The sequence below is a fragment of the Synechococcus sp. RC10B2 genome (genome assembly GCF_047502635.1).
Window position 1 is genome coordinate 1 of sequence record NZ_JANSHO010000085.1, and the last position, 45,747, is coordinate 45,747.

General features: G+C 62.4%; 33 protein-coding genes, 2 tRNA genes, 3 rRNA genes and 2 pseudogenes. 16 read left to right on the forward strand and 24 right to left on the reverse strand.

Annotated elements, in window-relative coordinates:
- The 3 genes from NW855_RS13400 to NW855_RS13410 all read left to right on the forward strand — a co-directional run.
- The coding region (locus NW855_RS13400; RefSeq protein WP_414508902.1) for a hypothetical protein at window positions 1-425 on the forward strand (425 nt) is incomplete at its 5' end.
- A gap of 62 nt (window positions 426-487) precedes the next feature.
- Window positions 488-796 carry a 4a-hydroxytetrahydrobiopterin dehydratase gene (locus NW855_RS13405; protein ID WP_414508903.1) on the forward strand — a complete coding sequence of 103 codons (309 nt, stop codon included), beginning with the start codon at window positions 488-490 and terminating at the stop codon, window positions 794-796.
- A complete protein-coding gene (locus tag NW855_RS13410) occupies window positions 793-2,322 on the forward strand; it encodes an NAD(P)H-hydrate dehydratase (protein WP_414508904.1) in 1,530 nt (509 codons plus the stop codon). Before NW855_RS13405 ends, NW855_RS13410 begins: the two co-directional genes overlap by 4 nt.
- Window positions 2,323-2,477: 155 nt before the next feature.
- On the opposite strand, the gene NW855_RS13415 is transcribed toward NW855_RS13410, so the two are convergent.
- The gene (locus tag NW855_RS13415; RefSeq protein ID WP_414508905.1) at window positions 2,478-3,245 is read right to left on the reverse strand and encodes a tetratricopeptide repeat protein; all 768 of its coding nucleotides are present in this window, start codon (window positions 3,243-3,245) and stop codon (window positions 2,478-2,480) included.
- Window positions 3,246-3,320: 75 nt separating this feature from the next.
- Between NW855_RS13415 and NW855_RS13420 the strand changes: the two genes are divergently transcribed.
- On the forward strand, window positions 3,321-4,196 hold the full coding sequence (locus NW855_RS13420) for a DUF58 domain-containing protein (RefSeq protein ID WP_414508906.1): 876 nt from the start codon (window positions 3,321-3,323) through the stop codon (window positions 4,194-4,196).
- A 57-nt stretch (window positions 4,197-4,253) separates the two neighbouring features.
- Here the strand turns inward: NW855_RS13420 and NW855_RS13425 are convergent, their stop codons facing one another.
- The 5 genes from NW855_RS13425 to gcvT all read right to left on the reverse strand — a co-directional run bounded on the left by NW855_RS13425 (window position 4,254) and on the right by gcvT (window position 9,370).
- Window positions 4,254-4,472, reverse strand: coding sequence for a hypothetical protein (locus tag NW855_RS13425; RefSeq protein ID WP_414508907.1), 219 nt, complete (start codon window positions 4,470-4,472; stop codon window positions 4,254-4,256).
- 84 nt (window positions 4,473-4,556) lie between these two features.
- Window positions 4,557-4,895, reverse strand: coding sequence for a hypothetical protein (locus NW855_RS13430; protein ID WP_414508908.1), 339 nt, complete (start codon window positions 4,893-4,895; stop codon window positions 4,557-4,559).
- A 94-nt stretch (window positions 4,896-4,989) separates the two neighbouring features.
- Window positions 4,990-6,579: a hypothetical protein gene (locus NW855_RS13435; RefSeq protein WP_414508909.1), complete on the reverse strand. Its 1,590-nt coding sequence runs from the start codon at window positions 6,577-6,579 to the stop codon at window positions 4,990-4,992.
- Between the two features lie 110 nt (window positions 6,580-6,689).
- Window positions 6,690-7,652: a hypothetical protein gene (locus NW855_RS13440; protein ID WP_414508910.1), complete on the reverse strand. Its 963-nt coding sequence runs from the start codon at window positions 7,650-7,652 to the stop codon at window positions 6,690-6,692.
- A 641-nt stretch (window positions 7,653-8,293) separates the two neighbouring features.
- On the reverse strand, window positions 8,294-9,370 hold the full coding sequence (gcvT, locus tag NW855_RS13445) for a glycine cleavage system aminomethyltransferase GcvT (protein ID WP_414508911.1): 1,077 nt from the start codon (window positions 9,368-9,370) through the stop codon (window positions 8,294-8,296).
- Window positions 9,371-9,490: 120 nt separating this feature from the next.
- On the opposite strand from gcvT, the gene NW855_RS13450 reads away from it, so the two are divergent.
- Complete coding sequence (locus tag NW855_RS13450; protein ID WP_414508912.1) at window positions 9,491-10,045, forward strand: Uma2 family endonuclease; 555 nt, start codon at window positions 9,491-9,493, stop codon at window positions 10,043-10,045.
- 138 nt (window positions 10,046-10,183) lie between these two features.
- Here the strand turns inward: NW855_RS13450 and NW855_RS13455 are convergent, their stop codons facing one another.
- Window positions 10,184-10,924, reverse strand: coding sequence for a segregation and condensation protein A (locus NW855_RS13455; protein ID WP_414508913.1), 741 nt, complete (start codon window positions 10,922-10,924; stop codon window positions 10,184-10,186).
- 45 nt (window positions 10,925-10,969) lie between these two features.
- Here NW855_RS13455 and NW855_RS13460 point away from each other — a divergent pair, with 45 nt between their 5' ends.
- The 6 genes from NW855_RS13460 to nhaA all read left to right on the forward strand — a co-directional run bounded on the left by NW855_RS13460 (window position 10,970) and on the right by nhaA (window position 18,070).
- On the forward strand, window positions 10,970-11,470 hold the full coding sequence (locus tag NW855_RS13460) for a DUF4446 family protein (protein WP_414508914.1): 501 nt from the start codon (window positions 10,970-10,972) through the stop codon (window positions 11,468-11,470).
- Window positions 11,471-11,492: 22 nt separating this feature from the next.
- Window positions 11,493-12,137, forward strand: a complete 645-nt coding sequence (locus tag NW855_RS13465) for a sigma-70 family RNA polymerase sigma factor (protein WP_414508915.1) — start codon at window positions 11,493-11,495, stop codon at window positions 12,135-12,137.
- Window positions 12,127-13,029: a zf-HC2 domain-containing protein gene (locus tag NW855_RS13470; RefSeq protein ID WP_414508916.1), complete on the forward strand. Its 903-nt coding sequence runs from the start codon at window positions 12,127-12,129 to the stop codon at window positions 13,027-13,029. Before NW855_RS13465 ends, NW855_RS13470 begins: the two co-directional genes overlap by 11 nt.
- A gap of 66 nt (window positions 13,030-13,095) precedes the next feature.
- A complete protein-coding gene (locus NW855_RS13475; RefSeq protein WP_414508917.1) occupies window positions 13,096-14,685 on the forward strand; it encodes a neutral/alkaline non-lysosomal ceramidase N-terminal domain-containing protein in 1,590 nt (529 codons plus the stop codon).
- A gap of 1,264 nt (window positions 14,686-15,949) precedes the next feature.
- A complete protein-coding gene (locus NW855_RS13480) occupies window positions 15,950-16,711 on the forward strand; it encodes an enoyl-ACP reductase (RefSeq protein ID WP_414508918.1) in 762 nt (253 codons plus the stop codon).
- A gap of 3 nt (window positions 16,712-16,714) precedes the next feature.
- Window positions 16,715-18,070: a Na+/H+ antiporter NhaA gene (nhaA, locus tag NW855_RS13485; RefSeq protein WP_414508919.1), complete on the forward strand. Its 1,356-nt coding sequence runs from the start codon at window positions 16,715-16,717 to the stop codon at window positions 18,068-18,070.
- On the opposite strand, the gene NW855_RS13490 is transcribed toward nhaA, so the two are convergent.
- Window positions 18,024-19,316 (reverse strand): heme ABC transporter ATP-binding protein, encoded by a 1,293-nt coding sequence (locus tag NW855_RS13490; protein ID WP_414508920.1) that lies wholly within the window; start codon window positions 19,314-19,316, stop codon window positions 18,024-18,026. The two genes, nhaA and NW855_RS13490, sit on opposite strands and share 47 nt — an antisense overlap.
- A 36-nt stretch (window positions 19,317-19,352) precedes the next feature.
- Between NW855_RS13490 and NW855_RS13495 the strand changes: the two genes are divergently transcribed.
- Window positions 19,353-20,618 carry a glutamate-cysteine ligase family protein gene (locus NW855_RS13495; RefSeq protein WP_414508921.1) on the forward strand — a complete coding sequence of 422 codons (1,266 nt, stop codon included), beginning with the start codon at window positions 19,353-19,355 and terminating at the stop codon, window positions 20,616-20,618.
- On the opposite strand, the gene NW855_RS13500 is transcribed toward NW855_RS13495, so the two are convergent.
- The 8 genes from NW855_RS13500 to NW855_RS13535 form a co-directional block, all read right to left on the reverse strand.
- Complete coding sequence (locus tag NW855_RS13500; RefSeq protein ID WP_414508922.1) at window positions 20,561-21,733, reverse strand: glycosyltransferase family 4 protein; 1,173 nt, start codon at window positions 21,731-21,733, stop codon at window positions 20,561-20,563. The genes NW855_RS13495 and NW855_RS13500 overlap by 58 nt on opposite strands.
- Window positions 21,730-22,545 (reverse strand): MerR family transcriptional regulator, encoded by an 816-nt coding sequence (locus NW855_RS13505; protein WP_414508923.1) that lies wholly within the window; start codon window positions 22,543-22,545, stop codon window positions 21,730-21,732. The genes NW855_RS13500 and NW855_RS13505 overlap by 4 nt, the downstream gene beginning before the upstream one ends.
- A 73-nt stretch (window positions 22,546-22,618) precedes the next feature.
- Window positions 22,619-22,735, reverse strand: a 5S ribosomal RNA gene (gene rrf / locus NW855_RS13510).
- 93 nt (window positions 22,736-22,828) lie between these two features.
- Window positions 22,829-27,792 (reverse strand): 23S ribosomal RNA (locus tag NW855_RS13515).
- Window positions 27,793-27,916: 124 nt separating this feature from the next.
- Window positions 27,917-27,991: transfer RNA gene (locus NW855_RS13520), tRNA-Ala, on the reverse strand.
- A 2-nt stretch (window positions 27,992-27,993) separates the two neighbouring features.
- Window positions 27,994-28,070 (reverse strand) — tRNA-Ile (locus tag NW855_RS13525).
- 65 nt (window positions 28,071-28,135) lie between these two features.
- A 16S ribosomal RNA gene (locus NW855_RS13530) occupies window positions 28,136-29,662 on the reverse strand.
- Together the 16S, 23S and 5S rRNA genes with 2 tRNA genes alongside form the textbook arrangement of a ribosomal RNA operon.
- 378 nt (window positions 29,663-30,040) lie before the next feature.
- Window positions 30,041-31,288, reverse strand: coding sequence for a serpin family protein (locus tag NW855_RS13535; protein ID WP_414508924.1), 1,248 nt, complete (start codon window positions 31,286-31,288; stop codon window positions 30,041-30,043).
- A 103-nt stretch (window positions 31,289-31,391) separates the two neighbouring features.
- On the opposite strand from NW855_RS13535, the gene NW855_RS13540 reads away from it, so the two are divergent.
- Entirely contained in the window at window positions 31,392-32,246 is an 855-nt protein-coding gene (locus tag NW855_RS13540; RefSeq protein WP_414508925.1) for a prepilin-type N-terminal cleavage/methylation domain-containing protein, read from the forward strand.
- An 81-nt stretch (window positions 32,247-32,327) separates the two neighbouring features.
- Here the strand turns inward: NW855_RS13540 and NW855_RS13545 are convergent, their stop codons facing one another.
- The gene (locus NW855_RS13545) at window positions 32,328-32,456 is read right to left on the reverse strand and encodes a hypothetical protein (RefSeq protein WP_414508933.1); all 129 of its coding nucleotides are present in this window, start codon (window positions 32,454-32,456) and stop codon (window positions 32,328-32,330) included.
- 34 nt (window positions 32,457-32,490) lie between these two features.
- Here NW855_RS13545 and NW855_RS13550 point away from each other — a divergent pair, with 34 nt between their 5' ends.
- From NW855_RS13550 to NW855_RS13560, 3 genes and pseudogenes are all read left to right on the forward strand, one after another.
- Complete coding sequence (locus NW855_RS13550) at window positions 32,491-33,069, forward strand: mechanosensitive ion channel family protein (RefSeq protein ID WP_414508932.1); 579 nt, start codon at window positions 32,491-32,493, stop codon at window positions 33,067-33,069.
- Window positions 33,070-33,117: 48 nt separating this feature from the next.
- Window positions 33,118-36,237 (forward strand): annotated as a pseudogene (mutS, locus tag NW855_RS13555) (DNA mismatch repair protein MutS); the annotation flags it as partial.
- Between the two features lie 18 nt (window positions 36,238-36,255).
- Window positions 36,256-37,023 (forward strand): annotated as a pseudogene (locus tag NW855_RS13560) (MutS-related protein); the annotation flags it as partial.
- Window positions 37,024-37,116: 93 nt separating this feature from the next.
- Here the strand turns inward: NW855_RS13560 and NW855_RS13565 are convergent.
- The 7 genes from NW855_RS13565 to NW855_RS13595 all read right to left on the reverse strand — a co-directional run bounded on the left by NW855_RS13565 (window position 37,117) and on the right by NW855_RS13595 (window position 45,174).
- A complete protein-coding gene (locus tag NW855_RS13565) occupies window positions 37,117-38,805 on the reverse strand; it encodes a hypothetical protein (protein ID WP_414508926.1) in 1,689 nt (562 codons plus the stop codon).
- Between the two features lie 1,225 nt (window positions 38,806-40,030).
- Complete coding sequence (locus NW855_RS13570; protein WP_414508927.1) at window positions 40,031-41,032, reverse strand: zinc-dependent alcohol dehydrogenase family protein; 1,002 nt, start codon at window positions 41,030-41,032, stop codon at window positions 40,031-40,033.
- Entirely contained in the window at window positions 41,029-42,210 is a 1,182-nt protein-coding gene (locus NW855_RS13575) for a thiolase family protein (RefSeq protein WP_414508928.1), read from the reverse strand. The genes NW855_RS13570 and NW855_RS13575 overlap by 4 nt, the downstream gene beginning before the upstream one ends.
- Window positions 42,211-42,283: 73 nt before the next feature.
- Entirely contained in the window at window positions 42,284-42,742 is a 459-nt protein-coding gene (locus NW855_RS13580) for a type II toxin-antitoxin system VapC family toxin (RefSeq protein WP_414418958.1), read from the reverse strand.
- A complete protein-coding gene (locus NW855_RS13585; RefSeq protein WP_414508929.1) occupies window positions 42,726-42,947 on the reverse strand; it encodes a hypothetical protein in 222 nt (73 codons plus the stop codon). Before NW855_RS13585 ends, NW855_RS13580 begins: the two co-directional genes overlap by 17 nt.
- A gap of 80 nt (window positions 42,948-43,027) precedes the next feature.
- On the reverse strand, window positions 43,028-44,443 hold the full coding sequence (lpdA, locus tag NW855_RS13590) for a dihydrolipoyl dehydrogenase (RefSeq protein WP_414508930.1): 1,416 nt from the start codon (window positions 44,441-44,443) through the stop codon (window positions 43,028-43,030).
- Window positions 44,444-44,493: 50 nt separating this feature from the next.
- Window positions 44,494-45,174 (reverse strand): hypothetical protein, encoded by a 681-nt coding sequence (locus tag NW855_RS13595; protein WP_414508931.1) that lies wholly within the window; start codon window positions 45,172-45,174, stop codon window positions 44,494-44,496.
- Window positions 45,175-45,747 lie beyond the last annotated feature (573 nt).

Here is a 45,747-nt window from a genome sequence, read left to right on the forward strand (position 1 = left end):
GTGCGGTGGCGTTGGCGTTGGCGCAGGCGGGGCAGACAGAGCAGGCGCAGAAAGCACTTGCGCAGGCACTGGAAGTCGCAAGGCAAATCAGCAGCCCTGGCTCGCGGTACGATGCTCTCTGGCAAGTTGCTCGCGCATCAGCAGAAATAGGTGCTGGGGAGGTGGCGAAGCAGTTGGTCGTGTACGAACTGCCTGTGGGATGGGGGGAGAAATTGCCCGCAATTATGAGCGTCTTAGCGCAACGGGGTGACACAGCGACCTTCCTTGCCCTACTCCCCCTGTGCGGTTGGTCCCGCGTGATGGCGTTCAAGGTATGCTTATCAATCGCAACCTTGTACCCCCAGCACAACCTTGCCGTGTTGGAAGTGCTGATGAGGGAACTTGGGATTGGCGGGGACATCCGTTCCGATGACGAGAGCGCTTAGGGCGCGAGCCACAAATCGCCTGCCTGAGAACGCCGCTTTCCCCGTGTTTCTCCACAGGAGTTTTGCGTCCCCCGCCGAACCTCAATACCGCTATGGAACGCATTCCCGAAGCGGAGTTGGCAGGGTATCTGGCGCGCGTGCCGCAGTGGACGCGCGAGGGCATCGAAATCGCCCGCGCCTTCACCTTCCGCAACTTTCGCGAGGCGATGGGGTTTGTGGTGCAGGTCGCGCTGCTGGCGGAACGCGCCGACCACCACCCCGACATCGACATCCGCTACAAACAGGTGACGCTGCGCCTAAGCACCCACTCGGCAGGCGGGCTGACCGAGAAGGACTTCGCACTGGCACAGCAGATCGACCAACTCGTATGATGCGCGGCATTCCGATTGTCGACACGGAGCAGATGCGGGCGTTAGACCGCGCCGCCATCGAAGAAGACGGCATCCCGTCGCTGGTGCTGATGGAGCGCGCGGGCTACGGCGTGTTCCAGCGCATCGCCGAGTGGTTCGCGCCGATTGCGGGCAAGCGTGTGGCGGTGCTGACGGGCAAGGGCAACAACGGCGGGGACGGGATGGTCGTCGCGCGGTACTTGCACGAAGCGGGCGCGCAGGTGCATCTGTGGCTCGCGCATAGCCCCGACGAGTTTCGCGGTGACGCGGCGACGCAGTGGCGCATCCTGCAGGCGTATGGCATCCCCGCGCTGCCGCTGCCCGACGCGCCTGACCCCGCGCTGTTCCGCGACGAAGACCTGCTGGTGGACGCGCTGCTGGGCATCGGCGCACGCGGCGAACTCAGCCCGCCCCTGCGCGCAACGATCGACGCCGTGAATCGGTCGGGACGCCCCGTCGTGGCGGTGGACATCCCGTCGGGGCTGGACGCCGACACGGGCGTCGCGCTGGGCACGGCGATTTGGGCGACCTATACGGTGACGATGGCGCTGCCGAAGGCGGGCTTCTTCCAGAACGACGGGGCGCACTGCGTCGGGCGGTGGGCGATTGCGCCGATAGGCATTCCCCCGCGCCGACTGGAGACGACGCCGTGTGTAGCGCGCCTGCTGACCGAGCAGGAGACGCTCGCGCGGCTGCCCTGCCTGCCGCTGGATGCGCACAAGGGGCATCGCGGGCATGTGCTGGTGGTCGGGGGCAGCGTCGGGATGGTGGGCGCGCCTGCACTGGCGGCGATTTCGGCGTTGCGGGTGGGCGCGGGGCTGGCGACGGTCGCGACGCCCGCGCGTATCCAGCCGCAGGTGGCGGGCTTCTACCCCGAAGTGATGACGCTGCCGCTGCCCGACGACGACACGGGCGCGCTCACCCCGCAGGGCGTGCAGTGGCTCGCCGAGCGGCTTTCGCGCTTCAGTGTGCTTGCGCTCGGACCTGGCTTGGGCGGGCACGAAACCGTCGGCAAGGCGATGCTGGAGCTGCTGGAGGCGTGGCGCGCGCTGGAGCGACCACTGGTGATTGACGCGGACGGGCTGAACTGGCTGGCGCGGCTGGGCAAGGACACCCCGCTGCCGACGCACACCGTGCTGACGCCCCACCCTGGCGAGGCGGCGCGCCTGCTGCAGATTGAGACGCATCAAGTGCAGCACGACCGCTACAGCAGCGCGGAGTTGCTGCGCGAGCGGTATCGCGCGGTGTGCGTACTGAAGGGCGCATACACGGTGATTGCGGGCGTGGAGGGGCTATGGGTCGCGCCGTTCGCCGAGCCGAGCTTGGGCACGGGCGGCTCAGGCGATGTGCTGACGGGCGCGATTGCGGGGCTGCTGGCGCACGGGCTGGAGCCGCTCGCTGCCGCGCAGGTGGGCGTCTACCTGCACGGGCAGGCGGGCGCGCGCCTGGCGTGCAGCGGTCGCCCCGCCTACACCGCCGACGAACTCAGTCGCGGGTTGCGGGTGTGAGTGCCCTCGCCCGCATCGTGTACTCACCCAGCCTTTTGGAGTGCTGAAGCGCAGCTTCAGCGATTTGCGGAAGCTGACGCTTCCGCACTCCAAAGCGCAGCTTCAGCGATTTGCGGAAGCTGACGCTTCCGCACTCCAAAAGTATGCGAAAACTACTACCTCGCCTTCTCCCCCAGCAACTCCTTGCGCAGTTGCAGCGACGGCTCGTGTCCAGGCTTGAGCGCGAGCGCCTTCTCCAGCTCGACGAGCGCGTCGTCCTTGCGCCCCAGTTTCGCGTACACGGCGGCGAGGTGGTAGCGCAAATCGGGCGTGTCGGGCGCGGTCTGCACCGCTAAACGCAACTCGCGCAACGCCTCGTCGTACCGCCCCAGTTTGTAGAGAACCCAGCCGTGCGTGTCGTGGTACGCGCCGACATTCGACTTGATGGCAATCGCCCGCCGCACGAGGCGCAACGCCTTCTCCAACTCGCGCCCGTCTTCTGCCAGCGCGTAGGCGTAGTCGTTCATCGCCAAGTGGTTCTGCGGGTCTAACTGCAGCGCTTTTTCGAACCAGGGGGCGTACTCGTCGCGTTTGCCCGCAAGGAACGCGAGCGTGCCCAGCACTTGGTAGTAGCCTGCGCGGTCTATCTGCACGGGGATTTCGCTCGCGCGCGGCTCGTACTGGACGAGGAACTTGTACGCCTGCTCCGCAGGGCGTTCGGGGCGCGTCATGTAGGCGCGGTACACCTCCTGTAGGGCGACGGTGAAGCTGGGCGACTGATCTACATACTGCTGAAACAGCGTCGCCGCGCCCTCATAGTCGCGCGTCTCCAGTTTCTGCACGCCCTGCTCCAGCAGGCTCTTCTGGGGCTGCGCCTGCTGCTGCGTGCGCCCACAGCCCGCCAACGCCAGCCCAATCACAAGCAACCACGCAACGAATCGCATGCCTTAATTATGGCAGGCGGGCGCGAGGGTATCGGTTCGCATTAGCACGCGAAGCCGACAGGGTAGAATCAGAGTATGGCGTGGGACGGGGTCTCGGTAGAGGTGCTGGGTCGGCTGGAGCGGTATCGGTTCCAGCCGAAGAAGACGCACGCAGCGGCGATTCGGGGTGAGCGGCTGTCGCCGCGCAAGGGCATCTCCATCGAGTTCGCCGACTACCGCCACTACACTCCCGGCGACGACCTGCGCCACTTGGACTGGAACATCCTCGCGCGATTAGACCGCGCCTACCTGCGCACCTATCAGGACGAGCAGGAGTTGCCCGTGCATCTGCTGTTGGACTGTTCGGCGTCGATGGCGTTTGGCGAGCCGACGAAGTTCGACGCGGCGCGTTCGTTGGCGGCGTGCTTGGGCTACATCGGGCTGATTGCGGGCGACGCGGTGTATCCGACCGCGCTGCACCATCAGCATGCGGAGACGCGCCCGCTGCGCGGCAGGGTCGCCTACACGCGCCTGCTGGAGTGGCTGCGCACGCGACAGCCCGACGGCAGGCATCTTGCGGCGGCGGTGCAACGCTTCGCGCATGCGAACCTGCCCAGCGGGTTGGCGCTGCTGTTGACCGACGGGCTGGACGAGGCGTTCCCCGACGCGCTGCGCGCGCTGGGCAGCCGCCGACATGAGGTCGTGCTACTGCACATCCTCTCGGAAGTGGAGTTAGACCCCGACTTGGAGGGCGACTTGAAACTGGTGGACGCCGAAACGGGCGAAGCCATCGACATCACGGCGACGGGCGGCGTGCTGCAAGAGTACCAGCGCAGGCTGAAGGCGCACATCGAGGCGATTCAGACCGCGTGCCGACGAATTGGGGGAACCTACCTTCAGGTGCGCAACGACCGCGCGCCGCAGGATGTGCTGGTGCGCGAATTGTACGCGCAGGGCGTATTGAGCGTCTAACGCGGCGCAGGGGATTGCCCCACGCCGCGCCACCCTTCCTTCCCCGTTGGGGGCGTCCTAAGCGGCAGCAGGCTCTGCCGCCTCGCCCACCGCGCGGATATTCACCACACGGTCAAGGCGTATCTCCATGTAGTCGGTGATCAAGCAGATGCCGTACAGCGGCACGAAGGTCACATCCGAGATGAAGAGTTTCCGCTCCTGGACATCCCCGCGCCGATCGCGCCAAGCGACCACGCACTCCATCCCAACATACTGCTGTGCGTCCTTGAAAGACATAGCGCAGCCTCCCCAAATGGTGTTGCTATGAGAGATTCTGCCCGATTCGGGGAGGCTCTGCACTGGACGGAATACGGGATTCGGCTATTCGGGGTCGTCCATGCCGCGAAACAGCGGATCCAACACCTCCGAGTATTGGTGTTCTATTGCGGCGAAAGTGAGATCCAGCGCAAGCGTCCACAGCAGCATCACGGCGCGCTCGGCGGGCAGATCCAGCACATCCATGAAAAACTCCTTCATGACCTCTTCGTAAGTGCGGGCGTTTTCGACGGGCATCTCGTAGCGTTCGCTGTGGCGGCGTTGGTTCTCCCACGCCTCCTGCTGGAGTTTGTCGAGAAACTCGCGCACATTCGCGGGCGTGGCGTTCTGCAGGTTCGGTCCGAACTCGGCTTCCACTCGTTGCTTGAATTCGCTCAGTCGCACAGGCGCACCTCAAAGGCAATTGTACCCCGCGCTTGCCTCTCGACACTAAGACGCTCGGCGGGAACAGCACGCTACATCCGCATCGCGGTTTGGGCTACCGCTCGTTGGCAGTGCCGTCCGCCGAGACAGCTTGCGGTTTCACTTGCTCGCGCGGCGGAATTTCCACCTCCACCTCCTGCCCCGACTCGTTCAAGCAGATGACGGTCACAGACCTCCCTTGGAACAACTGCGTGTGCAGGTATTCAATAAAGTCCAAGACGCTGAACTGTTCGGGTAGCCCAACCACGCGCACAACCGTGTGGGGATGCTCTTGGTTATGCTGCTCAACAGGCTGACCATTCACACGGTAGAACGCGCTCCAGCGTGGGTCTGAAAAGGTTAGGGTTAGGCGCGATTGCTCACCGCGCTCTGGATCATACTCAATCTCCCAGTCAATATTCCCTCTGAAAGGAATAGACTCTACGGACTCGTAAAGTTTGTAGTCGGCGAATGGTTGGAAAGTGAACTCTTGCTCTTGACCCTTGCACTGGAGGCGCAGACGCACCGTCTCCACGAAAGGACTTGCCATCAGCCTCAATAAACTCGCGTACATCTCCTCTTGAGTAGCCTCCTTGAGTTCAGTCGGGACGACGACGCCGTTGACTTCGGTGATCAAGCAGAGGTCTTCAGGATTCTCACCAACTCTTATGCCTGATTGCCACAGCGCGCCGCGCGGGACAGGAATCGCGAGAAATCCTCTTTCCTCGTAGTACAGAGGGAAGATATGAAAAAGGACGGAGGTACGTGAACGGATCTGGATTTTCGGTAGTGGCTCCCGACGCTTCGCGTAAACCCGCATCCCATCGGTGTTGATAATCCAGTTGTAGTGGATCATCTCCAGTGCGCCGAACAGCAGGTAAGGTCTCTCTTTCTTGCTAATACGAATCAATCGGAGGTTGAGTGGAAACTCCCCAAGCTTGGTTGGTGGAAAAAGCCTCGTTGGAAAATAGTCGGATGAGGGTGTGCAGGGCTTCGCTTCGGGGGCAAGTTTTTTGAGTTGGTCGCAAGTCAGCCAAAGGCCGTCCTCCGCTCCACTGTCCAGCAGGGCTGTCATCGGCTGATTACCCACCGTCAACTGAATGTACGGTCTATTCTCTTTATACTGTGCCGTGACCTCTTGCCAGCCGTCTAACTCCATCGGGGTGGTCGATACGATAAGCTCGCGGGTGTCATACGAGATCTTTACATAACGCTTCGGAAACAAGCCAATCCCGATTACTCCCGCCGCCTTGACGAGTTTGTTGCCGACAGCCACTATAAGCGGAAGCTCCTCGTCTTCGGCGAGCACGTAGGTATCGTTCTGGACGCGGTAGGTAATATCTCCATCGAAGCGCAGGACAACTTCTGGTACGCGATAGCCTCCCCGAACCGTGCTGTATTCGCTGAATGCCTGCCATGCCTCTTTGTCGTAGCTGATATTCAATCGGCTCGCCGCTTTCGGTTGCAGGAGCAGCGACCCACTCCCCCCTGTGTCGAAGACGAACCATTCTGGCTCGCGGTTGTCGTTGACGCGGGCTTGCAGGCAGATGTACCCTCTCAGGGTATCGATTTCGAACCGCAGGCGGATTGTAGGGTCGGCAGCAAACGCTACTTGAACGAACGCTATTATGCAGGCGACAATCGCCGTCAGCCGTGTGATTCGCATAGTATAGCCCTCCGTTGTGATTGGCGACGCTCCAACCGTCGCGCTGACGATAAGATACCCCATCCTGATTAGCAGAGAGGCAAGCGCGGACGACTCCTGTGCGGGCGGGCTCACTTAGGGGAAGCAAGTATCTGCCTCAGAGTCGCTGCGCCGCCGAGACGGTCGTAGCAGGGCAGGTCTAATGGTTCGGGTTCGGCGAGGCTCGGCGCGTCCAGCGGGACTTGGGCAAGGGCGCACGCGATCCCGCTCAGGGTCGCCCACTCGCCGTGTGCAGCGACGGCGAGGCGCGTCGCACGCGGCTTGAGGCGCATCAGCACGCCCAGCAGCGTGCGCGCCCGCGCCGTGTCGGGCGTCAGGTTGTAGGTCGCGAGGTAGGCGTAGTCGGTCTTGGGCGCGGGGCGCGGCAGTTCGGGCAGGCGCACGATGGCGTAGCCGTCGCGTTGCCAGCGGCGCACGCTCGCCTCGCCCAGTGCGACCACAAGGCGAGCGTAGCGGCGACTGGGCAGCACACCTTGCCATGCGTCGGGCACGGGGTCGTCGCGGGCGTCGTCGCCGCGCTCCAGCCCCAGCATGCTAAGCAGCGCGGCGCGCGCCTCCGCCTCGAATCGGCGCGTGCGCCGCCAGCGGGCAACCGACTCGCCCGCCAGCCGCTGGTACAGGCGCAGCACGGCATCGCCCGTCGGCGCGTCGCTCGGCTTGGGTAGCGCGTCGCCCCACACGCGCAGCGCAGGCAGCAGGCTCTCCCAGCGCAGGTCGGGGTCTTGCGGCGTGCGCGGCAGCCGCCACACGCGGGCAATCCACTCGTAGTAGGCGCGGCGCGGCTCTGCGCCCCACTGATGCCCCTCGTTGTAGTGCGCGTGCGCGAACTGCCCCTCAGCGCGGAACAGCCCGTAGACGCGCTTTAGGTGGGGCGCAACCGTATCGGGGTTGTCGCGCGTCCAGTCGCCTGTGTCGGAAATCAGCAGCAGTGGGCGCGGCGCGGTCAGCCCTGCAATCTCGGGGTTGCCCGCGAACAGGCGCAGCAGCGGCGCGTTCTCGCAGATGCACCCGCCCTGCATAACGCTGGAGACCATCTTCACGGGCGCGGCGCAACTCAGGCGCGGCTCCAACGCGCTCAGCAGGAAGGTCTGCGTGCCGCCGCCTGAAATCCCGCTGCAGCCGATGCGCTGCGGGTCTATCTCCCGCTGCTGGCGTAGCCATTCGAACGCGCACAGGCTGTTCCAAGTTTGCAGTCCCGCGCGGCTGAAGCCCCACCGCCGCCACTCCAGCGGCTCCGCGCTCCAGTGCGGCAGCTGGAACTGGTCGTTGTAGCCGACCATATCGTAGGACAGCACATAGACGCCCGCCTGTGCCAGCGCGACGGCGCGCCGCACATCCGCCTCGTTCAGCCTGCCCTGTTCAAAGTGCCCGTGCGGTTGCAGCATAGCGGGGGCGCGTGCGTCGGCGGGCGCGTCGGGCACAAACAGGCTCCCCGTCAGGTAGAAACCAGGCAGCGTCTCCAGCGCGAAGCGTTCGATGCGGTAGCCGTCGCCGCGATGCGCTTCCGTCCGCAGGGCGCGCAGGGGCGGTTCGGGCAGGCTCGGCGTCAACCCCAGCGACAGGCGCAGATGCTCGCGCAGGCGTCGCGCGAAGGCGTCCCAGCGTGCGCGGCTGGCAACCCGCGCCTCGCGCGGTGGGTAGGGCGTGTCGTGCGTGCGCTCGAACGCCTGCACGGTCATCCCCCCTTTAGGAATCGGCGCGTGCTGACGACGGCGGGCACAGCTTTGCCGCGAATCTCGACGGCGCAGGGCGTGCCCGCTTTCGCGTACTCGGTGGGCAGGTACGCCATGCCGATGCCCTGCTCCAGCGTGGGCGAGTAGACGCCGCTGGTCAGCGTACTGACGGGTGCGCCGTCGATGCGTACGGGGTAGCCCTCGCGGGGCACGCCGCGCTCCAGCAGGCGGATACCCATCAGTTTGCGGGCGACGCCGTGCTGCTTCGCCTGCGCAATCGCCTCCGCGCCGATGTAGTCAATGCGCTCGCTCACCAGCCAGCCCAGCCCCGCCTCGATGGGGTTCGTGTCGTCGGTCAGTTCGTGCCCGTACAGGTGCAGTCCCGCTTCGGTGCGCAGCACATCACGTGCGCCCAGCCCGCATGGGGTCGCCCCAGCCGTAAGCAGCGCGTCCCACAGGCGCACACCCGCCTGCGCAGGGGCAATCAGTTCGAAGCCGTCCTCGCCTGTGTAGCCCGTGCGCGCAGCGAATAACTGCACACCGTCCCACGCCACGAAGGTTGCCCCGAAGCGCGGCGTCTCGCCCAGCGGCGCGCCCAGCAGCGCACTCAACCGCGCCGTCGCCTCAGGTCCCTGCACCGCCAGCATCACCGTCTGCTCCGTCTGGTCGTCAATCTGCACCCCCATGCCCCACTCGCCCTGCCAGCGGTGGAACCAGTCCAAGTCCTTCTGGCGGTTCGCAGCGTTGAACACCATCAGGTACTCGTCGGGCGCAAGTTCGTAGAGGATGATGTCGTCCACGACGCCGCCGCGCTCGTTGGTCAGTACGGTGTATTGTCCCGTCATCGGCGCGACTTTGCCGAGGTCGGAGGGCACAAGGCGGCTCAGGAACGCGCGGGCGTCCGCGCCGCGAAAGTAGGCGCGCGCCATATGGCTCACATCGAACACGCCCCACCGTTGGCGCACGGCTTGCACCTCCTGCAGGATGCCCGCGTACTGCACGGGCATCCCCCAGCCCGCGAAGGGTACCATCCGCCCGCCTGCCTGCAGGTGCGCCGCGTAGAGTGCTGTGCGTTGCATAAGACGGGGATTCGCGAGGCGAGGCAGAGTTCCTACCCACCCCTTGGCAGTATCCTTACGCCCTTGCCCGAGAAACAGCGGTGCGATAGAGCGTAGGGTACACTCTCACAGGTGACGCGAATGTCTCACGCGGTTCAGGAGCAGTTGAGCGTTGCGGAGTTCGAACGGCGCTATCTGGGCAAACGCGCTGAGCTGTGGCGCGGGGAGGTGCGTGAGTATATGCCGACAGGCGCACGACACGGACAAACGACGGCGCGGATTAATGTGCGATTGGGCGCGTATCTGATGGGCGCGGATGAAGGCGAGTTGCTTGCTGCCGAGACGGGTTTTGTGATACGCACCCCCGCAGGAGAGAGCGTGCTTGCCCCCGATGTCGCCTTCATCCGCAGGGAGCGCATTCCCGAAGGCGGGCTGCCCAGCGGCTTCTGCCCGATTGTGCCCGACCTTGTGGTGGAGGTGGTCTCGCCCTCTGATACGGAGCGTGCAGTTCACGACAAGGCGCGTGAATGGCTGGCGGGAGGCGTGCAGGTGGTGTGGGTTGTTGACCCGCAGCAGCGCACTGTGACCGTGTGGGATTCGCACGGGCAAGCGCAGACGCTTACCGAACGCGACACCCTGTACGGCGCGCCTGTGCTACCAAACCTGCAAATCCCCGTGCGAGAATTGTTTGGGTAGGGGGTACACTGCCCCCTACCGCACTAATCTACGCCACACCAACCCACCGCTACCGACGCGGGTCGTAGATGTCCTGTCAGGCGTCGCTTGCTCTCGCGAAGTGCAGAGGCTAATCTGCGCACGAAGGCGAATGCTCTCTTACCCATTAACTACTGCTGCCTCCAGCCACACACCCCCAGCCTCATCGATGCTCACTGCAATATGCCCCAGACGCCACAGTTCGAGCATCGCCAGAAACGAGACCAGCAAGTCCAGCACATCGAGCGCGTCCTGCGCGAGCGCGTCGAACGGCAGGGGCTGCGCCGCGCCATGCAATCGCTCGCGAATCTCGATCATCCGCGCGTGCAGCGAGAAGTAGCGTCGGTGCGGGATCGCGTCGGGGAGGGGTATCCGCTGTGCCAGCAGGCGTTTGAAGGCGAGCCAGAGCTGGTCGGGCAGCTCCGCGCCGAATTCGGGCGGCAGTTCGTAGTCGCGGGGGTCAATCGCGCCGCCGCGAAAAAACAGTTGCATCCGCTCGCCTTCGCGCTGTCGCAGATGCTCCGCCAAGCGCAGGTACATATCAGGCAGGCGCGCGGGCGCGAGCCACTCCGCTTCATCGTCGAGTTCAGGCTCTGGGTCAGGCGCGAGCAGGCGTTGCGCCTTGCGTTCCGTCAGGTACGCCAGCGTCGCCAGCGCGTCGCCTGCCTCGTCCATGTCGCCCACTTCGCGCCAGTAGTCGTAGCACGCCTGCGCGACGGGCGCAAGGTCTACCTCCGTCAGGTCGAGCTTGTGCTTGCGAATCAGGTGCGCCAGCCAGCCCAGCGAGCCGAAGCCCAACGGCAACTGCAGCGGCACGCGCGGGGGCGACCATTCGGGCGAGCCGATGTGGAACCGACGCATCGAGGCGCGATTATACCTCTGGACAGGTACAATTCCCGAAGGGCTATGAACTGGGAAGCAATCGTGGAGTGGGCGCAGCAACCGCAAGTGACCGTCGGGCTACTGGTCGCCGTGGCGGCGCTGGCAGTGTGGAACCTGGTGCAGGCACTGCGCTGGGGCGCGTTCATGCGCCGCTGGAAGCAACTGATGCAACACTCGGAGGGCGGCTCGCTGGAGCATACCCTGTACGAGACCCTGCGCCGCGTGTCGCTGATGGAAGAGACCCTCAAAGCGCACGGGAACCATCTGGAACAGTTGCAGAGTCAAACGAATCGCTGTCTGCAGCGGGTCGGGCTGGTGCGCTACGACGCCTTCCCCGACATCGGCGGGCAGCAGAGCTTCGCGCTGGCAGTGCTGAACGAGCATGGCGACGGCGTAGTCATCAGCGGCATTCACAGCCGCCACGAGATGCGCGTCTACGCCAAGCCGATAAAAAGCCGCGCCTCCAGCATCGGGCTGTCCGACGAGGAGCAACACGCGCTGCGCGAGGCGAGTCTATCCAAGTAGCGCGGGCGAACAGGCGGAGGGCATGAGCATCTACGACTACAGCAGCGACGAGGTGCTGATTGAACGCTTCAAGGAAGGCGACGAGTTCGCGTTCGACCTGCTGGTGCGCCGCTACGAGCAGAAAGTGTACCAACTCGCCTACCGCCTGACGAACAACCCCGACGACGCTGCCGATGTCGCCGCCGAAGCGTTCCTGCGGATGTATAACTCGCTGAAACGCTTTCGCGGCGACGCGCAGCTCTCCACATGGCTGTATCGCGTGGTGAGCAATGTGTTTTTCGATTTTCGCAAGCGCGAGGCGCGCCACCAGCACCTGCCGCTGGAGATGCCCACCGAAGACGACGACGAACCCTACGAGCTGCCGATTGAAGACGAGAGCGTGGACATTATGGGGCACGCCCTGCAACAGGAGCAGCGGCGCGTGCTGATGGAAGCCATCCAGCAGCTGCCCGAATACCAGCGCGTGATGGTCGTGCTGTTCCATATCGAGGAGCGTCCCTACGAGGAGATTGCGCAGATTCTGGGGCTGCCGCTGGGCACGATTAAGTCGCGCCTGAACCGCGCCCGAAACGCCTTGCGCCAACTGCTGGAGCCGTATCGGGAACTTTTTGGCATGGAGGCGAGTCCTATGACTGGAGTGCCACAGGAGGCGAGCGATGCGCTGTGAACAGGTGAGGAGCCTGCTGAACGACTATTGCGAGGGGTCTTTGAGCGAAGCGATGCGCGAGCGCGTCGAGGCGCACTTGCGCGGGTGTGCGGCGTGCCAGCGCGAGGCGCAGTTTACGCAAGCGATTTGGCGCGGGCTGAGCGCAATGCCCGAAGTTGCGCCCCCTGCCGATTTGCACGCGCGGATTATGACCCATGTGCGGGCGAACACGCGCGCGCGTGAGGCGCAAGGGCGCATCGCCCTCTGGCGCTGGGCAGGCGCGGCGGCAGTGGCAGCGGGGCTGTTCATCATGGGCTTTTTTGCCGCGCAATCGGACGGCGTGCAAGCCGCGTTTGGCTTCGGCGCGAAACCCAAGCCGCCTGTGCAGACGCCGCAGCCCGTGCAGGCGGGCGTGTTTCTGGAGTACCGCACCACCGCCGACGGCGCGCGCGTGCCCGTGCTGGAGGCGCGCATGAACCGCGAGGCGACCGCCGAACTGCGCTACGCACCCGAAGGTGACGCGAAGACCGAGCCAATCGTGGTCTGGAGCGGACGGCTGCTGCCTGGCAAGACCGTCGAAATCCCCCTGCAGACGCTGCTGCACACTTCGGGCGAGCGCGTGCTGACCCTGCGCTGGACGCTGGAGGGGCAATCGCGCGTGCTGTATGTGCCCGCGGGCTACCCGCAAGCGAAACTGGCGAGCCTGCGCCTGCAAGCGAAACTCGGCGACGCCCTGCGCCAACTCGCCAGCGCGTACCAGACGCCGATTGAGTGGGTCCCCAACGGCGAAGAGCCGCTGGTCGTGCTGGATGTGCAGGACGCCACACTCGAAGACGCGCTGCAGAAGCTACTCATCGGCTCGAACTACGCGGTCAAGCGGCACGGCGACTTCTGGCGCGTCGTGAGCCGATGACGCCGAGGCGATAGCAGGAATCACACCTCCTGTACCGAACAACTGGTCGGTACAGGAGGTGAACCTATGAGACTACTCGCAACGACGCTGGGTTTTGCACTGCTATTCGCAGGTTGGGCGCAAGGGCTGCAAGCGGGCGCAGCAGCCAACAAGATTACCCCGACCAAGCAGGTGTTTCTGGCGGGCTATTCGCCGAACCGCCCGAACACAGGCGGCGTCCACGACGATATCTGGGCGCGCGCCCTCGTGGTGCAGGTGGGCAACGAGCGAATCGCCATCGTCGTGTGCGACCTGCTGGGGCTGCTGCGCGACGATGTGCAACGCATCCGCCAGCAGGTCAAATCCGTACCCCCCAACCGCGTGATGGTGCTGTGTACGCATGTGCATTCCGCGCCCGACACCATCGGGCTGTGGGGACCGACCCCCACACAGTCGGGACGCGATAACGAGTATGTGAACTTCGTCATCGAGACCGTCGCGAAGACCGTCGACGAGGCAGCGAGTAAACTCCAGCCCGCGCTTGTGGGCTTCGCGAAGACCACCATCGAAGGCGTCGCCAAAAACTACCGCATCGAGCAGATTCTGGACACCGAAGCGGCGGTGATGCAGTTCCGCAGCAAGGCGGACGGCAAGGTCATCGCCACACTGACCAACTTCGCCTGCCACCCCGAAGTACTGAACAACGACCAGCTGACCAGCGACTTCTGTCATTGGTACTACCAGACGGTGGAGCGCGCGGTCGGCGGGGTGGCGATTTTCGCGAACGGCGCGCTGGGCGGGATGATTTCACCCGCGCCTGGCGACCCGAACGCCCCCAAAGGACGCGACTGGGCGCGCGCCGAACGGTTCGGCACGATTATCGCCAACCGCGCACTGGAAGCCATCGCTAAAGCGGCATTCACCGACTCCGTCACGCTGCAACATATCGAGATGACCTACACCGTGCCGCTGGAAAACGAGCGGTTCAAACTCGCGCTGGCAGCGGGTGTCATCCCCGCGGGTCCCTCGTTAGCGGACGGCAAGGTAACCACCGAGTCGCACTTTATTCGCTTGGGCGACGCCGTGATGTTCACCATGCCAGGCGAGGTGCTGCCGAATATCGGCATCTTCCTAAAGCGGCGGTTTGCAATGTTCGGCGACCCCGTGTTCCTGTTCGGGCTGGCAAACGATGAGCTGGGCTACATTCTTGCCCCGCCAGACTACTATCTGGACATCTATAGCTACGAGCGCAGCATGTCGGTCGGTTCGGAGATTGGGCACGAGATGGTGCAGGCGGCGCGTCAGATGATGGCGCGGTTGACCCCGCGCACGACGACTCCTGTCGCCGCTGCGCCCGCCGAGAAGTCGCCTGTAGAGCAGGAGCTGGAGAAGTACCTGCAGCGGTTCCGCCCTGACCGCGCGGGCAACTTCAAGGCGACCTACCGCCTCGTGCTGGAGGGCGCGGGCGAGTTTTATCTGCGCATTGCAGACGGCAAGGCGACCATAAGCCGCGAGGGCAGTCCCTCCGAAGCAGCCGTGACGATCAAAGCGCCTGCGCAGGTCTTCGTGGCGATTATCACGGGCAAGCGCGACCCGCTGGACGCCTACAACACGGGCGAATTGCAAGTAGAAGGCGACATTGGGATTGCGCAGTACCTGCTGTTCGTGTTTGAATGAGAATCGTCGGGGGCGCGGCGACCGCGCCCCGGCATTCACTCTGGCGAAAAAGGGTCACGCGGCAGGCGTCTGCAGACCGTGCTGTTCGACTTCGGCAGCGGGTGCTGCTCCTTACGCCCAAGCCCCCTGCGGGCGTGGGGAAGCAGCGGGTGCTGCAGAGTGCGTGCCTCTGTGCGCCCCCATGAGTTTTCGCAGAGAAGTTGCCACAGGGTAGCCTCACTCATCAAACCCCAGTGCGAGCTGTTCCTTTGTACCCTGCCGTAGGTGGGGCGGCAAGTCGGACATCCCTGTGGTGCGAGCAGCCGCACACGCCTCGCCCCAACTGAGAAAGTATTTGTCGTATCAGTATCATCAGGGCTGCATGACGGTTCGGTATCAAGGCGGGCAGCGCGGATTCTGGAGCGACCTTTACCGCCACCCACAGTTGAAATCGTAATTCTTTCTCCAGAAATGGCAGTAACCGCGCGGCGTCTGGCGGCGAAGTGAGAATAGCAACCACCGACTCGGGGTGCAGACGAGCGCAAAAGCGTGAGAACTGTTGGTAAAGCGCCTCGCTTTGGCGTGCAATGGCATCTGTCCGTCCATGCGGAAGTAGAAACAGACACACTGCTGGCTCCTGGGGCAGATATGCCTCTACAGCTTCTGAGCGACGAGGGCGATATTCCTGTAACTGTAACCTCTGTGCATTCTCACTCCAGTGCGCCATTTGCTTCACCTCCATGTTCTCTGAGAAACTGTACCAGAAGCTCCAACTCCGTGTCTCCAAAGGCAATTGTACAGTCACTGTAGTCACAAAGTGTGCGCATCGCGTTCTCACGCTCAAAGTTCCCTGCTCCGTCAATAACATAGGCAATCGCTGCCCCTATCGAGTGCAGCTTTTCCCAGCGGCTCTGGGCTTGTCCCGACTTTCGCTCTATGACACTGTTCGTTGTGACCTGAAAGGAGACTTCAATCGCACAATACTTTCCTGTAGGGGATTTCGCAACAGCGAGCAACCGCTTATCACTTGCTCCCAACTCGTGGGCGAAGCATCAGCCACCTTGAGAATGGAGACGAAAGTCTCTTGGGTTTCCAAGAGGCGGGTCATCACCTGCGTCGAGACCGCTTGCTCACGCAGCTCCTGCGGCCAGTAGAGGCTGGCGCGTGCTTTCAAGTCTTCAGGGCGTCGTCGGTATCTACTGCTCATGCAGGGTAGATTCTACCCCTTCCGCTCCCTGATAGCCCACTCGTATCGGGTATCCTTTAGGCGACAGGAGGTTTCTCTATGCTGACAGGGAAGAAGGGCATCATCTTCGGGGTGGCGAACCAGCACAGCTTGGCGTGGAAAATCGCCCAGCGGTGTGCGGCGCACGGCGCACAACTGGCGATTGCCTACCAGAATGACCGCTTCGAGGAGAAGGTTAGCGCGCTGGCGCAGGAGCTGCCCGACGCCTTCACGCTGCAGTGCGACCTGAACAACGACGCCGAAATTCAGCAGGTCGCCAGCACGCTGCGCGAACGCTGGGGACAGGTGGACTTTATGGCGCACTGCGTGGCGTATGCCCTGCGCGAGGAGCTGGCAGGACGCTACTTGGACACCTCGCGCGAGGGGTTCAAACTCGCGCTGGAGACCAGCGTCTACACCTTCGTGGCGGCGACTCGCCATCTGGAGCCGATTTTGCGAGACGGGGCGTCCATCCTCACACTGACCTACTTGGGCAGTGAGCGGGTCGTGCCTGGCTACAATGTGATGGGCGTCGCCAAAGCCGCGCTGGAAGCCAGTCTGCGCTACTTGGCATACGAGCTGGGCGAGCGGCAGATTCGCGTGAACGCGCTTTCGCCTGGACCTGTCAGCACGCTTGCAGCGCGGGGCATTCGGGGCTTTACCTCGATGATGGAGTATGTGCGCCATCATGCGCCGTTCAAACGCGACACGGACCCCAACGAAGTGGGCGACGCCGCCGTGTTCCTGTTCAGCGACATGGGGCGCGGCATCACGGGCGAGGTCATCTACATCGACGCGGGCTACCACATTTTGGGGATGTGAACGATGGCGCAACTCAAGCCGACGAAGTATCAGCCGTTAGAGCCATTGCCGATTGAGCGACTCCTAAAGCCCTTCGCGTTGTTCGCCAAGCAGGCGAGCGCAGGGGGCATCGTGCTGCTGGCATGCGCTTTAATTGCGATGCTCTGGGCGAACTCGCCGCTGGGCGAATACTACTTTCGGCTCTGGTCTACCCCCGTGGAGGTGCGCTTCGGCAACCTTATCGACATCGACAAGCCGCTGCTGCTGTGGATTAACGACGGCTTGATGGCGGTGTTCTTCTTTTTGGTGGGGATGGAGATTAAGCGCGAGTTGTTGGTGGGCGAGTTGCGCTCGCCGCGTAAAGCCGCGCTGTCGATGGCAGCGGCGCTGGGCGGGATGGTTGTGCCTGCGCTGATTTATGTTGCGCTGAACTGGGGCACGCCTGAAATTCGCGGTTGGGGCGTGCCGATGGCGACTGACATCGCCTTCGCGTTGGGCGCGCTCGCGCTGCTGGGCACGCGCGCGCCGCTCGCGCTCAAGGTGTTCCTCACCGCGCTGGCGATTGTGGACGACCTCGGCGCGGTGCTGGTGATTGCGCTGTTCTACACGGAGAACCTCAAGGTGAACGCGCTGCTCTACTCGCTGCTGTTTTGGGGCGCGATGATTGCCATGAATCGGCTGGGCGTGCGCAACGCGCTGATTTACTTCCTCGTGAGTCTGGGGATGTGGTTTTTCATGCTCAAGTCGGGCGTGCATGCGACGGTGGCGGGCGTGCTGGGCGCGTTCGCGATCCCCGTGCGCTCGCGGATTGACCCCGAGCTGTTCATCGTGCGCGTGCGCGAGTACCTGAATCAGTTCGACCAGCCCGTCACGGAGCGCACAATCATCCTGTCGCCCGAACAGCAGTCGGCGGTGGAAGCGATTGAGCGCGAAGCCCTGCGCGTGCAGTCGCCCCTGCAGCGATTGGAGCATCAGCTGCACTACTTTGTGGCGTTTTTCGTGATGCCGATTTTCGCGCTGGCGAACGCGGGCGTTGCGCTCGGCGGCGAGGGCGGGCTGAACTGGACGAGCCGCGTGATTTGGGGCGTTGCGCTGGGGCTGCTCGTCGGCAAGCCGCTGGGGATTGCGCTCTTCTCGTGGCTGGCTGTTCGGCTGGGGCTGGCGCAGCTGCCGCAGGGCATCAACTTTGTGCATATTGTGGGCGTCGGCTTTCTGGCGGGGATTGGCTTTACGATGGCGCTGTTTATCGGCGGGCTGGCGTTTCGCGGCGACGAGCTGAACTACGCGAAGTTGGGCATCCTTGCAGGCTCCGCGCTGGCGGGCGCGATAGGCTTTATGATGTTGCGGATCTGGACGAAGCCGCAGCCCCATTTGGAGTGAGCGGCGCAAGTTGCTCCAGCAGCGTGGTCAGGTCGGGCGCGGTCGCCATGCCGTCTTGCACGAGCAGTCGCCAGAGCGTGCAGGCTGCCCCATCCGTAAAGTCGCGCGTCTCGATGGGGCGGCTCTCCAGCGCGAAGATGGGCTTGCCGTGCTCCTGCGCCCAGCGTGCCAGCTCCAGATTGCGCAGGTTGCCCCGTCCGAACGGCGCGTCGGCGATGATGACGGCGTCTGCCGCCTGCACCAGTTGCCGTGCGCGGCGGTAGGCGTCGTCCGAAATCGGCGAGAAGGGCTGCTCGGTGATGTGTTCCAGTCGCAGGGCGCGCGCCGCTTCCTCGTCGGTGTCCAGCAGGTTCAGCACGCCCGTGCAGACACGCCAGCCCGCTGAAAGCAGCGCGTAGTAGACCGCCGCACCCGACCCGCCCCCAGCAATCACGAACGCCACCGGCGCGTTGGGCGGAACCTGCGGCGCGTCGTCGGGCGCAAGCGCGAACACCAACGGCTTGCCCGTCGTCGGGTTCGTCTGCGTCAGCACGGGCGTATGGTAGACCGTCTCCAATAGGGCGGGCTGCATCACCGCGTCGGGCGTCCCCTGCGCAACGAGCCTGCCCGCCTGCATCAGCGCGATGTGGTCGGCGTACTGGCTGGCAAGGTTCAGGTCGTGCAGCACGACCAGTATGCCGACCTGCCGCTCGGAGGCGTACTGGCGTAGGGTGTGCATCAGGCGCGTCTGGTGGCGCAGGTCTAAGTGGGTGGTCGGCTCGTCCAGTAGCAGGTACTGCGCCTGTTGCGCCAACGCGCGTGCGAGGTTCACCCGCTGGCGTTCGCCCCCACTGAGTTGGCTGATGGTGCGCGTGGCGAGCGGGTCAATCTGCATCAGCATCATCGCCTGTTGCACGGCGTCCCAGTCGGCGCGGGTTGCGCCCCAGAAGCCCTTCTGGTGCGGGTAGCGTCCCATCATCACCAGTTCGGCGACCGTGAAGCCCATCTCGGCAGGGGTCTCTTGGGGGGCATAGGCGACGCGCCGTGCGAATTCGGTAGGGCTGTAGGCGTCGTAGGGCTGTCCATCCAGCGTCAGCCGCCCCGCAAACGGCGCAAGCGTGCGCGCCAGCACGCGCAGCAGCGTCGTCTTGCCCGACCCGTTCGGTCCCAGCAGCGCAACGACTTGCCCCCGCGCGACCTGCAACGACGCCTCATGCACCACAGGCACGCGCCCATAGCCCGCCGTAATCGCCTCCGCGCACAGCATCCCCAGTAGTGTAGCATGTCGGGTATCCTTTGCGCTGTGAGTACCTGTGCGGTGTCCAGCCTCACGCTCGGACTGGAGGAGGAGGTTTTTATCACGACGCCGACGCGCCCGACGCTGGACGCCCTTTACGCGCTGGCGAAACTGCTGTGGCGCAACCCGCGCGATTACTACAAACACACGGCGAGCAACTTTGCGCGAGGACGCGACGCGCGTCAGTGCCTGATGAGCAGTGTGGAGATTACCACGCGCCCCCATACTGACATCGATGCGTTGCTGGACGAACTGCGCACCCATCGCGCCGCGCTGGCGGACGCGGCTGGCGACGCCTACATCGTTCCTGTGGGGCATCTCTTTGATTTGGACGCGCCCACCAACACAGCGGGCTTGCATATCCATGTCGGCGTGCCTGCCGAGCGTCGGCAGACGGTGTACGCGAACTTGGCGTACTTTCTGCCGCTACTGATCCTGCTTTCGGCGAGCAGCCCCTACGCAGGCGGGCGCTCCTTCGGGCAGTCGTATCGGGTGGCGTCGTCGTTCGCGATCGGCGTGCTGCGCGACGACCCGTACTACCGCTTCCAAGACCTCATCCTCTCGCGGCGGTTGGGCACGATTGAGATTCGCGCGTGCGACCCCATCTGGGACTTAGCGCGGCTGCGCGTGCTATTGGAGGCGGTTCAGGCGATAGCCCAGTTGCCGACCGCGTGCCCGATAGACCGCGCCCGCTACGCCGCGCTGCGCCATCAGGCGGCGCGCATTGGCTACACGCCCGACCTGCAGGCGTTGCACCGCGAACTCAGCACGGTGTACGCGATTCCCGAAGCGTTGCTCAAGACAACGATAGCGGACGAGTTGCGGGGTTGTGTGCAGGCGTTTCAGCCCTCACCCCCCGTATCGCCCGCTTATGGGAGAGTGGGATTATGGAGTGCGGAAGCGAAGCTTCCGCCCAACGCTGAAGCTGCGCTTCAGCACTCCAAACGGCTGCCAGCAACTCCCCTCTCCCACTGCGTGGGAGAGGGGCTGGGGGTGAGGGTCAAAAAAACAGACATATCCCAACAAGCCCTCCTCCACCTCTACGCCCGCCTGGATCACGCCTACCGCACGGGACGCTGGGAGCCTGTCGCACCACATGCGGTGCGCCCGTCGGCGTGGCGTGGAGTGTTGGGGCTGCTGGGCTATTACCTGCCGCGTTTGCCCTACACGGCGTACAAGGCGTGGGCGGAGTGGCGTGCGCCTATCCGCGACGGCTACTTGCTCACGGAGACCGCTGCGGGCGACCCGACTGTTTGCCGCGCCGATTCGTAGACCTGCAGGATACGATCCACGACGGCGGGCACGGAGAGCGTCTCGCGCTTGCGGATGGCGCGCTGACGCAACGCCTCGCGTTCCGCCTCATGGCGCGTGAGATACAGCACCGCTTCCACGAACGCTTCGGGCGTCGGCTCGACGACCAGCCCTGTCTGCCCGTAGTCCACTGCTTCGGGCGCGCCGCCGCCGTTGGCGACGATGCAGGGCAAGCCCGCTGCCTGCGCCTCGTCCAGCACCAGCCCCTGCGACTCGGTCACCGACGGGAACACGAACAAGTCTGCCGCCAGCAGGTAGAGCGACACCTCATCGCGCGGCACGGGACCCGTGAACTGCACCCACTCGGTGAGTTGGCGCGCCTCGGCTTCGGCGCGGAGCGACTCCAGCGCGGGACCCGGACCCACCAGCCACAGCCGTGCGTTGGGGCAGCCGCGCACGATGTGCGGTATCGCCTCCAGCAGCACGGAGACATTCTTTTCGGGCGCCATCCGCCCGACATACAGCAGCATCCAGACCTCCTCTGGGATACCCAGCTGCGCGCGCGCCTTCGCCTTGCTGACTTCAGGGAACGGCAGCACAGGGTTGCGAATCGGCGTAATCGGCTTGCGCACGCCGTACTTGCGCAGCACCTCCGCGCCGATTTCTGAAGGCGTCATCACGGCGTCCACGCCCTCGTAGTAGCGGCGCAGATGCCAGCGCAGCAGGCGACGCACAGGCGCACGCGGCACAACACGCGGCACATAATGCAGGTACTCCTCGTACAGCGTGTGGTAGGTACTGACCAGCGGGATGCGTAGCCGCCTTGCCCAACGCGCGCCCACAATCCCCGTGAAAAACGGCGTGTGCGTATGCACGACATCGATTCCCAGTGTGCGGAACTCGCGCCACAGCGCGGGCGCAAACGGCAGCGCAATCGGGTAGTCAGGCTCGAACGGCGTGTAGACCGACGGCAGGCGGCGCACCGTGGGGTAAGGGTCTTGATAGCCGCGATAGTGCGGCGCGTAAATCCAGACCTCGTGCCCGCGGCGGGTCAGCTCCTCGTGCAGAATGCGAATCGAAACGCTGACCCCGTTCAGGTACGGCAGGTAGCTCTCCGAGAAGATGGCGACTTTCACGGCGCTTCCGATTCGCGATGGGCGTTGCGGTTCCCGCGCGGCTGGCGCAGGGCTTGCTCTTCCAGGAACGCCACGATGTCCGACAGACGGAATCGGCGTTGGTTGCCCTCTGTGCGGAAGCAGCGCAGCCAGCCGCGATCGGTGTAGCGGCGCACGGTCGCAGGGCACACGCCCAGCAGGCGCGCCGTCTCTTCCAGCGTCAGCACGGGGTCGGTCAGCCGTGCGATGAGTTCCTCGCGGCTCTCGTCGCGCCCGCGCACGGGATAGTATTTACGCGTGACGCCATCGTCGTCCGTCCACTCCGCCAGGTAGCGCAGGTACTGGGGCAGTTTCGCCCAGAGTTTGTCGGCTTCGGGCGGCACAACCGCTTCGGGCGATGGTTTCTTGCCGCGTCGCTTGCGCTTGCGCAGGCGCGGACCGTCCGAGGGCGGCTCAGTCGGCGCAGGGGCAGACTCTGCCTGTGCCGATGTAGGGGCAGGCGCGGCGCTGGGAGAGGGCGCAGCGGACGGTTTCCTGCCCAGTTCCTGCTCGATAATCGGTACAAACTCGGCGAAATCGGGCACGCGGATCGAGACCAGCGCGTCTCTGCGCATCTCCGTCGCTATCGGCGGGGCAGCCGTTGGTTCGGCGTCTGGTAGCGGTTCGCCCACACGCACGGCAGGTTGAGGCGGCTCCGCAGGCGGCTGTGGTAGCGTCGGGGGCGATTGCGCGGACGCCTCCGTCGGCGACTCCGGCGACTGCGGCTCGGGCGCGTCGTCCGCAAACTGGCTTTCGAGATAGCGATACCAATCGGTCAGGCTCAGACGGCTCATGGATGTGCGGTATAGTGTACCTTAAATGCAAAAACGGCTCCAGAGGGTTCTGGAGCCGTGGAGGTGATTTCAATCTGGGCATCGACCTATTTTCCCACTCCGTTACCAGAGCAGTATCTTCGGCGCTGGAGGGCTTAACTGCCGTGTTCGGGATGGGAACGGGTGTTTCCCCTCCGCTATGGACACCCAGATTGAAAGCGTGCAATTCGCCGCTCATGAGAGGGTCGGCTCCCTCTCATGAGAGGTTTTGACAACTGGAGCTGGAGTCGTCGGAAGTGCGTCAATAGGCAAGCCCTCGGTCAATTAGTACGGCTCAGCTCAACGCATTACTGCGCTTACACCTGCCGCCTATCAACCCAGTCATCTACTGGGGACCTTACTCCGTTGCTCGGATGGGAGACCTTATCTTGGGGTGGGCTTGGCGCTTAGATGCTTTCAGCGCTTATCCCGTCCCGACATGGCTACCCAGCGTCTGCCCCTGGCGGGACAACTGGTACACCAGAGGTCAGTCCAGCCCGGTCCTCTCGTACTAGGGCCAGCTCCCCTCAAGTCTCCTACGCCTGCGGTGGATAGGGACCGACAATCTGTTACTTTCAGCGCACAGAGGGTGCGCCTACTGACCCCGTGATTAGCTCACGAGGCGGGCAAGCCTTTCGGCTTACCTCTGCATGTCGCCATGCAGTTCGGACTGTATCTTCGCCTTCTGGCTACAAGAAGGCGTCTGGCGTACAGTCTCTGAGGGTTCCAGATGAGCCAAAATGGTTTCTATATCCAAGCGACGATATGCGCCATTCTCGTTCATGCTGGCTGCAAGGATGAGCAACGCACGCAGTCCTTCGACAGTTTGGTGTTCGCCTGCATCCAGCCGACGCACAATCGCCGCGAACTTCTCGAAGTCATGGCGCTTTGTGGTCAGAAGTGGGTATCGCTCGAAGAAGGGAATGACCCTTCTTAGCAGATCTTGACGGTTCCGTACCACAAGCACCCATGTTTTGTCTTTCGGGTTCTGCCGAGCATTCGGTTTGAGGTAGCCACATCCCAGTGCCGAGCGTATCATCTCCAACACATGCTTATTGCGCTCGTGCTGGGAGACATGTAGCTCTGGGATGACTTGCCATCCAAACTTCGTGCTTGGATTTCGCTGGATGGCAACATGGAAGCTGCCCTCACCATCGACGAACCCTGCGATATAGTAGCCGATACGCTCATCTGGCCTTCCCTGCTGATTGCCTGCACCTGACGCATTGTCACGCATGCGTTAAGTGTAGCATGCGTAGCGCAGGATACTCACCAGGCTTCCCAGCATATAGCCAGATTTATAGACAGCACGGTAGGTACTGTCTCACGCACATTCCTCCCTTGTTTCCAAGGGTGTAGACTATACCTCCATCCTCCCGAAGGACAAGGAGGAGCCGGCGTGTGATGGACGCCATAGATTTGCCCTAACTTGGGGCAGGACGCCCATCTCAGGCGTAAAGCCTTCAGTCGTTACGGGGAACGGCAGCTTGCACCGCATTACTGCGGAAATCAGGTTCCTTCATCTTCAGCTCCCGTTCTTCCCTCGGTATTGCCCTCTGCAGCGTTCGGCGGACTGCAGGAGGGGTCTACCGATATGAGCCGGTAGGCACCACAGGATTACTCCTGTGGGACGCCACGCCCTATTGGGCTAACGTTCTGAACCCAGCTCGCGTGCCGCTTTAATGGGTGAACCCCCCAACCCTTGGGACCCTATTCAGCCCCAGGATGCGACGAGCCGACATCGAGGTGCCAAACCCCGCCGTCGCTGTGGACGCTCGGGCAGGATCAGCCTGTTATCCCTAGGGTAGCTTTTATCCGTTGAACCCTGGCGTGCCCACGCACAGCCAGAGGGTCACTAGGCCCTGCTTTCGCATCTGCTCGACCCGTTGGTCTCACAGTCAAGCCCGCTTATGCCCTTGCACTCGACGCGCGATTTCCGACCGCGCTGAGCGGACCTTTGGACGCCTCCGTTACCATTTAGGAGGCGACCGCCCCAGTCAAACTACCCGCCTAAGACTGTCTCCACGCCGGATCACGGCGCAGGTTAGCATTCCAGTAGGTCAAGGGTGGTGTTCCATTGGCGCCGAAGCTCCCACCTACGCTCTACATGACATACCGAAATGCAATCTCAAGCTGTAGTAAAGCTCCATAGGGTCTTTCCGTCCTACCGCAGGTAACCCGCATCTTCACGGGTGCTACAGTTTCACCGAGAGTCCCGCTGAGACAGTGGCCCAGTCGTTACGCTTTTCGTGCGGGTCGCAATTTACGCGACAAGGAATTTCGCTTATCGTCTTACCCGAGAGTGAACCTCGAGCGAGCCATACCCTCCTTGTCTCAGGGCACGACTCCTGCATGTCGCCATGCAGATGGGACCATCTCTTCACCTCGTCTTCGAGGCGCCCAGCGTATGGTCTCTGAGGATTCTGGCTTGAGTGCTTCCCAAGCCAGCCTTTCCTGCTGGTTGTCCGCACCAGACGGATTGTTACTCACAGGCGAGTCATTCGCTCATCGGAACGAACTTCCTGCGAGTACCGCTGGATACTCGGAGTTTCCAGCATATAGCTAGGTGCGCACCTCATGGTTACCCATGAGGGGGGCAGCGAAACTACCTTAGGCAGTTGCCCCCTATGTCGCCATAGGGACTGGACCATATCATCACTCCGCAGGGGTCTGCGAAGCGTCTGGCGTATGGTCTCTGAGGATTCTTGAAATCACCTCCTGCAGCGGTCGGAGCCGTTGCTTTCCCTTAGCGGCTGGGTTCATCGCATACGCCTTCTCGACGATGCGTGCCAGCCCCTCAGGGCGGCGGTGTTCCCCGTGGTTCATCAGTTCCAGGATTTCGCGGAACCGATAGAAGGTTTCGCGCTTGCATGAGAAGGGTACCACATACTTCTCGAAGTAGGGTACGACCTTCTCCCAGAGGCTACGCCGACAGTGGATGGCGTAGACATAGCAGTTAGGGCTTCCCGGTTTGGGGAAGATGCGTCCTGTGCCGAAGACTTGCTGGGCGAGTTTGAGCAGGGGTAGTCCGCTGCGGTGTTGCACCAGATGGAACTCTGGGTCAACATAGTATCCGTAGCGGCTGGTGTCGTGGTGTTTGATGCTCACCAGCAGCGAGCCTTCGCCTTCGATGAACCCAGCGAGGAACCATTTCGCCTCTTCGGTGACTTCAAGTCTTTCCTGCTGATTGGCTCCACCCATCACTTTGTCACCTCCTCGGTAGTGTGGGATCCACGAGCTGTTCCAGCATATAGCCAGATTTTACAACGGCCCTGTTACGAACCGTTAGAGTTACGGCCGGCATTCACCCGGGCTTCAGTTCAGGGCTGCACCTTGCGGCTGACCCCTCCCCTTAACCTACGGGCATTGGCCAAGCGTCGCCCCCTATACATCGGGTTTCCCCTTCGCAGAGAGCTGTGTTTTTGGTAAACAGTCGCCAGGCCCTCTTTGCTGCGACCTCCCGCCGCTTGGGCGTTTCAGCCTACACGGTAGGAGGCACCCCTTCTCCCGAAGTTACGGGGTCAATTTGCCGAGTTCCTTAGCGGGACTTCTCTCGCGCGCCTGAGGCTCCTCGCCTCGCCTACCTGTGTCGGTTTGCGGTACGGTCAGGTGGCTTCAACGCTACACGGGTTTTCTCGGCTCCAGTCACGGTCGCTTCGTTCACCACGAGGGATCCCTTCGTCGCCCCAGCGTTGCCTCTGGGGCGAGCGCAGCCTTCCAACTCTGCGCCCGACCGATTCTGAAGCGTCACCGCTTGGCTCCACCACCTGGGGTGGGAATGTTGACCCACTGCCCTTCGCCTACGGCGTTTCGCCCTCGACTTAGGACCGCCTAACCTTCAGCGGACGAACCTGCCTGAAGAACCCTTAGGCTTTCGGCGGACGGGATTCTCACCCGTCTTCTCGCTACTCGTGCCGGCATTCTCACTTCTGCACGCTCCAGTGGTGCTTCCGCTCCACCTTCACTGCGAGCAGAACGCTCCCCTACCGCTCCCCTTGCGGGGAACCCGCCGCTTCGGTAACAGGCTTGAGCCCCCTTACATTGTCGGCGCAGGGTCACATTCGACCAGTCAGCTGTTACGCACTGTTTAAAGGATGGCTGCTTCTAAGCCAACCTCCTGGTTGTTTACGCGACCCTACATCCTTTCACACTTAGCCTGTGTTTGGGGACCTTAGCGGGCGGTCTGGGCTGTTACCCTTTTGACAACGGCGCTCATCCGTCGCTGTCTCACTCCCACGCTTCCTGCTATGCCATTCGGAGTTTGGTTGGGTTCGGTAACCTGGTAGGGCCCCTAGCCCATCCAGTGGCTCTACCTGCATAGCATAGCGCGTGAGGCTGCACCTCAATGCATTTCGGGGAGAACCAGCTATCTCCGCGCTCGATTGGCATTTCACCACACTACCCCCAGTTCATCCGAGCCCTTTTCAACGGACACCGGTACGGCCCTCCACCGTGTGCTACCACGGCTTCAGCCTGACCAGGGGTAGATCGCGCGGTTTCGGGTCTACGCCCAGCGACTGGGTCGCCCTGTGAGGACTCGCTTTCGCTACGGCTCCGCGTCTGAGACGCTTAACCTTGCCGCTGAGCGTAACTCGCCGGCTCATTCTGCAAAAGGCACGCCGTCAGACTGTCCCCCAGAGGGGTATAGTCCTCCGACTGTTTGTAAGCGCACGGTTTCAGGTTCTCTTTCACTCCCCTTCCGGGGTGCTTTTCACCGTTCCCTCACGGTACTGGTTGCGCTATCGGTAGCAAGGAGTATTTAGCCTTACCCGGTGGTCCGGGCAGATTCGCACAGGGCTCCACTTATCCCGTGCTACTCGGGATCCCGACGAGTCGCTTCCACTTTTCGCATACGGGGCTCTCACCCTCTATGGCGTGCCGTTCCAGACACTTCTGCTAAGCGGAAGGCGTCCTCCGATGTCGGTCCCACGACCCCAACTGGGCACGCCCAGTTGGTTTAGGCTCTTCCCCGTTCGCTCGCCGCTACTGAGGGAATCTCGTTCGATTTCTTTTCCTCTGGGTACTGAGATGTTTCAGTTCCCCAGGTTCCCTCCACACCGCCTATGGGTTCAGCGGTGGGTGACCACCCATTCGGTGGCCGGGTTCTCCCATTCGGGGATCTGCGGATCAACGCCTGTTTGCGGCTCCTCGCAGCTTATCGCAGCTTACCACGCCCTTCATCGGCTCCTTGCTCCTAGGCATCCGCCGTGCGCCCTTAGTAGCTTGCCTACTTGGCGCGCTTCTCGATGACTCCAGTCCAGTTGTCAAAGTGGGAAATCGTTGGGTCCGTTGCCCATTGTGTTGGTGCCTTCAGCCCAACCGTCAACGCCCCGTAAGGCGCTGAGGGTTAGGCTGGTGGAGGCGACCGGATTTGAACCGGTGACCCCCTGCGTGCAAAGCAGGTGCTCTCCCGCTGAGCTACGCCCCCACTGGTGGGCGCGATTGGATTCGAACCAATGACCTCACCCTTATCAGGGGTGCGCTCTAACCGACTGAGCTACGCGCCCGTGGCGGTGGTTCCCTCAAAACCGAGCAGGTAGTGCTTTGCGTGCCGTAGAGAGTGGTTTCCGTTAAAGGAGGTGATCCAGCCGCACCTTCCGGTACGGCTACCTTGTTACGACTTAGTCCCCCTTACCAGCCACACCTTCGGCGGCTCCCTCCCGTGTGGGTTAGGCGACCGACTTCGGGTGCAGCCGACTCGGGTGACTTGACGGGCGGTGTGTACAAGGCCCGGGAACGTATTCACGGCGGTATGGCTGACCCGCCGTTACTAGCGATTCCGCGTTCACGCAGTCGAGTTGCAGACTGCGATCCCAACTGAGGGTGGTTTTTTGGGATTCGCTCCCGCTCGCGCGTTGGCTGCCCTTTGTACCACCCATTGTAGCATGTGTGACGCCCTGGACGTAACCGCCATGCTGACTTGACGTCGTCCCCACCTTCCTCCGTGTTGACCACGGCAGTCTCCTCAGAGTGCCCGGCATGACCCGCTGGCAACAGAGGACAGGGGTTGCGCTCGTTGCGGGACTTAACCCAACACCTCACGGCACGAGCTGACGACAGCCATGCAACCGGTGTCCACGGGTCGGTGGGTTTCCCCACCGAGGCGCCCTATTTCTAGGGCGTTTCTCGTGGATGTCAAGCCCAGGTAAGGTTCTTCGGTTTGTATCGAATTAATCCACATGCTCCACCGCTTGTGCGGGCCCCCGTCAATTCCTTTGAGTTTCAACCTTGCGGCCGTACTCCCCAGGCGGGGCGCTTAATGCGTTAGCTTCGGCGCTGAGGGTTAATCCCCCAACACCTAGCGCCCATCGTTTAGGGCTGGGACTACAGGGGTATCTAATCCCTTTCGCTCCCCCAGCTTTCGCACCTCAGCGTCAGCAACGGGCCAGAGATCCGCCTTCGCCACTGGTGTTCCTCCCGATATCAATGCATTTCACCGCTACACCGGGAATTCCAATCTCCTCTCCCGTCCTCGAGCTTCGCAGTATCTGGTGCAGCCTCTCGGTTGAGCCGTGAGATTTCACACCAGACTTACGAAGCCGCCTACGTGCGCTTTACGCCCAGTAAATTCGGGCAACGCTCGCCCCCTACGTATTACCGCGGCTGCTGGCACGTAGTTAGCCGGGGCTTTTTCTGTGGGTACCGTCTGCGTTCGTCCCCACTAAAAGGAGTTTACACCCCGAAGGGCTTCGTCCTCCACGCGGCGTCGCTGGGTCAGGCTTGCGCCCATTGCCCAAAATTCCCGACTGCTGCCTCCCGTAGGAGTGGGGCCCGTGTCTCAGTGCCCCTCGGGCCGATCGTCCTCTCAGACCGGCTACCCGTCGTCGGCTTGGTGAGCCGTTACCTCACCAACAACCTGATAGGCCGCGGGCCCATCCCGAAGCGGAAACCCGTTTAGATACCTTCGCCGAAGCCAAGGCATCCACATCCGGTATTAGCCCGAGTTTCCCCGGGTTATCCCAGTCTTCGGGGCAGGTTACCCACGTGTTACTCCGCCGTTCGCCGCTCTCGGCGCCCCGAAGGACGCCTACCGCTCGACTTGCATGTCTAAGGCACGCCGCCAGCGTTCGCCCTGAGCCAGGATCAAACTCTCCGTCAGAAAACGCGATTCCTGCTTACGCAGGCTCGTTTTCCAAGTTGACTGGCCTCGCAAAGCGTTCTTACCTGCCCGGTTTTCAAGGTTCAATCACCGCTTGCCGCCCTTGCAGCAAGCGCACACGCCAACGCGCCTTTCGGCAAAGCGTCGGCGAGTTCGATTATACCACATCCCAGGCGCGTTTGTCAAGGGCATAGCCCTTACGCACGCAGGTTCTGGGATCTCAAGGTATTGCTTCCGCCCCAAAGTCCCTTGCTCTAAGGCGGGCTATATAATACCCTGCCCGCGACAGCGTTGTCAAGGGTTTAAGCCCGATTCGGGGCAAATTCCCCCCGAATTTCTGCCAATTCGCGGGGCTTCGGCTCAAAAAGGGCGTCGCCCCTACGCTCCGGGCTGCCGCACAACGCCCAAAAACAGCACGGTACCCGTCGGCTGATGCACAATCGCAAACAGGAACGGGCGATCCACGACGAGGTTGAACTGGTCTACAGGCACAGAGGTCACGCCGACCGTGATGCCTGTTGCGGCGGCGGCTTTCGTGCCTTCCTCGTCCACCTCCACCACCGCCTTTTGAATCGCCTTTTGGATGAACAGCCGCTCAGGCGACACATCGGCGATACGGCTGAAGTCGGCGCGGTCGGGGTCAAACGCAACGCCCATCCCCAGCGCGCTCAGCGGGGGCTTCAGGTCGTACTTCGCCTCGATTTTGAAGCGCGGCATCTGCAGGCTGCCCTGCACCACGCGGGACGCCCCAAGCCACTTCGCCCAGTTTTCGGGGGTCAGTTGCTTGCGCAGATCGGCAACCGTGCGTCCCTTGTCGGGCAAAAACAGGTAGAAGCGATAGTCGCCCTCGCCATACGGCAGCGCGACCCCCTCGAAGCCATCGCCCTTGAGGTAGGGCAGCCGCTCCGACAGGCGCATCATCGGAACCTGCTTCGTTGCGCCGCTCTCCAGATAAAACGGCGCGTCTTGAGTGGCGTCCTTTGGGAACGGATATTGCCACTTGCCCTCGAAGTAAAGCGTGTTCACCAGCGCGAGGCGCGTCTGGGCGTCGAAGTCGCCCGCTTGGAACAGTTTCTCGATGAGTCCCTGCGTTTGTTCCTTGACCCAAGTGTTGATGGCGTTGGCGGCAGCCTCAGCGTTCCTGAAGTCCACTGTCTCCGTGCGTGTTTCGTAGTATGTCAGCAGCGCGCGCAGGAAGTCGGGCTTCAGCGGGAAGCCCTGCTGCACCCACAGCCCGTTCGCCATGTGGACGGTGATGCTTTTGTCGGCGGGGTTCAGCAGGCGGGCAAGGGCGCGTGCTTGGGCGTTGATGGCGTCCAGTTTCTGCTCGGTGTAGCCCAGCGTTTTAGCGATGGCGTCGTAGGTCTCGCCTTCTGCGCCGTTTAGCGTCATGCTGAGCGCAAGCGCAAGCGACAGAGGCGAAAAGCACAGGTTCTCGCCCGCTTTGGGATCGTCCAGCTGCTGCAGCATCGTCAGGGCAAACTGCACATTCGCCGCGCGGACCTCATCGGTGATTTGCACAGGTTGAGTCATCTCCTTCGGCGGTCTCGTGCCAGCGTCGCCGCCGCAACCGCTTAGCACCGCCGCCGCCACTGCACCGCACAGCATCAGAATTGGGCGCATCATCGATTCCTCCTGTGGGGTTAGACGATTAGGGACGGGAAATGATTCGTGAAAAGGCGCATAAGCTCCCCCACTAAACCCCACTCCCTTGAGGTATAATGCCTATATGCAAGCGACGAAGCGACAGTACGGGTTCACGCTTATCGAGTTGTTGGTGGTAATTGCCATCATAGCCATCTTAGCGGCGATTCTGTTCCCTGTATTTGCCCAAGCACGGGAGAAGGCGCGTCAGACGATGTGTCTGAGTAACCTCCGTCAGGTCGGCACAGCGGCGATGATGTATGTGCAGGACTACGACGAGGTGTACCCGCTCGCTGAGAACCAGCTAATTCCTCCGCCGGGCTTTTGCGGCGGCGGCTACACGAGCTGCACCTCCATCGGATACCTCTACTGGCTGCAGCCCTACTCGAAGGATAACCTCTACTCGCGTTGTCCAAGCGCGAAGCCAATCACGAACCCCGACTCGCCAACAGGCAGGCGTCTGTCGTGCGAGGGTCGGATTGGTTACGGCGCAGCGTACCCCTCGCCGATGGGCTTCTCAGCAGGGTGCTCCTTCCCGCCGCAGGTGTACCCACCCAGCAAGAGCCTGGCGCAACTGAGCGCACCCGCCAGCCATGTGATGGTGATGGATGCGGTGCCGTCGGGCGTCCAGAGCCGACCGCTGTGGGAGCGGAACGGGTTCTACATGAATGTCGTCCATTCGCCGTTTATGCGCACGGAGTGGCAGCACTACGGGTTCAGCACCGCGCCAGGCTTTCCGCCCGCGTTCCACCAGCGCCCGCACGGACGCCACGCGAAGCAGGTGAATGTGGTCTTCGCCGACGGGCATGTGAAGGCGACCCCGTTCGAGGCGCTGTACGGGCTGCCCGAAACGGAGTGCGAGCGCAACAACAACACCTTCTGCTCAACGGTGGAGTACACGCGCACGCAACGCCCCGACCTGTGGGAGAAGTGGGACTAATCGGGTATAACCCAGCGCTGTGGGCGAGACTCTGCGACGGTTCTGGGAGCAGCGCGGCGATGCGATTATCCTGAACGCGCTTCAGATTGCGCTCATCGTCGCGCTGCTACTTGTGGCGCGGTGGCTGGGCGCGCGGGTAATCGGCGTCATCACGCGCGCGCTCACCCGCAAGGTCGAAGTCTCCGAGCGGCGACAGGCGCAGATTCGCACGGTGAGCGCGCTGCTCAACAGCGTGCTGGGCTATGTGTTGCTGTTCGTGGGACTGCTAAGCATCTTGGGCGCGTTGGGGGTGAACCTCGCGCCTGTGCTGGCGACGGCGGGCGTCACGGGACTGGCAATCAGCTTGGGCGCGCAGCAAATCGTGCGCGATGTGCTGAACGGCTTTTTCATCCTCGTGGAAGACCAGTTCGCCGTCGGCGACGAGGTGACCATCGACGGCGTTCGCGGCGTGGTGGAGACGGTTGGCATGCGTATCACCCGCGTCCGCGACGCGGAGGGACGACTGATCACGCTGGCAAACAGCAGTATCACTCGCGTAACAAACCACAGTCGCGGGCGCGCCCTGCTGAGCCTGGAGGTCAGCATCGCCGCCGAGTACGGGCTGGACGCCGCGCGCGAATGGCTGACCCGAACCTGTGCTGCGTTTATGCACCCTGCCCTACAGACGCCCATCGAGGTGCGCGGACCGACCACGCTGGAGACCACCCGCCACACCTTCCAACTGCGGGCGCACGCCGCCGCAGGGCAACTGGAGACGCTGGGCGACGCGCTGCGCGAACATCTGCTGACGCACGCGCACGCCGACGGCGTCCCACTCGCCTAACGGGTATAATCCCACCCGATGCAAGGGCAGTTCCGACCCCAGACGCCGATGCTGCAGCAGTATTTTCGCCTGAAGGCAGAGTACCCCGATGTGCTGCTGGCGATGCAGGTCGGCGACTTCTACGAGTTCTACGGACCCGACGCCGAAATCGCCGCGCGCGAGCTGGAGATTGTACTGACGGGGCGTGAAGATGGCAGCAACGGGCGCATCCCGATGGCGGGCGTGCCCATCCACGCCTACGAACGCTACTTCGCCAAACTCGTCCAGAAGGGCTATCGCGTCGCCATCTGCGACCAAATCGAAGACCCCAAACTCGCCAAAGGGCTGGTCAAACGGCGCGTCACGCGCGTGCTGACCCCAGGCACCGTCGTGGAAGACTCGATGCTCGACGCGCGGGCGAACAACTACCTCGTCGCCGCCGTGCTGGGCGACCCGATTCACGGACTGGGCGTCGTCGATGTCTCCACAGGCGAATTTTTGGCGACCGAAATCGCAGGCGAGGGACGCCTGCAGAAACTGCTTGACGAACTGTTCCGCCTGCAACCCGCCGAGGTGCTGGTGCCCGAAGACCAAGAGGAACTCATCCAGACCTTGCGCGAGCAACTAAGCGCGACGATTACACCCGTACCGCTGCAGGAATGGGTCGGGCGCGAGGCGCGCGAGATTCTGCTGCGCCATTTTGGGGTGGAGTCGCTGCGCGGGTTCGGCTGCGAGGAGTTCACGCGCGGACTGGACGCTGCTGCGCTTGCCCTGCGCTACCTGCAGCAGAACCAGATGACCGCACTGGAACACATCCGCACGCTGTCGACCTACTCGGTGGAGCGGTTTATGTACCTTGATGCGACGGCGCGGCGGCATCTGGAACTCACGCAGAACCTGATGGACGGCACACGGCGCTACACGCTGCTGGCAAGCATCGACAGCACCTGCACGCCGATGGGCGCGCGGCTGCTGAAACGCTGGCTTGACGAGCCGCTGCTGGAGCCTGACGCAATCGCCGCGCGGCTGGACGCGGTAGACGCGCTGGCGCAGCAGAGCATCCGTCGCGACGCGCTGCGCCAGATGCTGCGCCCGCTGGCGGACTTGGAGCGACTTGCCGCACGAGCCAGCACAGGCACAGCGAACGCCCGCGACCTCGTCGCGCTGCGCCAGTCGCTGCAACGCCTGCCCGCCCTATATGCCGAAGCGGACGCCCTGCTGCGCGAGCTGTCCCAGCCCCCAACACTGCTGGCGACCCTTGCGCCGCGCCTCGCGCCCCTAAGCGACCTCTGCGCCCTGCTGGAACGCGCCCTCGTCGACGACCCGCCCGCCGACCTCAAATCGGGCGGCGTCATCCGCGATGGCTACGACCCCGAATTAGACCGCCTGCGCCAAGTGCGCACCGACGGCAAACAGTGGATCGCCCAACTGGAAGCCAAAGAGCGGCAGCGCACGGGCATCCCCAGCCTCAAGGTCGGCTACAACGCCGTCTTCGGCTACTACTTGGAGGTCTCCAAGCCGCACCTGAACAAAGTGCCCGCCGACTACATCCGCAAGCAGACGCTGGCGAACGCCGAACGCTTCATCACGCCCGAACTCAAGGAGCAGGAGGCAATCCTACTGGGCGCGGAGGAGCGCATCAACGCGCTGGAGTTTGAGTTGTTTTCGCGCGTGCGGGGCGAGGTTGCCCGCTGCACGCCGCAGTTGCAGTCGCTGGCGCGGGCAATCGCCGAGTGGGATGTGCTGTGCGCCTTCGCCGAGAACGCCGTGCGCTACCGCTATGTGCGCCCCGTGGTGGATACGGAAGACCGCATCCACATCGTCGGCGGACGCCACCCCGTCGTGGAGCGCTTCAGCGAGAAGCCGTTCGTGCCCAACGACTGCCGCTTAGACCCCACCCAGCGGCTAATTATCCTGACGGGACCGAATATGAGCGGGAAGTGCCTGTCGGGCGAGACGCTGGTGTTTACAGAGCGGGGCATCTGTCGGCTGCGCGACCTTGCGCCGCCCGACGCGCCGCTGAACGCTTTTGCGCCGATAGATACCCGCGTGCAGACGCGCGACGGCGTGCAGCGCGCGACGCAGTTCTACTCTGGCGGGGAGCAAGCGACGATTCGGCTGACCACGCGACTGGGATTCACGCTGGAGGGCACGCCCGACCACAAGGTGTGGACGCGCCGTGAAGACGGTTCGGAGGGCTGGACGCGCCTCGGCGACTTGCGCCCAGGCGATTGGGTCGCCCTCGCGCGCGGGTTCGAATGCTGGGGCAACCAGACTGAACTGCCTGCGCTATCCAATGATTGGCATAGCAATACACGATATTACCGTACCCCCACCCATCTCACGCCTGATCTTGCCTACTGGTTGGGGCTACTCATCGGCGACGGCACGATAACTTATCGCAATGCTATCGTCTTTTCCACGAAAGATCCGTTCCTCGCAGAGCAGTTCTGCGAACTTTCTGAGCGACTGTTCGGCTACACGCCCACCCACAAGGCAAACGGCAAGGACTACTCCATTTCCAGTACCTACTTGAGGCAGTGGCTGCACCAAATCGGATTGGATTACGCAACTGCAGCGACGAAGCGCACGCCTCAGTGCATCCTCTGCGCCCCACGCGAGTGCGTCGTAGCCTATCTGCAAGGACTGTTCGATACCGACGGCTATGTGGAGCGCAAGTACGGGAATGTGTTCCTCACCACCGCCTCGCGCCTGCTTGCGCTGGAGACCCAGATGCTGTTACTTAACCTGGGGATTGTAGCGTCGTTGCGTGAAAAAATTGCGCGCGGGAAGGTGCGCTACGAACTTGCGATGGTTTGGGAGGATTATGTCGCCCTCACCCCCAGCCCCTCTCCCACGAGGTGGGAGAGGGGTATAGGGGCGCACGGCTGTGCGCCCTCTCTCACCAGCAGGGTGGAACTGACAAGGGCTGACTCCTTGACTTCACAGTGTGTATGGGGCACTTGCTTTTTTGCCCTCACCCCCAGCTCCTCTTCCACAAGGTGGGGAAGGGGAGCCGTGCGCGAGCCCTTTTGGAGTGCTGAAGCGTCAGCTTCAGCATTAGGCGGAAGCTTCGCTTCCGCACTCCAAACTCCCCCTCGCCCGCTTGCGGGAGAGGGGGACAGAGGGGGTGAGGGCAAACTCTTCTACGACTCTATCATCCGCCTTGAACCCAGTCGCGCTGTCGTCTACGACTTGAATATTGAGCCTGACCATAACTACATCGCGCAGGGCTTCGTTAGCCACAACTCCACCTACATTCGCCAAAACGCACTGATTGTGCTGATGGCGCACATCGGTAGTTTCGTGCCCGCCGAAAGAGCCGAAATCGGTCTGGTAGACCGCATTTTCACTCGCGTCGGCGCACGCGACGAACTCGCCACGGGGCAGTCCACCTTCATGGTAGAGATGACCGAGACCGCCAACATCCTCAACAACGCGACCGCGCGTAGCCTCGTGATTCTGGACGAAATCGGGCGCGGCACCAGCACCTACGACGGGCTGGCAATCGCGTGGGCGGTCGCCGAGTACCTGCACGCGATTGGCTGCAAGACGCTGTTTGCAACCCACTACCACTACCTCAACGAGTTGGCGAACCGCTTGGAGGGCGTCGCCAACTACCGCGTCGCCGTCAAGGAGCAAGGCGACCGCATCGTGTGGCTGCACAAGGTGCTGCCTGGCGGTACGGATCGCAGTTATGGCGTGCATGTGGCGCGGATGGCAGGCGTGCCCCCAGAGGTGGTGCAGCGCGCCGAGCAAATCCTGCGCGAGTTCGAACGGCGCGGCGTGCAAGGCGCAGTGCAGCCGCCCACCAGCGACGCGCCGACCGTCCGCACCAAAAAACTGCAACTGACCCTTTTCGAGGCGGAGATGCATCCCGTGCTGGAAGCCCTCCGCGCGCTGGACATCACGACGCTCAGCCCCGTCGAAGCGCTGCTGAAACTGGACGAGCTGAAGCGCAAGTTGGAATCGTAGGCTATGGAAGGGGATGTCGCTCATATGGATGCTGCCGCCCGCGCGTGGCAGGCACTGACTCGCCTGTGGGCGTAAACAACTCTACCAGTTGCTCTACTCGAGCTGTGGGCGATTAAGTTTCTGCACAGGGATAGACAGAACAATCCAGCCATCCAAGTTTAGTTCCAGAATATGTCCCCGATAACGACTCTCGCTTATGCGAGCCTCGCCTCGCTGATGAAGCAAGATTGCCAAATCGCTCGACGCATTCAGCCAGAGCCATTCGTGTAGCTCACTGTCTAAGGTATAGCGCAAGTACACTTCTATGCAACGCTTGAACCGTCCGAAGGGAACTTTGCTCAAGGGTATTGTTCCCTCGCTTAGCTCCCGTGCCGAACCAAACAGCGTGTCTACCCAGTACCATGCGAACCACTGCTGACCCAAAGTCGCTAATTTTAGTTGACCAAAGTATTCGTCTTTGACAGGGAGAGCTAAGTCTTGCAGGGCGATTATGGGGTTTAACCTCGCCAAGTTATTAGCTTGTGACGCCGAGATGGAACGCCGCAAGTGCTGAAAGTCTGCGGGGTACTTCTTGCTCTCCTCCGCCCAGCGAAGAAGTGTAGCTAAAGGTAAATCGACAGCACGGTCTATAAAGCTAAGCCAATTCCGCCATATCAAAACCCCTTCGTTCAATTCTGCACGCCATACCCCGTTCGTGCTCAATTTGCGCGCCATATCCTTCAGTCCTACCTGCAGGTGGGAATCTCCCTCAGTCTCCAGCAACGCCCGCGCTGGATAGACTTCAACAATCACTTCTTGTTTTTTCTCTGTTGCCAATACTGCCATCCAGCTGTAAAGTGATAGGTACGACGGGAATTTGGTTGTGAGATGCATATCCTGTTGCCATGCTTGCACCGCCTGCTTCAGCCAGTCCTGATGAATCTCAGTAGCGACCTTGTACTTGTCTGCGATGGACTCGTCTATTTCCTTGAAAACTGCAATTAGCCACTCGGTGTTTAAGCCATGTTCGGGCGTGTACTCATAATATGGTAAATATATTGGCATCCTCTTGCTCCCCACTAAAAGATCCAAAGAGACTGTGAATGCCATTTCGGATGAGTTGAATTCGCATCTGAGGACAGCCATCGGAGAACCATTAGGTTTGATTGCCACTCGATTGCCTTTGCTTTGTATACTTTCCAGCTCGTCTTGCAAGACCATTTGTAAATACTCGTCATCGGGTCGTAAATAAAATACCCTAAATGCATGACCGTTTTGAATCGACTCCTCTATCAGGCTTGATGGGAAGTTTCTAACGAAGCGCTCAGCCAGCAGGAAGCGGCTTCGGTAGCGCTCTATCTCAGCGAGGGCGAAAAGAGCAAACTTTGCCCTCGTCGTTTCATCCTCGCCATAAAAGTGTCCACCAAAATAGCTCCCAAATCTCCAAATGAAGGCGCGCCGATCTAAGTTCGCTTGCTGTTGCGCCCATTCCCGAAGCTCAGGTGAAACCTCCAGTTCAGCTGCTTTCCGAATTCGCTTTGCCAGAAGCTCAGCCAGACTGGCTGAAGTCTCTTCTGCGTCTTCATCTTCTGGATAGACTTCTCTGATGTGTGTACCTGCTTGAAGACGCAGATGGCGCAGTTCTGTGTCGGTTATGCTACGGGGCAGGCTACTTAAAATCTCGAACACATTCAACTCGCGTGGTGGAGGGGCAGTTTTGCCTGCGAAGTATCTGGCAAGCAAATCTGCGAATTTCTTCCGCATGAGTTGTTCCTGCGAAAGAACTTTCTTGTCGCGCTCCATAATCCATATCTCTCTGGATGAGTCCTTGTCGGCAGTGGGACGGATGCAAAGGTCTAAGCTGTACTCCAACAGGTGCTTTAATTCTTCCCAAGTGCGAGGTTTTAATGAAAGGAAAGCTATCCTCTGGCGCAGCGAGGGGTCGCAACGCACTTGGCGTGTCTCTGTGGACAAGCGCAGGGCTATCTGCTCAAACGAGTATAAGCCAGGCTCAAATCCTACCTTCTGCTCCCCTGTTTGAGCAGAGCCCAGCGCTGTCCACGCTGCCCATACCGCTAACAAAAGCCAGTATCTCATAACTGCCTCTGCAAACGAATAATCGAGAGAATACTGTACCCAAACAAAAGCTGCCAGATGGTTGCGACTAGCCCAGATGCAGTCGGCGTCACAGGCGCAGGTACAGGCGCAGGCCCCCCACCAGGTGGGCAGTTAAGACCTCTTGTGCAGAATGGTCCAGATGTGCAAAATTGGCTTGGATCATGTGGGTTTCGACCACTAGTGCAGCCGTTGTGGGCGTGGGAGGTACAACTACGACCTATCGTGCAGTTGTCACTTTTTGTGCAGCCATCCCCCGCTGTGCACCGCCAACCGGCTGTACATCCTCTTCCCATCGTGCAGTTGCCTGCTGCGCCGCCTACGGTACAGTTTCTGCCCGCTGTACAATTGGGATCCCAGGTACAATTCCGCCCGTAAGTACAGTCGTCTCCTTTAGTGCAATCTTCGTTTTTCGTGCACTGAACATCGCTGGTGCATCCCCCAGCGCCTGTGCATTCTCCTGAGGTGCATTGATCCGCGATACAGTACCTCCCAGGAGTGCAGTCGCGGTAGTTTGTACACTCAGACCCATCTGTACAACCCACCATCGTTGCAAGAGCAAGTCTTTCTGCGTTCACATCACGCTCCCGTCTAACTGATTGCTCTCTAACACTATCATCGGGTAGCTTACTCACATGCACAACATTCATTTCCATCCCTCTAGCGCTTAGCATCGCGATATGCCGATACAGGGCACCCGTACCTTCCTCGGCCAGGCTTAGTTGATAGAGACAGGTTCCCAATACGAACAGTAGAATCGCTCGCGTAGAGTTCATCATCGCCAGCGTCGTAGCACCTCCGTTAATAGTAACGCTCCAAAGACACATTTGGGGACATGGGCATGCTTTTTCAGCCGAAACTCCACACGTTTTTGCCGCATGCTCGCATTATGAAGGCGCACAACATCACGCCCTCACGGGGTTAGCACTGCAGCGCCGCGGATTTTACCCTCACGCAGTGCCTGCAACGCCTCGTTCGCCTGCTCCAGCGGGAACGGCGTCGGGTGCGTCTCGATGGTGAAGAGGCGGATGCGCTCGAAAAACGCCGTACCGTCCTCGCGCGTCAGGTTCGCCACCGAACGCACGACCCGCTCGCCCCACAAAATGGCATACGGGAATGACGGGATGTCGCTCATGTGGATACCGCCGCACACGACGACACCGCCCTTGTCCACCGCCCGCAGCGCGGCAGGCACTAACTCGCCCACAGGCGCAAACAGAATCGCCCCGTCCAGCGGCTCTGGCGGGATTTGTTCGGAGTCGCCTGCCCACCACGCACCCAGCCCCCGCGCGTAGTCCTGTGTCTCGTGGTCGCCAGGGCGCGTGAAGGCGAACACGCGCATCCCGTCGCGGATGGCAATCTGGATTAGGATGTGCGCCGCCGCGCCGAAGCCGTACAGCCCCAGCCGATTGCCCAGCATCTCGCGCCGCGCGATTCGGTACGAACGGTAGCCAATCAGCCCCGCGCACAGCAACGGCGCTGCGCTCACTGCGTCGTAGCCGTCGGGGATGGGGAACACATAGCGGGCGTCGGCGACGGCGTACTCGGCGTAGCCACCGTCCAGCGTGTAGCCCGTGAATTTCGCGAAGGGGCACAGGTTCTCGCGTCCCGCCTCGCAGTACCGACACGCGCCGCAAGTCCAGCCCAGCCACGGCACGCCCACCCGCTGACCCACCTGCAGCGTGCTGACCTCCGCGCCGCGTTGCACCACCTCACCGACAATCTCGTGCCCCAGAATCAGCGGCAACTTCGGGTTCGGCAGCTCGCCATCCACAATATGCAGGTCGGTACGGCACACGGCGCACGCATGCACGCGGATCAGCACTTGGTGCGCCTCGGGCTGCGGGATGGGCACTTCCCGCAGCACCAGCGGCTGCCCGACCTGCTCCAGCACCATCGCCCGCATCGTACTCATACGCGCTCAAACAGCCCTGCTGCGCCCATGCCCAGCGCGGCGCACATCGTAACGAGACCGTAGCGTCCGCCCGTGCGTTGCAGCGCGTACGCCAGCGTGACGACCTGCCGCGCACCCGTACAACCCAGCGGATGCCCCAGCGCTATCGCGCCGCCCAGCGGGTTCACCCGCGCCATCGGCATCTCGAAGATGCAGTTCGACGCCAGCACCTGCGCCGCGAACGCCTCGTTGAACTCGATGTGGTCTATCGCGTCGATGCCGACGCCCGTACGCCGAAGCAGTTTCGGGATGGCATAGGCAGGCGCGACGCCGAAGTCCTCTGGGGTTAGCGCGGCGGTCGTGTAGCCCATGAAGCGCAGTAGGGGCTTAATGCCCAGCGCGTCCGCCTTGCGTGCGCGCATCACCAGCACGGCAGCCGCGCCGTCGCTGCGCTGCGAGGCGTTGCCCGCCGTGATGATCCCGTCGGCGCGGAACGCAGGCTTGAGTTTCGCCAGCGCCTCCATGCTTGTGTCGCGGCGGGGTCCCTCGTCGCAGGTGAGGGTAATCGTCTCGCGTTGCGGGCGTCCGCAGGCGTCCACCGTCTGCACTTCGGTCTGCACGGGGGCGATTTCGGCGTCGAACAGCCCCTCGTCTTGGGCGCGGACGGCTTTCTGGTGGCTCTGCAGCGCGAAGGCGTCCGCCTGCTCGCGCGTGATGCCGTACTTGCGGGCAAGTTGCTCCACCGACAGCCCCATGCTCAAGTAGGTGTTGGGCGCGTCGCGGAACAGCGTCGGGTTTGGATGCGTGCGGATGTCCAGAAACGGCACGCGGCTCATGCTCTCCACGCCCCCTGCGAGGATGATGTCAGCGTCGCCTGCACAGATACGCTCGGCGGCGATGGCGACGGCTTCCAGCCCCGACGCGCAGAAGCGGTTCACCGTCGCGCCAGGCGTGCTTTGGGATAGCCCCGCACGCAGGGCAGCAACGCGGGCGATATTCATCCCCGATTCGCCTTCGGGCGTCGCGCAGCCGAAAATCACATCCTCAATCTCTTGGGGGTCTACGGCGGGGCATCGTGCGAGGACAGCTTGAATCGACATCGCGGCGAGGTCATCGGGTCGGGTGTGGCGCAGGCTGCCGCGCGGCGCTTTGCCGATGGGCGTGCGCGCCGCTGCCACAATCACGGCTTCGTTGCTCATGCGTGCCTCCATCGGCAAGAGGATACCTGATGGGGGCTTCCACCATCGTCGGGTGCGGGTGGACAGGCTGCTCCTATGGCAGGCTTTCCAAACGATAGTCGCCTATCCAGCGAAGCCAGTCCAGTTGGCGGCTTAGGGCGTTGTAGAGTCGCTTGTCGCCCGTAAAGCACCACACGCCTAACTGCTGGGCAAGCGCCAAGTACGCGCTATCGTAGTATGACCGTTGATAGCGATGCGCCAACTCAAGTGCCAACTCGTTCACCTCGCCAAACGGGTGGAAGCGGATATTGAGCATTGGAAGCACGCTGATTGCGGTCAACGCTTCCTCCCAAAGAATACGCTGTTGGCGCAGCGCTGCCCATAGCCCGTTGCCCCATTCATAACCCAGAAGGTCAGGCGCGTGCAGTATAAGCCGCCCCCCGATGCTGTCAGCGAGCAGCTGGGACGCTTGCTCTATGCCTTCTTCGTCGTTGAACACCCACTTGAGGGCGACAGAGGCGTCTACAACGACCGCTTTAGCGACCACGCTCATACTCGATCAGTTCGCGCACGGGATGGGGCAGCGGGGGGTGCGAGTCGCGAATACGGAACAGTTGCTCTATCGGCGAAGCGTCCGAGGGGGACGCTGGCTCGCAAAACACGATACGCACTTCCACCTCCCCCTCCACTTCGGGTAGAGGCTCACCTGGCAAGGGGCGAATGGTCTTGCCGTCATAAACGCCGCGAATAGTCAGCATGTTCTTTCCCTCGTGTAAAGTGCTGGAGCGCAAGCCTCAGCCAAAGGCAGAAGCTTCGCTTTTACGCTCCAGAGAGCGCACTACGCCTTGTGGATGCAGTGCCCTGCGGCGTCGTGGAACGCTTCCATCAGCGCCTCCACCATCGTCGGGTGTGGGTGGATGGTGTCCACCAGCTCGTCGAGGGTGGCTTCCAGCTTGATGGCAAGCACGGCTTCCTGCAGCAGGTCGCTGGCGTGCCCGCAGCAGATGTGGACGCCGAGAATCTGCCCGTATTTGGCGTCGGCGACCACCTTGACCAGCCCGTCGCGCTCGCCGACCGCCATCGCGCGCCCCAAAATGCGCGGCTGGAACTTGCCGACGCGCACCTCGTAGCCTTGCTCGCGCGCCTGCTGCTCGGTCAGCCCGACGCCCGCCACCTCAGGCACAGTGTAGACCACATTGGGCACGGCGCGGTAGTCCATCGTGCGCCCCGCGCCGAAGCAGTTTTCGGCGGCGACGATACCCTGCGCGCTCGCCACATGCGCCAGCGGGGCAATCCCAGTGATGTCGCCAATCGCGTAGATGTGCGGGATGTTCGTGCGCATTTGCTCGTCCACCGCCACATACCGCTTGTTCATCTGGACGCCGACCGTCTCCAGCCCGATGCCGTCCACATTCGGCTTGCGTCCGACGCCGATTAGCACCACCTGCACATCGAACTGCTGCATGCCGTTGGGCGTCTCCACATGGCAGCGCCAGCGGTCGCCGACGCGCTCGGCGGATTTGAGTGTGCTGCCCGTGATGAACTGGATCCCCTGCTTCGACAGGGCGCGCTCCGCCTCTTTGGCAATCTCTTCGTCGAAGGTGGGCAAGATGTGCGGCATCATCTCCACGACCGTCACATGACTGCCCAGCGCGTTGAACACGAAACTGAACTCCACGCCGACCGCGCCCGCGCCCAGAATCAGCATGCTGTCGGGCACGAACGGCGCGTTCACGGCGTCATCGCTCGTCCACACATTCTCGCCTTCCAGACCGGGGATGTTGATTTTCATCACGCTGGAACCCGTCGCGAGGATGATGTTCTTGCCGCGCACGAGGTCTTTGCTCCCGTCGGGGCGCGTGACCTCGATGGTGTGCGGGTCTATCAGTTTGCCCGTGCCCTCGATGCTCTGGACGCCGTTTTTCTTGAACAGCATGCCGATGCCGCCGCGCAGAGTCTGCACGATTTTGCTTTTGCGCGCCTGCATCTGCTCGAAGTCGTAGTCCACTGTGCCGTTGATGAGGATGCCCATCTCCTTCGCGTGCAGCACATGCTGATAGCGTTCGGCGTGGGCGATCATCGCTTTGCTGGGGATACAGCCCCAGTTGAGGCAGGTTCCGCCTAAATATTCGCGCTCGATACAAATCACACTGCCGCCGCCATGTTCTTTGGCGAGTTGCCCTGCGCGGATGGCAGCCACATAGCCGCCTGGTCCCGCGCCCAGCACCACGACATCCGCTTCGTAAGTTGCCATAGACGCCTCCCTAACGACGGGAAGTATACCCCAGCAGGGAGGGATAACGGTCAGAACCGATACTGCGCCGCCAGGATTACGCGGTCGTTAGCGACGCGGTTGCCGCGCTCTTCGGTGGCTTGCTCGTAGCGCAGGCTGAAGCGCACATTCGCTTGCACGAAGTAGTGATAGGTCAGCGAGAGGGTCTGGATTCGGTCGCCGCCGCGCTTGGTGTCGGGGTCAAAGTCCTCCCACGCCAGCACAATCTGGTTGCGCGGGTTCGGCTCATAGATTGCGTACAGGAACACCGTCTGCAGGTCGCTGGGAGTCAGGAATCGCGGCGCGGTTCCACCTGCGGGGTTGCGGTCGCGTCCCCAGATGTAGTCGGCGCGGATTTTCAGGGGTGTGTTCGGGATGCGCTGTTCCAGTTCGGCGTAGAAGATACGGCGCTCGCTGTCGGGCACTTCGATGGGGTTGTTGTTCGCGTCGCGCGCCTGCAGGCGCGGGCGCGTGCCCGCCAACCCGCCGATGGCGAGCTGCGTGTCGCCGCTGCGGTAGCGCCAGCTAAGCGTGCCCGCTGTCGCCGCTTGCCCACCCGACGCATTCAGTTGTGGGTCGCGATAGGTCAGACTGTTCCAGACGCCCGCCTCCAGCGTGTTTTGCGCGTTCACGCGGTAGGCGACATAGCCCCCCGCGCAAGCGCGCTCCCGCGAAGAGAGTGCGCGTCGTGTTGCCCCGCTCCAGCGTGTCAAGAATCACAATCCGCTCGCGCACATCGTAAAACAGCGGTGCAAGCATCTGCCCCACGAAAACTGTAATCTCCACCCTGGGTCTCCACGCAACAAATGCGTCCAGCAAGTCTGCCGCGCGTCCCGCCTCACCCGAAGCGAACTCCACCTGAAGATTGCCCGTGGCCTGCTCGTCGACCTGAAACCGCGCACCAAGCCGCGCCAAGCGCACGCTGAACCCGTCGCTGCCCTGATCGCCTTGTACATCGCTCCACTGCACGCGCAGCACACCTGTCAGCTGTACCCGCTCGTCAAGCGCCTCACCTGAATAGGCAAGGCGCGACAGCACGCATAGCCCACTGAAAAGTCCTAAAAGCTTCCTGCTTCGCATCGTCGCCTCCTTGCTTGGGCTGTGGGGGATACGCCGCGCGGGACGCCTTTCCTGCTGCTATAGGTGTGTTCCGCCGAGTCGGGTATAATCCCTGTATGCCCGAAACCGTAGCGCCTGTCGTGTCCGAGCAGGAGCAGGTCGCCCCACCCATCGACCTGCTACAAGCCGAACGCGAACTGCTCCACAAATACCAACTCCACGAACTG

Excerpts from the sequence above, each read along its gene's own strand:
- NW855_RS13410 (WP_414508904.1), top strand. The coding sequence starts at position 793 with ATGATGCGCGGCATTCCGATTGTCGACACGGAGCAGATGCGGGCGTTA.
- NW855_RS13415 (WP_414508905.1), bottom strand. The coding sequence starts at position 3,245 with ATGCGATTCGTTGCGTGGTTGCTTGTGATTGGGCTGGCGTTGGCGGGC.
- NW855_RS13420 (WP_414508906.1), top strand. The coding sequence starts at position 3,321 with ATGGCGTGGGACGGGGTCTCGGTAGAGGTGCTGGGTCGGCTGGAGCGG.
- NW855_RS13425 (WP_414508907.1), bottom strand. The coding sequence starts at position 4,472 with ATGTCTTTCAAGGACGCACAGCAGTATGTTGGGATGGAGTGCGTGGTC.
- NW855_RS13435 (WP_414508909.1), bottom strand. The coding sequence starts at position 6,579 with ATGCGAATCACACGGCTGACGGCGATTGTCGCCTGCATAATAGCGTTC.
- NW855_RS13440 (WP_414508910.1), bottom strand. The coding sequence starts at position 7,652 with ATGGTCTCCAGCGTTATGCAGGGCGGGTGCATCTGCGAGAACGCGCCG.
- gcvT (WP_414508911.1), bottom strand. The coding sequence starts at position 9,370 with ATGCAACGCACAGCACTCTACGCGGCGCACCTGCAGGCAGGCGGGCGG.
- NW855_RS13450 (WP_414508912.1), top strand. The coding sequence starts at position 9,491 with ATGTCTCACGCGGTTCAGGAGCAGTTGAGCGTTGCGGAGTTCGAACGG.
- NW855_RS13455 (WP_414508913.1), bottom strand. The coding sequence starts at position 10,924 with ATGCGTCGGTTCCACATCGGCTCGCCCGAATGGTCGCCCCCGCGCGTG.
- NW855_RS13460 (WP_414508914.1), top strand. The coding sequence starts at position 10,970 with ATGAACTGGGAAGCAATCGTGGAGTGGGCGCAGCAACCGCAAGTGACC.
- NW855_RS13465 (WP_414508915.1), top strand. The coding sequence starts at position 11,493 with ATGAGCATCTACGACTACAGCAGCGACGAGGTGCTGATTGAACGCTTC.
- NW855_RS13470 (WP_414508916.1), top strand. The coding sequence starts at position 12,127 with ATGCGCTGTGAACAGGTGAGGAGCCTGCTGAACGACTATTGCGAGGGG.
- NW855_RS13475 (WP_414508917.1), top strand. The coding sequence starts at position 13,096 with ATGAGACTACTCGCAACGACGCTGGGTTTTGCACTGCTATTCGCAGGT.
- NW855_RS13480 (WP_414508918.1), top strand. The coding sequence starts at position 15,950 with ATGCTGACAGGGAAGAAGGGCATCATCTTCGGGGTGGCGAACCAGCAC.
- nhaA (WP_414508919.1), top strand. The coding sequence starts at position 16,715 with ATGGCGCAACTCAAGCCGACGAAGTATCAGCCGTTAGAGCCATTGCCG.
- NW855_RS13490 (WP_414508920.1), bottom strand. The coding sequence starts at position 19,316 with ATGCTGTGCGCGGAGGCGATTACGGCGGGCTATGGGCGCGTGCCTGTG.
- NW855_RS13505 (WP_414508923.1), bottom strand. The coding sequence starts at position 22,545 with ATGAGCCGTCTGAGCCTGACCGATTGGTATCGCTATCTCGAAAGCCAG.
- NW855_RS13535 (WP_414508924.1), bottom strand. The coding sequence starts at position 31,288 with ATGATGCGCCCAATTCTGATGCTGTGCGGTGCAGTGGCGGCGGCGGTG.
- NW855_RS13540 (WP_414508925.1), top strand. The coding sequence starts at position 31,392 with ATGCAAGCGACGAAGCGACAGTACGGGTTCACGCTTATCGAGTTGTTG.
- NW855_RS13565 (WP_414508926.1), bottom strand. The coding sequence starts at position 38,805 with ATGGAGCGCGACAAGAAAGTTCTTTCGCAGGAACAACTCATGCGGAAG.
- NW855_RS13570 (WP_414508927.1), bottom strand. The coding sequence starts at position 41,032 with ATGAGTACGATGCGGGCGATGGTGCTGGAGCAGGTCGGGCAGCCGCTG.
- NW855_RS13575 (WP_414508928.1), bottom strand. The coding sequence starts at position 42,210 with ATGAGCAACGAAGCCGTGATTGTGGCAGCGGCGCGCACGCCCATCGGC.
- NW855_RS13580 (WP_414418958.1), bottom strand. The coding sequence starts at position 42,742 with ATGAGCGTGGTCGCTAAAGCGGTCGTTGTAGACGCCTCTGTCGCCCTC.
- NW855_RS13585 (WP_414508929.1), bottom strand. The coding sequence starts at position 42,947 with ATGCTGACTATTCGCGGCGTTTATGACGGCAAGACCATTCGCCCCTTG.
- lpdA (WP_414508930.1), bottom strand. The coding sequence starts at position 44,443 with ATGGCAACTTACGAAGCGGATGTCGTGGTGCTGGGCGCGGGACCAGGC.